59 protein-coding genes (2 of these 59 only partly in view) are annotated in these 55,101 nt (G+C 65.2%); 39 read left to right on the top strand and 20 right to left on the bottom strand.

What is annotated here, in order from left to right; genetic code table 11:
* On the top strand, positions 1 to 90 hold the end of the coding sequence (locus FQU96_RS13545) for a class I SAM-dependent methyltransferase (RefSeq protein ID WP_146541803.1). 639 nt of this gene lie to the left of the window's left edge; 90 of the gene's 729 nt are visible here — the last part of the coding sequence; its start codon lies beyond the left edge, outside the window; its stop codon occupies positions 88 to 90.
* Between the two features lie 176 nt (positions 91 to 266).
* Here FQU96_RS13545 and FQU96_RS13540 read toward each other — a convergent pair whose 3' ends face one another.
* Positions 267 to 1,709, bottom strand: a complete 1,443-nt coding sequence (locus tag FQU96_RS13540) for a tetratricopeptide repeat protein (RefSeq protein WP_146541802.1) — start codon at positions 1,707 to 1,709, stop codon at positions 267 to 269.
* A gap of 528 nt (positions 1,710 to 2,237) precedes the next feature.
* Between FQU96_RS13540 and FQU96_RS13535 the strand changes: the two genes are divergently transcribed.
* The 10 genes from FQU96_RS13535 (at position 2,238) to FQU96_RS13490 (ending at position 11,390) form a co-directional block, all read left to right on the top strand.
* A complete protein-coding gene (locus FQU96_RS13535) occupies positions 2,238 to 2,651 on the top strand; it encodes a MerR family transcriptional regulator (protein ID WP_146541801.1) in 414 nt (137 codons plus the stop codon).
* 58 nt (positions 2,652 to 2,709) lie between these two features.
* On the top strand, positions 2,710 to 3,111 hold the full coding sequence (locus tag FQU96_RS13530; protein ID WP_146541800.1) for a response regulator: 402 nt from the start codon (positions 2,710 to 2,712) through the stop codon (positions 3,109 to 3,111).
* Positions 3,112 to 3,168: 57 nt separating this feature from the next.
* A complete protein-coding gene (locus FQU96_RS13525; protein WP_146541799.1) occupies positions 3,169 to 3,549 on the top strand; it encodes a hypothetical protein in 381 nt (126 codons plus the stop codon).
* Between the two features lie 78 nt (positions 3,550 to 3,627).
* On the top strand, positions 3,628 to 3,963 hold the full coding sequence (locus FQU96_RS13520; RefSeq protein ID WP_146541798.1) for a hypothetical protein: 336 nt from the start codon (positions 3,628 to 3,630) through the stop codon (positions 3,961 to 3,963).
* Positions 3,964 to 4,102: 139 nt separating this feature from the next.
* Positions 4,103 to 4,993: a cation diffusion facilitator family transporter gene (locus FQU96_RS13515; protein WP_255468024.1), complete on the top strand. Its 891-nt coding sequence runs from the start codon at positions 4,103 to 4,105 to the stop codon at positions 4,991 to 4,993.
* 116 nt (positions 4,994 to 5,109) lie between these two features.
* Positions 5,110 to 5,478 (top strand): hypothetical protein, encoded by a 369-nt coding sequence (locus FQU96_RS13510; protein ID WP_146541797.1) that lies wholly within the window; start codon positions 5,110 to 5,112, stop codon positions 5,476 to 5,478.
* 60 nt (positions 5,479 to 5,538) lie between these two features.
* Positions 5,539 to 6,813, top strand: coding sequence for a TolC family protein (locus tag FQU96_RS13505; RefSeq protein WP_146541796.1), 1,275 nt, complete (start codon positions 5,539 to 5,541; stop codon positions 6,811 to 6,813).
* A 5-nt stretch (positions 6,814 to 6,818) separates the two neighbouring features.
* Positions 6,819 to 7,787: a divalent metal ion exporter adaptor subunit IhpB gene (gene ihpB, locus FQU96_RS13500; RefSeq protein ID WP_146542168.1), complete on the top strand. Its 969-nt coding sequence runs from the start codon at positions 6,819 to 6,821 to the stop codon at positions 7,785 to 7,787.
* Positions 7,777 to 11,019, top strand: a complete 3,243-nt coding sequence (locus FQU96_RS13495) for an efflux RND transporter permease subunit (RefSeq protein WP_146541795.1) — start codon at positions 7,777 to 7,779, stop codon at positions 11,017 to 11,019. The genes ihpB and FQU96_RS13495 overlap by 11 nt, the downstream gene beginning before the upstream one ends.
* A complete protein-coding gene (locus tag FQU96_RS13490) occupies positions 11,019 to 11,390 on the top strand; it encodes a hypothetical protein (RefSeq protein WP_146541794.1) in 372 nt (123 codons plus the stop codon). The genes FQU96_RS13495 and FQU96_RS13490 overlap by 1 nt, the downstream gene beginning before the upstream one ends.
* Here FQU96_RS13490 and FQU96_RS13485 read toward each other — a convergent pair.
* Complete coding sequence (locus FQU96_RS13485) at positions 11,387 to 13,411, bottom strand: PAS domain S-box protein (RefSeq protein WP_146541793.1); 2,025 nt, start codon at positions 13,409 to 13,411, stop codon at positions 11,387 to 11,389. The two genes, FQU96_RS13490 and FQU96_RS13485, sit on opposite strands and share 4 nt — an antisense overlap.
* A gap of 239 nt (positions 13,412 to 13,650) precedes the next feature.
* On the opposite strand from FQU96_RS13485, the gene FQU96_RS13480 reads away from it, so the two are divergent.
* On the top strand, positions 13,651 to 14,139 hold the full coding sequence (locus tag FQU96_RS13480; protein WP_146541792.1) for a hypothetical protein: 489 nt from the start codon (positions 13,651 to 13,653) through the stop codon (positions 14,137 to 14,139).
* A gap of 1 nt (position 14,140) precedes the next feature.
* On the opposite strand, the gene FQU96_RS13475 is transcribed toward FQU96_RS13480, so the two are convergent.
* The 3 genes from FQU96_RS13475 to FQU96_RS13465 form a co-directional block, all read right to left on the bottom strand.
* Positions 14,141 to 15,013 carry a YihY/virulence factor BrkB family protein gene (locus tag FQU96_RS13475; RefSeq protein ID WP_255468022.1) on the bottom strand — a complete coding sequence of 291 codons (873 nt, stop codon included), beginning with the start codon at positions 15,011 to 15,013 and terminating at the stop codon, positions 14,141 to 14,143.
* Positions 15,010 to 15,582, bottom strand: a complete 573-nt coding sequence (locus FQU96_RS13470) for an isoprenylcysteine carboxylmethyltransferase family protein (protein WP_146541791.1) — start codon at positions 15,580 to 15,582, stop codon at positions 15,010 to 15,012. The genes FQU96_RS13475 and FQU96_RS13470 overlap by 4 nt, the downstream gene beginning before the upstream one ends.
* Positions 15,583 to 15,720: 138 nt before the next feature.
* The gene (locus tag FQU96_RS13465) at positions 15,721 to 16,488 is read right to left on the bottom strand and encodes an enoyl-CoA hydratase/isomerase family protein (RefSeq protein ID WP_146541790.1); all 768 of its coding nucleotides are present in this window, start codon (positions 16,486 to 16,488) and stop codon (positions 15,721 to 15,723) included.
* Between the two features lie 65 nt (positions 16,489 to 16,553).
* On the opposite strand from FQU96_RS13465, the gene FQU96_RS13460 reads away from it, so the two are divergent.
* From FQU96_RS13460 to FQU96_RS13440, 5 genes are all read left to right on the top strand, one after another.
* Positions 16,554 to 17,330: a helix-turn-helix domain-containing protein gene (locus FQU96_RS13460; protein WP_178130491.1), complete on the top strand. Its 777-nt coding sequence runs from the start codon at positions 16,554 to 16,556 to the stop codon at positions 17,328 to 17,330.
* A 74-nt stretch (positions 17,331 to 17,404) separates the two neighbouring features.
* Positions 17,405 to 17,806, top strand: a complete 402-nt coding sequence (locus FQU96_RS13455; RefSeq protein WP_146541788.1) for an SRPBCC family protein — start codon at positions 17,405 to 17,407, stop codon at positions 17,804 to 17,806.
* A gap of 78 nt (positions 17,807 to 17,884) precedes the next feature.
* The gene (locus tag FQU96_RS13450) at positions 17,885 to 18,262 is read left to right on the top strand and encodes a hypothetical protein (RefSeq protein WP_146541787.1); all 378 of its coding nucleotides are present in this window, start codon (positions 17,885 to 17,887) and stop codon (positions 18,260 to 18,262) included.
* A complete protein-coding gene (locus tag FQU96_RS13445) occupies positions 18,259 to 19,338 on the top strand; it encodes an alpha/beta fold hydrolase (protein WP_146541786.1) in 1,080 nt (359 codons plus the stop codon). Before FQU96_RS13450 ends, FQU96_RS13445 begins: the two co-directional genes overlap by 4 nt.
* Positions 19,335 to 19,928, top strand: a complete 594-nt coding sequence (locus tag FQU96_RS13440) for a GNAT family N-acetyltransferase (protein ID WP_146541785.1) — start codon at positions 19,335 to 19,337, stop codon at positions 19,926 to 19,928. Before FQU96_RS13445 ends, FQU96_RS13440 begins: the two co-directional genes overlap by 4 nt.
* Positions 19,929 to 19,971: 43 nt before the next feature.
* Here FQU96_RS13440 and ligD read toward each other — a convergent pair whose 3' ends face one another.
* Positions 19,972 to 23,244, bottom strand: coding sequence for a DNA ligase D (ligD, locus tag FQU96_RS13435; RefSeq protein ID WP_146541784.1), 3,273 nt, complete (start codon positions 23,242 to 23,244; stop codon positions 19,972 to 19,974).
* Positions 23,245 to 23,403: 159 nt separating this feature from the next.
* On the opposite strand from ligD, the gene FQU96_RS13430 reads away from it, so the two are divergent.
* The 5 genes from FQU96_RS13430 (at position 23,404) to FQU96_RS13410 (ending at position 26,206) form a co-directional block, all read left to right on the top strand.
* The gene (locus FQU96_RS13430) at positions 23,404 to 24,048 is read left to right on the top strand and encodes a YceI family protein (protein WP_146541783.1); all 645 of its coding nucleotides are present in this window, start codon (positions 23,404 to 23,406) and stop codon (positions 24,046 to 24,048) included.
* 42 nt (positions 24,049 to 24,090) lie between these two features.
* Complete coding sequence (locus tag FQU96_RS13425; protein ID WP_146541782.1) at positions 24,091 to 24,516, top strand: VOC family protein; 426 nt, start codon at positions 24,091 to 24,093, stop codon at positions 24,514 to 24,516.
* A gap of 58 nt (positions 24,517 to 24,574) precedes the next feature.
* The gene (locus FQU96_RS13420; RefSeq protein ID WP_146541781.1) at positions 24,575 to 25,111 is read left to right on the top strand and encodes an SRPBCC family protein; all 537 of its coding nucleotides are present in this window, start codon (positions 24,575 to 24,577) and stop codon (positions 25,109 to 25,111) included.
* A 107-nt stretch (positions 25,112 to 25,218) separates the two neighbouring features.
* Positions 25,219 to 25,494: a DUF2277 domain-containing protein gene (locus FQU96_RS13415; RefSeq protein ID WP_146541780.1), complete on the top strand. Its 276-nt coding sequence runs from the start codon at positions 25,219 to 25,221 to the stop codon at positions 25,492 to 25,494.
* Positions 25,495 to 25,507: 13 nt separating this feature from the next.
* A complete protein-coding gene (locus FQU96_RS13410) occupies positions 25,508 to 26,206 on the top strand; it encodes an alpha/beta family hydrolase (protein ID WP_146541779.1) in 699 nt (232 codons plus the stop codon).
* A 281-nt stretch (positions 26,207 to 26,487) separates the two neighbouring features.
* Here the strand turns inward: FQU96_RS13410 and bioB are convergent, their stop codons facing one another.
* Both bioB and FQU96_RS13400 read right to left on the bottom strand, forming a co-directional pair.
* Entirely contained in the window at positions 26,488 to 27,492 is a 1,005-nt protein-coding gene (gene bioB, locus FQU96_RS13405; RefSeq protein ID WP_146541778.1) for a biotin synthase BioB, read from the bottom strand.
* Positions 27,492 to 28,067 (bottom strand): biotin transporter BioY, encoded by a 576-nt coding sequence (locus FQU96_RS13400; RefSeq protein WP_146541777.1) that lies wholly within the window; start codon positions 28,065 to 28,067, stop codon positions 27,492 to 27,494. Before FQU96_RS13400 ends, bioB begins: the two co-directional genes overlap by 1 nt.
* Before the next feature lie 116 nt (positions 28,068 to 28,183).
* Between FQU96_RS13400 and FQU96_RS13395 the strand changes: the two genes are divergently transcribed.
* The gene (locus FQU96_RS13395) at positions 28,184 to 28,852 is read left to right on the top strand and encodes a GntR family transcriptional regulator (RefSeq protein WP_146541776.1); all 669 of its coding nucleotides are present in this window, start codon (positions 28,184 to 28,186) and stop codon (positions 28,850 to 28,852) included.
* 200 nt (positions 28,853 to 29,052) lie between these two features.
* Here FQU96_RS13395 and FQU96_RS13390 read toward each other — a convergent pair whose 3' ends face one another.
* From FQU96_RS13390 to FQU96_RS13375, 4 genes are all read right to left on the bottom strand, one after another.
* Positions 29,053 to 30,276, bottom strand: coding sequence for a type II toxin-antitoxin system HipA family toxin (locus FQU96_RS13390; RefSeq protein ID WP_146541775.1), 1,224 nt, complete (start codon positions 30,274 to 30,276; stop codon positions 29,053 to 29,055).
* A complete protein-coding gene (locus FQU96_RS13385) occupies positions 30,263 to 30,574 on the bottom strand; it encodes a helix-turn-helix domain-containing protein (protein ID WP_146541774.1) in 312 nt (103 codons plus the stop codon). Before FQU96_RS13385 ends, FQU96_RS13390 begins: the two co-directional genes overlap by 14 nt.
* A gap of 119 nt (positions 30,575 to 30,693) precedes the next feature.
* Entirely contained in the window at positions 30,694 to 31,821 is a 1,128-nt protein-coding gene (locus tag FQU96_RS13380; RefSeq protein ID WP_146541773.1) for a tetratricopeptide repeat protein, read from the bottom strand.
* Positions 31,822 to 31,861: 40 nt separating this feature from the next.
* Positions 31,862 to 32,779, bottom strand: coding sequence for a Ku protein (locus FQU96_RS13375; RefSeq protein WP_146541772.1), 918 nt, complete (start codon positions 32,777 to 32,779; stop codon positions 31,862 to 31,864).
* Between the two features lie 240 nt (positions 32,780 to 33,019).
* Here FQU96_RS13375 and FQU96_RS13370 point away from each other — a divergent pair, with 240 nt between their 5' ends.
* The 3 genes from FQU96_RS13370 to FQU96_RS13360 all read left to right on the top strand — a co-directional run bounded on the left by FQU96_RS13370 (position 33,020) and on the right by FQU96_RS13360 (position 35,619).
* Positions 33,020 to 33,970 (top strand): ABC transporter ATP-binding protein, encoded by a 951-nt coding sequence (locus FQU96_RS13370; RefSeq protein ID WP_146541771.1) that lies wholly within the window; start codon positions 33,020 to 33,022, stop codon positions 33,968 to 33,970.
* Between the two features lie 2 nt (positions 33,971 to 33,972).
* Complete coding sequence (locus FQU96_RS13365) at positions 33,973 to 34,740, top strand: ABC transporter permease (protein WP_146542166.1); 768 nt, start codon at positions 33,973 to 33,975, stop codon at positions 34,738 to 34,740.
* A 156-nt stretch (positions 34,741 to 34,896) separates the two neighbouring features.
* Positions 34,897 to 35,619 carry a hypothetical protein gene (locus tag FQU96_RS13360; RefSeq protein ID WP_146541770.1) on the top strand — a complete coding sequence of 241 codons (723 nt, stop codon included), beginning with the start codon at positions 34,897 to 34,899 and terminating at the stop codon, positions 35,617 to 35,619.
* Positions 35,620 to 35,646: 27 nt separating this feature from the next.
* On the opposite strand, the gene FQU96_RS13355 is transcribed toward FQU96_RS13360, so the two are convergent.
* Positions 35,647 to 37,059: a carotenoid oxygenase family protein gene (locus tag FQU96_RS13355; protein ID WP_146541769.1), complete on the bottom strand. Its 1,413-nt coding sequence runs from the start codon at positions 37,057 to 37,059 to the stop codon at positions 35,647 to 35,649.
* A 103-nt stretch (positions 37,060 to 37,162) separates the two neighbouring features.
* Here FQU96_RS13355 and FQU96_RS13350 point away from each other — a divergent pair, with 103 nt between their 5' ends.
* The 8 genes from FQU96_RS13350 to FQU96_RS13315 all read left to right on the top strand — a co-directional run bounded on the left by FQU96_RS13350 (position 37,163) and on the right by FQU96_RS13315 (position 45,050).
* The gene (locus tag FQU96_RS13350; RefSeq protein ID WP_146541768.1) at positions 37,163 to 38,170 is read left to right on the top strand and encodes a LysR family transcriptional regulator; all 1,008 of its coding nucleotides are present in this window, start codon (positions 37,163 to 37,165) and stop codon (positions 38,168 to 38,170) included.
* 114 nt (positions 38,171 to 38,284) lie between these two features.
* Complete coding sequence (locus tag FQU96_RS13345) at positions 38,285 to 39,166, top strand: alpha/beta fold hydrolase (protein WP_146541767.1); 882 nt, start codon at positions 38,285 to 38,287, stop codon at positions 39,164 to 39,166.
* Between the two features lie 113 nt (positions 39,167 to 39,279).
* Positions 39,280 to 40,254: a VOC family protein gene (locus tag FQU96_RS13340; protein ID WP_146541766.1), complete on the top strand. Its 975-nt coding sequence runs from the start codon at positions 39,280 to 39,282 to the stop codon at positions 40,252 to 40,254.
* Positions 40,255 to 40,482: 228 nt separating this feature from the next.
* Positions 40,483 to 41,292 carry a helix-turn-helix domain-containing protein gene (locus FQU96_RS13335; RefSeq protein ID WP_146541765.1) on the top strand — a complete coding sequence of 270 codons (810 nt, stop codon included), beginning with the start codon at positions 40,483 to 40,485 and terminating at the stop codon, positions 41,290 to 41,292.
* Between the two features lie 232 nt (positions 41,293 to 41,524).
* Positions 41,525 to 42,430, top strand: coding sequence for an alpha/beta fold hydrolase (locus tag FQU96_RS13330; protein WP_255468021.1), 906 nt, complete (start codon positions 41,525 to 41,527; stop codon positions 42,428 to 42,430).
* Positions 42,431 to 42,517: 87 nt separating this feature from the next.
* Entirely contained in the window at positions 42,518 to 43,729 is a 1,212-nt protein-coding gene (locus FQU96_RS13325) for an MFS transporter (RefSeq protein ID WP_146541764.1), read from the top strand.
* Positions 43,730 to 43,817: 88 nt separating this feature from the next.
* Complete coding sequence (locus FQU96_RS13320) at positions 43,818 to 44,834, top strand: magnesium and cobalt transport protein CorA (protein ID WP_146541763.1); 1,017 nt, start codon at positions 43,818 to 43,820, stop codon at positions 44,832 to 44,834.
* A gap of 63 nt (positions 44,835 to 44,897) precedes the next feature.
* Positions 44,898 to 45,050 carry a hypothetical protein gene (locus FQU96_RS13315; protein ID WP_146541762.1) on the top strand — a complete coding sequence of 51 codons (153 nt, stop codon included), beginning with the start codon at positions 44,898 to 44,900 and terminating at the stop codon, positions 45,048 to 45,050.
* Between the two features lie 18 nt (positions 45,051 to 45,068).
* On the opposite strand, the gene FQU96_RS13310 is transcribed toward FQU96_RS13315, so the two are convergent.
* The 5 genes from FQU96_RS13310 to FQU96_RS13290 are packed head-to-tail and all read right to left on the bottom strand — an operon-like array spanning position 45,069 to position 49,722.
* Positions 45,069 to 46,031, bottom strand: coding sequence for a tripartite tricarboxylate transporter substrate binding protein (locus FQU96_RS13310; RefSeq protein ID WP_146541761.1), 963 nt, complete (start codon positions 46,029 to 46,031; stop codon positions 45,069 to 45,071).
* Between the two features lie 56 nt (positions 46,032 to 46,087).
* A complete protein-coding gene (locus FQU96_RS13305) occupies positions 46,088 to 46,846 on the bottom strand; it encodes a FadR/GntR family transcriptional regulator (protein WP_146541760.1) in 759 nt (252 codons plus the stop codon).
* Positions 46,843 to 47,727, bottom strand: coding sequence for a CoA transferase subunit A (locus FQU96_RS13300; protein WP_146541759.1), 885 nt, complete (start codon positions 47,725 to 47,727; stop codon positions 46,843 to 46,845). Before FQU96_RS13300 ends, FQU96_RS13305 begins: the two co-directional genes overlap by 4 nt.
* A 6-nt stretch (positions 47,728 to 47,733) precedes the next feature.
* Entirely contained in the window at positions 47,734 to 48,885 is a 1,152-nt protein-coding gene (locus FQU96_RS13295) for an acyl-CoA dehydrogenase family protein (RefSeq protein ID WP_146541758.1), read from the bottom strand.
* Positions 48,886 to 48,909: 24 nt separating this feature from the next.
* A complete protein-coding gene (locus FQU96_RS13290; protein ID WP_255468020.1) occupies positions 48,910 to 49,722 on the bottom strand; it encodes a CoA-transferase subunit beta in 813 nt (270 codons plus the stop codon).
* A gap of 192 nt (positions 49,723 to 49,914) precedes the next feature.
* Between FQU96_RS13290 and FQU96_RS13285 the strand changes: the two genes are divergently transcribed.
* On the top strand, positions 49,915 to 50,127 hold the full coding sequence (locus FQU96_RS13285; protein ID WP_146541757.1) for a hypothetical protein: 213 nt from the start codon (positions 49,915 to 49,917) through the stop codon (positions 50,125 to 50,127).
* Here FQU96_RS13285 and FQU96_RS13280 read toward each other — a convergent pair.
* Positions 50,124 to 50,912, bottom strand: a complete 789-nt coding sequence (locus tag FQU96_RS13280) for a DUF2076 domain-containing protein (protein WP_146541756.1) — start codon at positions 50,910 to 50,912, stop codon at positions 50,124 to 50,126. The genes FQU96_RS13285 and FQU96_RS13280 overlap by 4 nt on opposite strands.
* 173 nt (positions 50,913 to 51,085) lie before the next feature.
* On the opposite strand from FQU96_RS13280, the gene FQU96_RS13275 reads away from it, so the two are divergent.
* Positions 51,086 to 51,427 (top strand): Lin0512 family protein, encoded by a 342-nt coding sequence (locus tag FQU96_RS13275; protein ID WP_146541755.1) that lies wholly within the window; start codon positions 51,086 to 51,088, stop codon positions 51,425 to 51,427.
* A gap of 8 nt (positions 51,428 to 51,435) precedes the next feature.
* A complete protein-coding gene (locus FQU96_RS13270) occupies positions 51,436 to 51,792 on the top strand; it encodes a Lin0512 family protein (protein WP_146541754.1) in 357 nt (118 codons plus the stop codon).
* A gap of 8 nt (positions 51,793 to 51,800) precedes the next feature.
* Here FQU96_RS13270 and FQU96_RS13265 read toward each other — a convergent pair whose 3' ends face one another.
* Positions 51,801 to 52,379, bottom strand: coding sequence for an NADPH-dependent FMN reductase (locus FQU96_RS13265; protein ID WP_146541753.1), 579 nt, complete (start codon positions 52,377 to 52,379; stop codon positions 51,801 to 51,803).
* 175 nt (positions 52,380 to 52,554) lie between these two features.
* Here FQU96_RS13265 and FQU96_RS13260 point away from each other — a divergent pair, with 175 nt between their 5' ends.
* A complete protein-coding gene (locus FQU96_RS13260; RefSeq protein ID WP_146541752.1) occupies positions 52,555 to 53,790 on the top strand; it encodes an acyl-CoA dehydrogenase family protein in 1,236 nt (411 codons plus the stop codon).
* Positions 53,791 to 53,874: 84 nt separating this feature from the next.
* On the top strand, positions 53,875 to 55,101 hold the 5' portion of the coding sequence (trkA, locus tag FQU96_RS13255) for a Trk system potassium transporter TrkA (protein ID WP_146541751.1). Its footprint extends 144 nt past the window's final position; only the first 1,227 of its 1,371 coding nucleotides appear in the window; its start codon is at positions 53,875 to 53,877; its stop codon lies off the right edge, out of view.

Genomic DNA, 55,101 nt, shown 5'->3' with positions numbered 1-55,101 from the left:
GGACCGACACCGGCACAACTCGCCGCGCGCCCGGAATGGGCCGACGAACACCAGCGCCCGCCGTTCCTGCTGATCGCCGCCAGCCGATAGCGCACTGCCGGGAGCCCGGGCGTCACATTAACCCAAGGAGCCGACGCCAGCCGGCGTCTCGAAGGATAGACGGCGGAGTCCTGGGAGACGTGTGCCCGCAGGCGCCCGCGCTGGTGCCCCCTGCGCGGCGCCTGCTGGCACCGGCTCCTCGGAGTGAGGTTTGCGCGCGTGACGCCCTAGGGTCGGATGCCGTAGCCGACGAAGCGACTGTCGATGCCGGCCTCGATGACCCGCGCAGCGGCGAGATCGGCGGCACCACCGGTCGGATCGCCCCGGCGCAGCTTGGCGATCCCGCGACCAAACAACGATGTCGCGCTGCGCGGATTGCCGCGCAACGCCGCGTCGTAGTCTTTGATCGCGCCGTTGTAGTCGCCCATCTTCAGCTGGGTGAAGCCACGGCTGTCCAGGACAGCCGCATTGCCGGGCTGCAGGCGCAACGCCTCGTCGCAGTCGGGGATCGCCTGCAGCAACTGCCCGACAATCGCCCGGCACCAGCAGCGATTGTTGAAGGCAACGACATTGCCGGGCTCCAGGCGGATCGCTTCGTCGAGATCGGCCAGGGCGCGATCATACCGCGCCATGGCAATGTGCGCCTCGCTGCGGCTGCGAAACGCCGACGCGCTTCTGGGATTGAGCCGCAGGGCCTGGTCGTAGTCGGCAAGCGCCCGCTCGTACTGGCCCTTGCCCTTGTAGGTGTTGCCGCGACTGACATAGGCATCGACAAATCGCGGGCTGAGCCGCAGCACGTGGTCATAGTCCGCGAGGGCGCGATCGTAGTCCTTCTTGCCGGCGTAGGCTTCGGCCCGCAACGTCAGGGCCCCCATCTGGTTGGGGTCCAGCCGGATCGCCTGATTGCAATCGGCGATGGCGCGGTCGTAGTCCTGCTTGGCCAGATAACCGCCGCAGCGGCCGACGTAGGAGTTCGTGAAATTGGGATTAAGACGGATCGCCTCGCCGCAGTCGCTGATCGCGCGGTCAGGCTGGCCCTTCAGGATCTGGATGGCGCAGCGGTTGGTGAAGGCCTTCGGTTGCCTGGGATCGAGACGAATGGCGGCGTCGAAATCGGCCAGCGCACGGTCATACTGGTTGGTGTCCATGAACGACACGCCGCGGCTGACCAGCGCCTCGACCGATTTCGGGTTCAATCGCAACGCCTCGTCGTAGTCAGGAATGGCGAGGTTGTACTGGCGCTTGTGAGCGTAGGCGTTGCCGCGGTTGTTGAACGCCAGCGCATTCGCGGGATTCAGGCGGAGCGCCTCGTTGCAGTCGGCAATTGCGCGATCGTAGTCACCCTTGTGCCAGTAGGCCCCGCATCGATTGCTGAAAGCGTTGGACGATTTCGGATTGAGGCGGATCACCTCGCTATAGTCGGCGATCGCACGGTCGTATTCGGCCTTGCGGTCCCAGGCGAGGCCACGCTCGAAGAACGCATTGCCCCGGTCCGTCTCCGGCGTCTGCGCCGACTGCAGGACGGCGCCACAGCCCTGGATGATCTGGTCGTCGGTACCGCCTTTGAAACACCAATCGCGCTGCTGCGGTGTCTGCGCCCATAGCGGCACCGCGGCCACGGCCAGCCCGGCCAACACCACGCCGATCACCCCTACGCTCAACCGGCGCATGTCGCCTCCCTCGTCGGCGAACACACTATCACGTCATCATCAAACGAGTGGATGGTCACAATTTCGTGAGCAAATACTCATATTCAATATGGACCAAAATCAGTTCATCACCGATTGATCATGCCCAAGAGCTGAATCCACTTAAACCTCTGCTTCAGATGAAATTTAGCCTGTAAGTCGCTGTAATAATGTCTTAATGACCGCATTGTCATCTCATGATCGTGAATCTTTCGTCAAAATAAATACCAACCATTTCAATGACATAAGATTTTTTTTGACGGTACCGTCGATATTTTTTACATTTTGTCCATTATGAACCGGATAACGATGTGCGTGTGTTGCGGCGACAGTCGATCCGGTTCCCCGTCTTAGTGATGTCACAACAATAGTCCAACGACTTCAGCAGCTTAGATCTCCAGCAACAAAACCGGTCGTCATCCTCCGAAGCTGTCAACGAACGAGGCCGGTCATACCAACCAAAAGCCCGCGTGCGCATATGGGCGACAACCTGTAGTGGAGAAATAAACGATGTTCCGCTCCAATGTAGTGTGGACCAACCGGCAACCGGCGAAGCCGATCAGCGCGCTGCGTACCATCAGCGAAGCCGCTGCGGAACTGGACCTGGAACCACATGTCCTGCGGTTCTGGGAGCGCAAGTTCAGCCAGATCTCCCCGGTAAAGCGTGGCGGTGGCCGGCGTTATTATCGGACAGAAGACATTGAGTTGCTGCGTCGCATCCGTTCGTTGCTCTATAATGATGGCTTCACCATCAAGGGCGTGCAACGGCTTCTGGATGCCGAGAGTGGCCAGCCGGAGCCGCAGATGGAGATCGAACACTTGGCCAAGCCGGTCGCAGTCGAGGCCGACGGACGTCAAGAGCTCGAGGATACACTCGGCGACTTGCGTCGCGCGCTGGCTCTGCTACGGGAGGCGTTGCACTAGGCTATCGGAGTGCGGTTGGGTGCCCGGGGGGGGCACCCGTGCATGACGGGGCAAGACAATGAAGATTTTACTGGTCGACGATGAGGAAGACATCGTCGAGGAGCTGTCTGGTTTTTTACACCGCCGCGGTCATGGCGTGGTTGCTGCCGACGGGGCGCCGGCTGCGATTCGCGCGCTGGACCACGATGGTCCATTCGATGTTGTCCTGACGGACATGCGTATGCCGGAAGGCAGCGGCTTTGACGTCGTCAACGCCTGCCGTGGCCGTCCGGAACCGCGACCGGCCATGCTGGTGATGTCGGGGCATGCAGCACCGGATGAGATTTCGCGGATCCAGGCTGACGGGGCCCTGCACTTCTTTCCCAAGCCATTGGCTTTACGCGAACTCGCAGCTGTCCTCAGTGGCATCGCGGCGGGCCGCGGCGCGCCTCGGCCGCCCGGGGCAGTGTCCGCCGCTTGACAGTGAGTTGTCACTCAAATTATATTGAGTGCACACTCACTGCCCACGGAGGCATTCATGGCCTTCCCTTCCGAGTTGCCGGCCATGCGGCGGCAGATCATGCCGCCGCCGCATCCGGCGGCACTGGCCTGTGTCTGGGCCGCCATGAGTTATGTCACGGCAATGGCGCTGCTGATGGTGCTGCTACCGCAGGCCGTGCCCCTGCACGCGCTGTGGTCGACCTCGATGCCGGCGCCCGCTGTACTGGGCATTGTCATGGTCACCAGCCTGCTGCCGGCACTGATCATCGGCCTGATGGTACGACGCGCACCGATGGCTTGGTCCGTATCGCGCGTCGCCCTTCCGTATGTCGCGATGCTGTTCCTCGTCAGCGGCTTGCAGGCGGCCGACCTTCAGACGAACTGGGTTTTTGATTCACTCATGCTTGCGTCGCGTTGAGCGGAGTTGCGCCGGCTGCCGTCCCTGTGTGCGCATGTGCATGCGCTTGTGTAGGACGACAGCCACGGGGAGGCTGCAATGTCACTGCGTGGATGCGTTGGCCGCTACACCCGCGAAGAGGGGCGGCATTGTCAGAACTGGCCGGACGATCAGCTCATGGTCATCGATCTGCTGAACAGCGTCGGGCTCGATGACGGCGGTGCCGGCGGGACACTCGATGGCAATATCAATGGCCGTCTTGTGACCGGCATATCGAGCGATGCGCTCTACCAGGCCATTACGCGCTTCGAGGATCGGCACTTTCCCGGGCAACGTAATGGCTTCGTTGCACCGGACAGCCCCTTGCTGAAATGCCTGGAGGCGGTGTCGGCGGGTGGTACCGGCGCCGACATTGGCCGGCGTTTGTCCGGGTAGCCCGGCGTTAGCCGCGCGGGTCGTCGCGAAATGGCGCAGATCCCCGCGCATGACGCGATAGCGCCTCGACAATGCGGCACTCCGTTGCGCGCCCGCCGCTGCATTCGGACACGATGCGCTCCAGTTCGGACTTCCCGCGGTGGCGCCCGCAGGGACGGCCGCCAGCCGGCACAAGAGCCGGCTCGCCGGCGCCTTGGCGCTCACGGCATCGTTCATGGTGGCCGAGGTCGTCGGCGGCCTGTTGACCGGCAGCCTCGCGCTGCTGGCGGATGCGGCGCACATGATGACCGACGCCGGCGGCCTTCTGTTGGCGTTGACTGCGATCAGATTCGGCGAGCGCCCGGCCACACCGCAGCGAACCTACGGCTATGCCCGCATGGAAGTGCTGTCGGCGCTGACCAACGCCGTCGTTCTTCTGCTCCTGACGATCTGGATTCTGTATGAGGCATACCAGCGCTTCCGCAGCCCGCCGGACGTTCTCAGCGGCCCCATGATGGCGGTGGCGGTCATCGGCCTGATCGTCAATCTGATCAGCATGAAGCTGTTGGCCGGCGGGGCGTCTGAAAGCCTCAATGTCAAAGGGGCCTATTTCGAGGTGCTCGCCGACATGCTGGGATCCCTCGGCGTCATCTTGGCGGCGGGCGTCGTGATGCTGACCGGCTGGACACTGGCCGATCCGCTCATCGGTGCCGCCATCGGACTCTTCATCGTTCCGCGGACATGGATTCTGCTGAAGCAGGCCGTGCATATCCTGATGGAAGGCACGCCACCCGAGATCGATCTCGGCCTGCTGCGGCAGAAACTGCTGGATATCCCCGGTGCCGTGGCGGTCCATGACCTGCATGCCTGGGTGATCACCTCGGGGGTGAACGCGATGAGCTGCCATCTGGTGGTCGACGATGTTGCCCGCGGATCGCAGGTACTTGCGGCGGCCCGGGAGGCCTTGAAGACGGGCTTCGGGCTGACCCATACGACGATCCAGATCGAAGACCAGGCTTCACGCGCGGCGGAAGGTGCGCTGCACGACTGAACCTGATGTCCCATTGATACTCTATTACGAAGCGGTGCTGGCCGTGACGATGATCGCGACGCTATGTCTTCGAATGTTGGCTTGACTCTCCAATGATCATAACGCTCATTAGGAACATGATCGGCAAGATCAGCGGCATGATGGCACTCCGGCGTTCGGCAGAGCGTGCGCGTCGGCTCGTGTCGCTGCTGTGCGCGCTGGTCTTCCTGGTGGCCGGTATCGCGCATATCGATCACATGGCGCCGGCAACAACTGCAGCGGCCTCCATCGCGGCCACCGACGCTGGCGATGGCGGAAGCGACGCTGGCACGGCCGATCGTTCCTTGATCAAGACCTGCCACTATTGCTCACTGCCTGCGTTGCCCAGCGCGCTGGTGCAGATCGACCTCGCGCCGTGCGCCAGTGTCCTGCCGCCTGGAGCAGTGGCCTTCCTGAACGCCCGCAACCCCGGCGCGGAACTGCCGCCCCCCAAACTGTCGACCTGAGCACCGAGCGTCCGCCCGGCGAGCGCCGAGCGGCTAAGTCGTCGTGTTTAGGTCGAGGTCATGCTCACATTCCGTGTTGTTGCATCGGCGCTGGTCGTGCTGCCCACGCTTGCCGCCGCCCTTCCCGTGCAGGCCCAGACGTCCGGCGCCCTGACGTTATCGCAGGCGGTGCAGCGGTCGCTGAACGCCAACGCCCGCCTCATCGTCGCCGATCGCGAAATCGGCATGGCCCAGGGTCGGCGCACGCAGGCCGGCGCCATCCCCAATCCGTCGGCGTCGTTCGAGGTCGACAACGCTCTGGGTTCCCGCGACTACCGCGGGCTGAGATCGGCGGAGATGACTCTGCAGCTGAGCCAGCTGATCGAGCTCGGCGGCAAGCGCAGCGCCCGCGTGGCGGCCGCGACGGCCGACCATGACGCCACCCGCTGGCAGCGCGAGGCGGCTCGCCTGGAGATCCTGTCCGAAACAGCCGCGGCATTCGTCGCCGTGCTGGGCGGGCAGCAGCGGGTCGCGCTCCTGGACCGGCAGCTGGCATCCATCGACCGCCTGAATCCACAGATGCAGCAGCGCGTCGATGCCGGCGCCTCCTCGCCCGCTGACGTCGCGCGCACCAGGGTCGTCACCGAGTTGACCCGCATCGACCGCGACCGCGCGCGCAAGGCGCTGGAGAGTGCCCGGCGCGACCTTGCGCTGTTGATGGGCGCCACGGCGCCGGACTTCTCCTACACGGCCGGCAACATGGGCCGCATCGCCCAGCCACCCTCCTTCCAGACCCTGCTTCAGGCCATCGAGAGCAATCCCCAGCTGACGCGTTGGACCGCCGTGCGGGCGCAGAAGGAAGCCGAGCTGCTGATCGCCCGCCTGAAGGTCGTGCCCGACGTGGAGGCCAGCGTCGGCTGGCGCCACTATCGCGACACGCGCGACAACGCCGTGCGCTTCGGCATCTCCGTTCCGATCCCGGTATGGGACCGCAACCGCGGCGCCATCTATGAGGCCCAGGAAGCGATCGGCAGGACCGAGGCAGAGCGTGCCGCCAACAAGCAGGCGCTGATCTCCACCGTCGGCCGGGCCTACGACGCCGCGACGGGCGCACTGCAGGAAATCGACATTCTGCGCCGTGCCGTGCTGCCCAACGCGCGGGCGGCATTCAACGCCATCAATGACGGCTATGCGCAAGGGCGCTTTACCGTGCTGGAGCTGCTGGATGCCTACAAGGCATTGGCCGAGGCCGAGCTGCGCGAGCAGGAGGTGCTCGTGGGCTTTCATACCGCCGTCGCGACCATCGAAGGATTGACCGGAAGTCCGCTGACCCTGGGCGGCGGGAGGAACCCATGACACCGATGACGCGAGCGGGTTTGATCGTGCTGGCGTGCGCTGCCCTGGTCGGCGGCGCCGGCTTCTACTTCCTGCCGGCCGCCGGCGTCGGCGGCACCAAACCGCCTGCGGCCAAGGCGGATGCTCACGGCGACAAGGACAAGCATGAGCACGGCGGCGGCAACACCGTCGAATTCAGCGATGCCAAAGTTGCGGCGGCCGCCATCGAGCTGGTGACGGCCGGTCCCGGCACGCTGCGCGAAAGCCTGCGGCTCAACGGCATCATCCAGCCCAATCAGGAGGCGCTGGCGCAGGTGACGCCGCGTTTCCCCGGTGTCGTGCGCGACGTGCGCAAACGCCTGGGCGACAAGGTCAACAAGGGCGACGTGCTGGCCACGATCGAGAGCAACCAGAGCCTGACCACCTATGACCTGCGCGCCGCCATCAGCGGCACCATCATCGATCGCCAGGTGGCGCTGGGCGAGTACGTTTCGGAACAGAAGCCCGTTTTTCTGATCGCCGATCTCTCGACCGTATGGATCGACTTCTCGGTCTACCGCCGCGACTTCAGCCGGGTGCGAATCGGCGACACCGTTGTGGTCGACCTCGATGACGGCGGCGCGCCGATCGAGACACGAATCTCCTACGTCTCGCCGTTGGGCGCCAGCGACACGCAAAGCGCATTGGCGCGAGCCGCAACCGCCGGCAACGATCGCATGCGACCCGGTCTTTTCGTCACCGGCCGCCTGCTGCTGGCCGCCAAACCCGCCGAGACGGTCGTCAAGCTGGAAGCCCTGCAGACACACCAGGGCCGCACGGTTGTCTTCGTGCGCAACGGCGATGCCTTCGAAGCGCGTGACGTCGAGCTGGGCAACCGCGACGGCGAGTACGCCGAAGTACTGTTCGGCCTGCTGCCCGGCGATGTCTATGCCGCCAAGAACAGCTTCGTGATCAAGGCCGAGCTCGCCAAGGGGAGCGCGACGCATGCCCACTGAGCGCCGGTCTTTTGTCGACGGCATTCTCGCCGTCTCGATCCGCCAGCGCTGGCTGGTGCTGCTGGTCTCGTTGGCCGTCGCCGCGTTCGGCGTGTGGAACTTCACGCGCCTGCCGATCGATGCGGTGCCCGACATCACCAACGTGCAGGTCCAGATCAACACCGAGGCGCCAGGCTATTCGCCGCTGGAGGTCGAGCAGCGCATCACCTTTCCCATCGAGACGGCGATGGGTGGCCTGCCCAACCTGCAATACACTCGCTCGCTGTCGCGCTACGGGCTGAGCCAGGTCACGGTCGTCTTCAAGGACGGTACCGACATCTATTTCGCGCGCCAGCTCGTCAACGAGCGCGTGCAGCAGGTCAAGGACCAGTTGCCTCAGGGCATCGGAACGTCGATGGGACCGATCTCGACCGGCCTGGGCGAGATCTTCATGTTCGCAGTCGAGGCCAAGCCCGGTGCACGCAAGCCGTCGGGCGAGGCCTATACCCCGACCGACCTGCGCACGGCGCTGGACTGGATTATCAAGCCGCAGCTGCGCACCGTTCCGGGCGTCGTCGAGGTGAACTCGATCGGTGGCTACGAAAAGCAGTTCCACGTGCTGCCCGACCCGGCGCGGCTGATGGCCTACAAGCTGACCTTCCGCGCCGTGATGGAGGCGCTGGGCACCAACAACGCCAATGTCGGCGCCGGCTATATCGAGCGCAACGGCGAGCAGTACCTGGTGCGCATCCCGGGCCAGGTGGCAACCATCGAGGAGATCAAGGACATCGTCATCGGTGCCCACGGCGGCGTGCCCGTGCGCGTGAGCGATGTCGCTGACGTGCGGGAGGGCCGCGACCTGCGCACCGGCGCCGCCACGTTGAACGGCAACGAGACGGTGCTGGGCACGGTGATGCTGCTGATCGGCGAGAACAGCCGCACGGTGGCGCAGCGCTCCGCCGCCAAGCTGCAGGAGATTGCCAAGACCCTGCCCGAAGGCATGGTCGTGCGCACTCTCTACGACCGCACGACCCTGGTCGAAGCCACCATCGCCACCGTCGAGAAGAACCTCCTCGAAGGTGCGCTGCTGGTGATCGTGATCCTGTTCCTCTTCCTGGGCAACGTGCGCGCCGCGATCGCCACGGCGTTGATCATTCCGCTATCGATGCTGATGACGATGACCGGCATGGTCGAGCACAAGGTCAGCGCCAACCTGATGAGCCTGGGTGCCATCGACTTCGGCATCATCATCGACGGCGCCGTCATCATCGTCGAAAACTGCCTGCGCCTGCTCGCCGAGGAGCAGAAAAAGCGCGGCCGACTGCTGACCTTGTCGGAACGGATGGAAGCGATCCTGGCCGGCGCCTCCGAGGTGGTGCGACCCAGCCTGTTCGGCATGCTGATCATCGGCATCGTCTACCTGCCGATCCTCACGCTGACCGGCGTCGAGGGCAAGATGTTCACCCCGATGGCGGTGACGGTGCTGATCGCCCTGGGTGCCGCGGCGCTGTTCTCGATCACGTTCCTGCCGGCGGCGGTGGCGCTGTTGGTGACGGGCCGGGTCTCGGAGCACGAGAACGCCTTCATGCGGCTGGCCCGGCGTGGTTACGTGCCGCTGCTGATGCTCTCCGTGAAACTGCGCTATGTGATGGCGGTGCTGGCCGTTGCGCTGGTTGGGCTGACGGCCTGGGCCGCCATGCGCATGGGTGGCGAATTCATCCCCAGCCTCGACGAGGGCGATGCTGCCGTGCAGGCATTGCGCGTCCCCGGAACCAGCCTGACCCAGTCGTTGGAGATGCAAGCGGCCCTGGAGAAGAGGCTGCTCAAGATCCCCGAGGTCAAGGAGGTGTTCGCGCGCGTCGGCACGGCCGAGGTCGCCACCGATCCGATGCCACCGTCGATTTCCGACGGCTACATCATCCTCAAGCCGCGCAAGGAATGGCCCGACCCGGCGAAACCCAAGGCCGCGGTGGTCGAGGAGATCGAGCGCGCGGCCGACGGAATCCCCGGCAGCAGCTATGAGCTGTCGCAACCGATCCAGCTGCGCTTCAACGAGCTGATTTCCGGTGTACGCAGCGACGTCGGCGTCAAGATCTTCGGTGACGACCTCGACGTGCTGCTGCAGGTCGCCGGCCAGGTCCAGGCGGTGCTGCAGGCGGTGCCCGGTGCCGCCGACGTGAAGACCGAGCAGGTCAGCGGCCTGCCGATGCTGACGGTGAAGCTGAACCGCGCGTCGCTGTCGCGCTATGGCATCAATGTCGCTGACGTGCAGGAGATCGTCGAGATCGCGGTCGGCGGCAAGAGTGCCGGGCTGGTGTTCGAGGGCGACCGCCGTTTCGACCTGGTCGTGCGTCTGCCTGAGCACCTGCGCATGGACATCGACGTGATCGGCGCCCTGCCGATCCCCCTGCCCGCCGCCGACACCACGGCAGCACCCGTCACGGCCATCGGTGGCGGCAATCCCCTGGCGCAGTTGCGCTACGTACCATTGTCGGCGGTGGCCCGCATCGAGGTCGCCCCTGGTCCCAACCAGGTCAGCCGCGAGGACGGTAAGCGGCGCATCGTGGTCAGCGCCAACGTGCGCGAGCGCGACCTTGGCACCTTCGTGGCGGACGCTCAACGGCAGATCGGGGAGAAAGTGAAGGTACCGGCTGGCTACTGGATCGCCTGGGGTGGTCAGTTCGAGCAACTGGCCTCGGCCTCACAACGTCTCACCATCGTGGTGCCGATCGCGCTGGCGCTGATCTTCCTGCTGCTGATCATGAGCCTGGGGTCGGTTGCCGACGCGGCGCTGGTGTTCAGTGGCGTGCCGCTGGCGCTGACCGGCGGCATCGCCGCCCTTATCCTGCGCGACATCCCGCTCTCGATCAGCGCCGGTGTCGGTTTCATTACGCTGTCGGGCGTTGCCGTGCTGAACGGATTGGTGATCATCTCGTGCATTCAGGGCCTTCGCGCCAACGGCGTTCCGGTCGTCGATGCGGTAAAGCAAGGCGCGCTGGCGCGGCTGCGTCCGGTGCTGATGACATCCCTGGTAGCGCCGCTCGGCTTCATTCCGATGGCGATCGCCACCGGTCCCGGTGCCGAGGTCCAAAGGCCTCTGGCCACCGTAGTCATCGGCGGCATCATTTCGTCCGCGATCCTCACGCTGTTCGTCCTGCCGGCGCTCTACGCGATCTTCCGGCGCGATCCCAAGGCCGCGGCCACCATTCCGGCCGATACGCCACAACCCGCTTCCAACCCAGGAGGTCAATGATGAAGCTCGTACTCTTGCTCGCCGCCGCGCTGCTGTGGTCCGGATCGGCGCTCGCTCAGCACAAGCACGGCGACACCAAGGGCCCCAACGGCGGTCCGATGCAGGACGTCGCCGGCGTGCACGTGGAGCTGGTCACCGCAGGCGCCACCGTTACCCTCAATGTGTTCGACGAGGCCAACAAGCCGGTCAGCACCAAGGGCTTTTCGGGCTCGGCGCTGGTCGTGACCGGCGCCAACCGCGAGACCGTCGTCCTGGCGCCCAGCGGCGAGAACGCGCTCAAGGGCGATGCCAAGGCCACGATCGGCAGCGGTGCCGCGATCACCGTCATCGTCAAAACGGCCGCCGGAAAATCAGGCCAGGCGCGCTACTAGCCCAGCTCCTCCGCCAACGGGGAAGGCACCTCGGCCGCCGGTTGCGGCGCTGGGCGCTTGAGCGCCGGCAGATAGAGCTTGAACGTCGTGCCGCGGCCGGGTGCGGTATCCAGGGTCAGGAAGCCGCCTGACTGGTGCACGAAGCCGTGCACCATGGGGAGGCCGAGGCCGGTGCCCTTGCCCTCCTCCTTGGTGGTGAAGAACGGTTCGAACACCTTGGCCTGCACGTCGGACGCCATGCCGGCCCCCGTATCGCTGATGGCGATCTCGATCCAGTCCCCGACCTTCAGCACTGGATGAGCACGGACATCCTCGGTGCCGAACCGCCGGTTGATCGCCGTCATGCACAACTGGCCGCCGTCGGGCATGGCATCGCGGGCATTGACCGCGAGGTTGAGGATTGCCGTCTCCAGGCCACTGCGATCGACGTGACATACGCCCAGATTGTCCGCCATCGACAGGCTGATGAAGACCTGCGGCGACACAGCCGCGCGCACCAGGCCGGCAATATCCTCCAGCAGCGGGCCGACGGCGATCTCGCGCGGTTCCAGCGGCCGGCGCCGGGCAAACGTCAGCAGGCGTGCCACCAGATCGGCGCCACGCTCGCACGCCGTTATGGCCGCCGCGAGCGGCGGGTGACCCGCTGACTCCGGCGGTATCGTATCGGCGGCGATCTCGATGCTGCCGACAACCACGGCCAGGATGTTGTTGAAGTCGTGCGCAATACCGCCGGTGAGCTGGCCCAACGCTTCCAGCTTCTGCTTCTGATGCAGCGTCGCCTCGGCCTCGGCCAGCCGTGCCTCGGCCTGCAGTTGTTGGGTGATGTCGTGTACCTGCACCAGATCACACGCCACACCGTTGAAGCGCGCCGGCTCGGCGTTGACGAATACCTCCACGACCGAGCCGTCTTTTTTCTGGTGCCGGAACCGGCCTTGCGCCCGCCGCGTCCAGTCAGCCTCCGCCAAGCGCCGTCGCAGCATCTCCTTCTCGGGTTCCGGCCGCAGGTCATAGAGCGTCAGCGTCTCGAACTCGGCCCGGTCGTAGCCGTAAAGCGAGCACGCCGCCTCATTGGCGGCCAGGATCCGCAGGCTCGCGTGCTCGAACAGGTACATCGGGTTGGGATTTTTCTCGAAGAGAAAGCGGAAAGTCTGCTCGCGGTCCTTCAGTTCCCGCTCGGCCAACCGATGCGCCGTGACATCCGATCCCGTGCCGCGATAACCCAGGAATCTGCCCTGTGCATCGAAGCGTGGCCGGCCATTGATGCGCAGAATGTGGTGATCGCCGGCCGGCGTCTTCACCTCATATTCGAAACCGCGGAATTCCTGATGCGCCTCGACCATCAGCCGGTATTCGGACCAGGTCCCGTTCAATGGCCGCGCGTGAGGGTAGTCCCAGCGGCGGCGGCCGATACTGGTCGGTGCTATCCGCGCCAGGTTGGGCCGATCGTTGAAGATCTCCGTGATACGGTGGTCGATATCGGTCTCCCACATCCAGTCTGACGACATCTTCGCCAGGTCGCGGAAGCGCTCCGTGCTCCCTTCCAGTTCAACCGTCAGCAGGCGCCGCTCGAGTTCGGCTTCAACCAGTCGCGCCAGCGCCTGCAGGCCGGCGATACGATCGTCGGACAGGTCCGGCCGTGGCCCATGGTCGGCCACAGCGACGGCACCGATGCAGTGGCCATCGCGCGAGTGCAGCGGTGCCACGGCGTAGAAGTGCATATGCGCTATCTTGGCGTAGGGATGGCCGGCAAAGCGCGGATCGTGCGCCAGGTCGCGAATGACGAGCACCCGGTCCGCCAACACCCCCTCGTCATAGAGGTTCCAATTCCGCGGCACCGTGCTGACCGTAACGCCGTAGCATGCCTTGAACCAGATGCGCGTTGCGTCCACGAACGAGATTGCGGCAGCCGGCGCGTCGAACATGCGCGCCGCCAGTTCGACGATGGAGTCGAACTGCGGTTCGGGACCAGTATCCAGGATGTCGTAACGCCGCAGCGCCGCCAGCCGTTCGGCCTCAGACATGGACTCCCCTCTGCCACATCACGCGACGCGTCAGCTTAACAGGCCCGTCTCGATGTCAGAAATCAATGCCCGAGGTGATTCAAAACCGGTCCGCATCGGATTGCCTGTCCCTTCATCCTTCAAACGGGAACATCCACTAAGTGGGTGATCTAATTATTCTCACTTTTTGCTTATATCATTGACATGTAATTCTTTATATGAGAATATAATCTCATCTCCCACATCCCCGATCGGTCCCGATGCCGGCTTGCTTCAGCACCCTGCCGCTTGACTGGTCCGCGCTATGCGCCCGCGTGCGCCGGCGCCACCTACCCGACCACCGCGGCGAGCTGCCCGCCCGCCGCAGCGATGCTGTCCCACTCGATGCACCGGTCGGCATTGCCGCCTGCGCCCAGTTCGGCGTTCGCCACCGCTTTGCCACCGAGCGCGAGGCCGAGACCTGGCGCTGGATCGGGCCGCGGGCTTTGAGCGTCTGCCAACGTTGGCACGCTTTGCGCTTCGACCGCGAGGAGGTCCGCGTCGCACTCGCAGTCGTGCGTCACGGTGGCGCCAACGCCACACAGCGGCAGGCCGATGCCGACCTGGCCGACCTGCGCCGGCGCTGGACGCACTACCGTCGCGGCATGCACGTGTTCACCCGGCAGCTCGACGGCGTGCGCCATGCACTGATGCCGCGACAGCCGTCATCGGCTGACGTCGCCATATCGGCTCTGCAAGCGGCCGAATGAGCTATGCGGGTGACTGAACCGCCAGGCTCCCGTAACGCCGCGCATAGGCGTGGGTGAAGGCCGCGCCCAGCAGGAAGATCTGCGCCGAGTAGTAGATCCAGACCAGGATCACCGCGAACGCGCCGGCGGCGCCGTAGCTGGAGGCGACCGCGCTGCTGCCGATGTAAAAGGCGATGGCCGACTTGCCCACGGTGAACAGCAGGGCAGTGACCGCGGCACCGATAGTGACGTCGCGCCAGGCGATCGTGGTGTCGGGCAAGGCCTTGTAGATCGCGGCAAACAGCAAGGTGATCATGCCGAGCGATATCAGGAAGGTCAGCGCTTGCAGCAACAGATGGGCACCCGGAAACAGGCTGTTGATATAGTTGTGCACCGCCGACAATCCGGCATTCACCACCAGCGACACCATCAGCAGGAAGCCGAACGTCAGCACTAGCCCCAGGCTGGTCAGGCGACCGCGGATGATCCGCGACACGGCTGAACGCTGCAGCGCTGCCTTCCAGATCGTGTTCAGCGCCGCCTGCATCTCGCCGAAGACGCCGCTGGCCGTCAGCAGCAGCGTGGCGAAGCCGACCGCCGTCGCCCAGATGCCGGCCTTGCGGCTGCTGGCGCTTTCGATCATGGCCTGCAGCACTTCGGCACTGCGTGCGCCCATGAGGTCGGAGAGCTGCTCGACCAGGGCGCCCTGTGCCGCCTCCTGGCCGAAGGTCAGGCCGGCGACGGCGACCACGATGATCAGCACCGGCGCGATCGAGAAGATCGTGTAGTACGCGATGGCGGCGCCGCGGCTCAGCAGCTCATTGGCCACGAACACATCGATGGTGTCCCTGGCCAACCGCCAGGCAGCCATCAGCCCGCGGGGCAGCCGTGTCAACCCGCCCTCGGCAGGAAGGGAACCAGCATCGGCACCCGGCGGCGATAGGCGTCATAAAACGCCGGCCCGAACTCGCGGCGCAGGAATCTCTCCTCGAGTGCCGCCTTGCCCCACAGCCCCACCGTGATCAACGCAGCGCCCAACAGGGCCTGCAGCGTTTCCTCGGCCACGGCTGTCACCAGCGCGGCGGCGATCAGGCCGGTGTAGATCGGATGGCGCACCACCGCGTACGGCCCGGTCTTGATCAGGCGATGCCCTTCCTTGCGCGTAATGGCGCCCGACCACAGCCGCCCCAGATGCAGGCGCGCCCACCACGCGAACAGGAACGCCGGCACGGTGAGCGCCGCCAGTATCCAGACTCCTTCCCGCCCGACATGCCACAGGTGCTCGACGTCAAGCCACGACACGCCGCCCAGCAGCAGCACGACGCCGGCGATGATGACCAGGCGATTGAGTGTCGTGGCGCCGGTAACCGCGCGCTTCAGCGTCGGCGCCGACCACGGCGTCGCCAGCAGCCACGACAGCAGCCACAAGCCCCAGGCTAGGCGAAAAAGATGAACAGCGGTCATGTCGGGCCTGTCCGTGCTCCAATTCACCCCAAATCGTGCGCGTCCGGACGAATTACAGGAGCCATCGCGCCAATAATCAAGCCGTCGCCGTAGACAATGTACGCGGCGGGTGGTCGCGCCACGCAACGCTCACCCGCCTCAATCGGCACTCCATACCGGCTTGCGCTTCTCGGCGAAGGCCTGCATGCCTTCGCGACCATCACGCGTCGTGGATACGACGGTGATCAGGTCCACGGCACTGCCGGCACCCTGCCGATAACCGTTGTCGATAGCGCGCGTGAAGCCCCTTTTGCCCATGCGCATCAGCGTCGGCGATTTCGCCGCGAGGACCCGCGCAACGCCATGCGCCTCTGCCGCCACCTGCGACTGCGGCGCCAATCGACTGACAAGGCCGAGCTCCAGCGCTTCGCGCGCATCGAACGTCCTGCCGGTAAACAGCAGATCGAACGCACGATAGCGGCCGACGATGCGCGGCAGGTGCGTGTAATGAATTGCCGGCAGGAGCCCGACTTCCATTTCCGGATAGCCGAAGGTGGCGTCATCGGCGGCCACGATCATGTCACAGGTGATGGCAATCGAGATCCCGCCGCCCCGCACCGCGCCCGTCACGGCCGCGATGGTCGGCTTGCCCAGGCTCGCCTGCAACTCGTGGAGCTGGACGTAGAGCATGTTGACGACGGTATGTGCCTGTTCCGGCGTGCCGCGCAGGAAGGTAGGAACGTCGAGGCCGGCACTGAAGCGTCCAGGCAGCGCGCTGGCAATCGTCACGGCGCGGACATCGGGATCGGCATCGGCCCGCCGCAGCGCTGCCATCAGCGCATCCAGGAACGCCACGGTGATGGCATTGACCGGCGGATTGTTCAGCAGGATTTCCGCTACGCCGTCCTTGACCTGGTATCCGATCATCGCCTCTCGTCCTTGCTGGTTCCGGGCTTTCGCCCGCGTCGCGGCTGCGCTATGTCGATATCATGATGGCGCAGCCGAACCACATCGACCACCGATGTTCTGCGCACGGCGACTATGCCGAAGCCGCGCCGGATGCGGCCTTGCGCCGGCACATCGCGCTGGTGTGGATTCACCGCCTGCCCTGTGAACCCGAACCGTCGGTTCTGGTGGTACCTGACGGCTGCATCGATCTGCTCTGGTGCGACAGCACGCTCTCTGTGGCGGGTCCCGACCGCGTCGCTCGGCGCCAGGTGTTGGCACCGGGCAGCGTCGTGGTCGGGCTGCGTTTCCAGCCCGGCGCCGCCCGCCACTGGCTGCGCCTGCCGGCCACCGATATCGTCGACCAGCGCATTGCGCTCGAAGACATCTGGGGTGCCGATGCCCGGCGTCTTGCTGACGAAGCCGGCATCGGACAGGATCCCGAGGACATCGCGCGACGCCTGCAGCGCGGCCTGCGCCGACGCGCCGAAGACGTGACAGCAGACGACCGCGACATGCGGATGCTCTTCGCGCAACTGTCGCAATCGCACGACAGCATGCCCTGCCCTGTCAGCGCCGCCGCCGCCCGTCTTGATGTCAGCCCCCGCACGTTGCGGCGGCGCAGCCACGATGCCTTCGGCTACGGCCCCAAGACACTGGAGCGCATCCTGCGCTTCCAGCGTTTTCTCGCCACCGCACGCGATGCGGACGGGCTGGCGGATTGCGCCGCCGCGATCGGCTACGCCGACCAGGCCCACCTCAGCCGCGAGGTGAAGCGCCTGTCCGGCCTGCCGCCGACCACCATCCTCGATCACATCGCGTAGGCGGCCGTTTCGTTCAAGACGTCCCGGGCCCGCATCATCATGGTGCCGCCCAACGCAACCCGGGAGTATGTGGCATGACGGCAACTGTCGACTCGCGTACGATCAGCATCCGCATCGAGCGACCCTGGCGTACGGTCTATGATTTCACGTCCGTACCCGCCAACTTCGCCGCATGGGCCAAGGGCATGGGCGAGACCCTGCAGCGCCTCGACGATCATTGGATCGTGCAGACGCCATCGAGCCGCATGCGTGTACGGTTCAGCGAGAAAAACGACTTCGGCGTCCTCGACCACGCTCTGACGGCATCGGACGGCAGCGAGATATCCGTGCCGCTGCGGGTGATCGCCAACGGCGGCGGCAGCGAGGTGATGCTGACGGTATTCCGGCTGCCCGGCATGTCCGATGCAGCGCTCGCGGCCGACGTCGACGCCGTCGAGCGCGACCTGCATGCGCTCAAGACGCTCATGGAGAGTTGACCGCCTCTGCCCCCGGGCGCAACAATGATCCCGTCAAGGTCAGTCATAAGAAGAAACCGGACGGGAGGGAGGCGCCTGATGAGCCAGCCGTCGAAGCCCATCGATCCCTTTTCGCTGTGGCGGGATTGGCTCGGCGAGTTCGAGAAGCGTTCCAATACCTCGCTCAACGAGGCCATGAGTTCCGAGCAGTTTGCCCAGATGTTCGGGCAGTCGACGGGCTTGGCCATGGGCGTCCAGAAGGTGGTTGGCGAGACGATGACCCGCCACCTCACGGCGCTGAACCTACCCACACGGGCCGACATCGCGGCCCTGGGCGAACGCTTGAACGCGGTCGAAACCCTGCTCAACAAGATCGTCGATCGCCTCGATCGATCGGACGCCGTGGCCGCGGCGCCTGACGCGCGCGCGCCACGACCGCCCAAGACCCGCAAGCCGCCGGCACAGGGCGCGCCATGAGCACCTCTGCCGGGCCGGTCGATGAACTGGCAACACGGGTGCGCACCGAGGTCGAGCGCGCCATCCAACGCGGCATCAAGGGCGTCGAGTATTTCGCCAGCGCCGGCCCGCAAAGCCCGGGCATGCCGCGCGACATTCTCTACGAGAAAGGTACCCTGAAGCTTTATCGCTATCGACCGGTCGCCGACGAAGTCTACCGCGTGCCGGTGCTGCTGGTGATGTCGATCGTCAACCGGCCCTATATCTTCGACCTGACGCCGGGGATGAGCCTGATCGAGTTTCTCCTCAAGCGCGGCTTCGAAGTCTACATGGTCGACTGGGGCCTGCCGCGGCCGGAAGACAAGACGCTGCGGCTCGAAAACTACACGATGGAATTCCTGCCGGAGTGCGTGCGGCGTGTCGGCATCGATGCCGGCGAACGCGACGTGACGATGATCGGCTACTGCTTCGGCGGGCTTCTCGCTGCCGTCTATGCCGCGCTTCACCCCGATGACGGCCTCAAGAATCTCGTCTGCTTCACCACCCCGGTCGATTTCGAGGGCTTCACGCTGTTCCACAACTGGACCGATCGCCGGCATTTCGACGTCGATCGCCTGGTCGACACGTTGGGCAACGTGCCGCCCGAGGTCATCACCGAAGGCTTCAGCATGCTGCGGCCGATCTCGCGTGTCACCGGCCAGGTCAGGCTGTGGGACAACATGTGGAACGACGAGTTCGTGAAATCGTTTCGCATGTTCGACCGCTGGGCCAACGACCAGGTGCCCGTCACCGGCGAGTGCTTCCGCCAGATCATCAAGGATCTGATGTGGGACAACCGGCTGCTGAAGAACGACCTGATGCTGGGCGGCCAGCGCGTCGATCTCGGCCGCATCAAGATGCCGTTCCTGCATGCGGTCGCCGAACACGACGACATCGTGCCACGCCAGGCCAGCCAACCCCTGATCGACCTTGTCGGCAGCACCGACAAGGAGGAGATCATGCTCAAAGGCGGCCATGTAAGCCTGGTCGCCGGCGCCAACGCCGTCAAACGGCTGTGGCCGAAGCTGGATGGCTGGCTGGGAGTCCGCTCGATATGACAGGTCAAGGCGACGACCGCTTTCCGCGCACCGTGACCTGCAAGGACGGCCCGGTCGAGGTCAGGCACATGACGGCAGCCGATGAAGGCGCCCTGCTCGACTTCGCACGTCAGTTCCCCAGCCATGATCTGCTGTTCTTCCGGCGGGATATCACACAGCCCGCCGTCATCGGGCAGTGGGTGGAAGATCTGCGGCGCGGCGTCCAGAAGACCTTGCTGGGCGTGCGTAACGGCAAGATCCTCGGCTGCGCCATCGTCCATCCCGGCGAAGCCTCGTGGTCACCTCATGTTGGCGAACTGCTCGTGTTCACCGCGCCGGCCATGCGCGGCAAGGGCCTGGGCCGCCAACTGGTGCAGGAGGCATTCGCGCTCGCACTCGCCATGGGGCTCGAGAAGATCGTGACGCAGATGACCGTCGACCAGCGCGGCGCCATCGAGGTGTTCGAAGGCCTGGGCTTTCGCGGCGAGGCGCTGCTGCGCGACCACGTCAAGGACCGCGACGGCTCCAAACACGATCTCGTCATCCTCAGCCACGACGTCGCCCGCTTCCAGTCCAAGCTGGCCGCTTACGGGCGACTGCAGGACGAATAGCACAGGCACGAGCCGGCGGAGCGCCCGCTCTCCCAGGGCTTCCTTACTTGCGTCGCGGCGGTGGCTGGAAGATCGTAAAGGCGTTCGAGCGCATGCCCTGCTCGAGCTGCTCCCAGCTGATCGGCGCGGCAATCGGAAAGCCGGGACGCGCCCGAGGCGAATAGGCGCCGACAGCGGTCTTGCCGCGGCTGTTGCACAACCAGTCGATGAACAGGCGACCCGGACGCTTGTCGTACGCCGCGGCCGTCACGTAGCGTTCGGGTGCCGTCGCGGCCAATCGCTCGGCGAGGTCGCGGCTATAGAGGTGCGTCTCGTTCCAGTCGAGATCGGGTTCGACCGGCACCATGATGTGCACGCCCTTGCCGCCGGTGAGCTTGGGCCAACTCTCGAGACCTTCACTGTCCAGCAGTGTGCGCATTCTACGGGCCGTCTCGATCACGAAGCCCCAATCGACGCCGTCGCCGGGGTCGAGGCCGAAGACCAGCATATCGGGACGCTCGATCTGGTCGACCGTGGCACCCCAGGGATGGATCTCGATGACGTCCATGTCGACGAGGCCCAGCAGGCCCTCGAGACTGTCGACCCACAACCGGGTCCCCTCGCCGCCTTCGCGCTTCTTGATGCGCAACTGATGGACGGCTTTCGGGATGGGCGGCAGCGGCCGGCTCTGGTGATAGAACGTCTCGCCCTTTTCATGGCGCACCAGGGTCAGCGGCCGGCGCGCCAGGTGTGCCAATGCCTCGGTCGCGACCGCCTTCCAGTACGTCGCCAGGTCGCTCTTTGACGGCACCGTTGCACTGGTCACGGTGTCGGGCAGCGCCTGCTCCAAGGATGCAAAACCCTCCCACGGATCGCGGTCGAGGAATGTCAGGCGCTTGGGCAGGTTGGCCACGGTGAAATGGTTGGCGCGAATGCCCGGGCCGATCTCGTCCCAGGTGAGCGGCGTCGAGACCGCGGCACCGGCGCGCGCCCGTGTCGAATAGGCCGCCACGGCGGTCGCACCCATGCCGTTGCGCAGATAGTCGACATAGATGCGTCCCTGGCGCACGCGCTTGGCCATGTTGGCGACGTAGCGGTCCGGGCGTTCGGCCGCCATCGCTTCGGCAATCTGCTGCGCGAAGCTCTTCACGCTGTCCCAGTCGGCCTGCGGCGTCACCGGAAAGACGACGTGCAGGCCCTTGCCGCCGGTCGTCTTCACGAAGCTCTGCAGATGATATTTCTGCAGCCAGCGCCGAACGTCGAACGCGGCCTCGATCACCCGCTCCCACGGCACGCCGTCACCCGGATCGAGGTCGATGGTCACGCGATCGGGCAGCGCCGGCTGGTCGGCCGTGGCACCCCAAGGATGGATTTCCAGCACGCCGGCCTGAACGAGTTCCAGCAAGCCGGCGAGATCGTTGATCGCCAGCATCGGCTCGTCGTCGCCGGGAATCGGCACCAGCCGCACGCCGTCGCTGAGCCCGGCCCATCGATGCTTCTGGAAGAAGCACTGCTCGGTGATGCCGCCGGGGCAACGCAGCAGGCTCAGCGGACGGCCGGCGATATGCGGCAGGATCCAGTCAGCGATCTCGGTATAGAAATCCGCCAGGCCCTGCTTGGTAATCCCCTGCTCGGGCCACAACAGGCGTCCCGGATTGGTGAGCCGCACCAGAGGCGCCGCCTCCCGCGGTTTCCGGGCGGGCGCCGACGCCGGCTCGGCAGCGGCACGCTGGGCGTCGGTCGGCGCCTTGTCTTCGATGACCGCGCGAAACACGGCGTGCCGGATCAGGTTGCTGCGCGTGCGTCCGCGATACTCGACATCGACCACGACGGTTGGCGTCACCCATCGCACGCCCTTGGCGGTCGCGGTCTCATCCTTCATCGGCGCGGTCTTGGTGCGCATGGGATTGAGCCGCTGCCACAGGGCCCGGCCGTTGCTGACGCTGAAGCCTGAACCGCAGTGCCCCGACGGCACCAGCTTGCCGCCGACATACTCGCCCAGCACCAGCGCGCCGACCGCCTGGCTGTCGAGCGACGATGGCATGAATCCCGCCACCACGAAGTCGCCGGTTTGCGTGGTCTTCACCTTCAGCCACGTCTTCACGCGACCCGATTGATAAGGCGCCGATGCCGTTTTGGAGATGATCCCTTCGAGGCCCAGGCGGCTGGCGTGCTGAAAGATCGTGTTGCCGTCGCCGGCAATGTGCTCGCTGAACCGCACGCGGCCGTTCTCGCCGTCGGCCACGATGATCTTCTGCAGCGCCGCCTTGCGCTCCACCAGCGATGCGGCGCGCAGGTCGTAGCCGTCGAGATGAAGCAGGTCGAAAGCATAGAACACGAAGTTGCTGGCGCCGCTTTTCAGCGCTTCCACCAGCGCGGTGAAGCTCGCGACTCCAGCGTCCGTCTGCACGACGATCTCGCCGTCGATCAACGCCGATGTCACCGGCAGTGCGGCGATCGCCGGAGCAACACCGGGATAGCGGTCTGTCCAGTCGAGCCCCTGTCGCGTCAGCAGTGTCGCGCGGCCCTTCTCGATACGCGCCTGCACGCGATAGCCGTCATACTTGATCTCGTGCACCCAGCCGTCACCGGCCGGCGCCTTCTCGACCGTGGACGGCAGGCACGGCTCGACCCACTCGGGCATGGCGCCAGCCTTGGCCTTGCGGATCGACGCCGGATCGACGACCGGCTTGCGCTTCCGCGGTCGCTGCGCCGCAGCCGGCGGAGTGATCTCGCCCTGCCGCGACGACCACACCCGATCATGGTCGCGACTGATGGCGTCGATGTCACGTCCGGTCGCGGCGGAGAGCGGCATTTCCGTCAGGATGTCGGGTGCGTCGGCCGCACGCGCCGCCGCGTCCTTGGACTTGATCAGCAACCACGCGTCCTGTTTCTCGCGCGGCTTGCGCGCCATGCGCACCAGATGCCACTCGCCCTTCAGCTTCTCGCCATCCAGCCGGAATCTCAGGTGCCCTTTGCGATAGCCGAAGTCCGGATCGAACTCGGGTGTCCAGGTCCCGCGATCCCACACCATCACCGTGCCGGCGCCATACTCGCCCTTCGGGATGACGCCCTCGAAGGCGCCGTACTCCAGCGGATGATCCTCGACATGAACGGCCAGCCGCTTCTTGTCGGGGACCAGGCTCGGTCCCTCGGGAACCGCCCAGCTTTTCAGGACACCGCCGAGTTCCAGGCGAAAATCATAGTGCATGCGGCGTGCCGCGTGCTTCTGGATGACATAGGTATGACCATCAGGGGCCGCGCGTGGCTCCCCGGCCGGCTCCGGTGTCTTCGCGAAATTCCGCTTGGATCTGTAGGTATCAAGGGGTTTGTTCACGGACGCGAGCCTAGGCTAAAGCCCGCTTGCTTTCCACCGACCGTCCAGGCCAAAGCGGCAACGGCAAAAAAGATCGGGGGCCCGTGTCGGGGCGCCGCCAGTTCGTTCGTCCTTGAGGCAACACCCGCTGACAACCAGCAGCCGCACGCAGAGGTCATGATGTCCACGGCACACAACAGCATCCGCATCCTGGTATTGGGCGCTGCCCTGGCTCTGTCGGCGGGCGCCGCCGCACAACAGGCCGCCCCACCGGCATTGCCCGAAGGCGTCTTTGCGGCCGAAAAAGACATCAAGCTGGCGACCGCCGGCACCTACGCGCTCGATGCGCAGCACACGGCCGTCATCGCCCGCGTATCGCACCTCGGCTACTCCTACAGCCTGTTCCGGTTCGACAAGGTCGACGGCACGCTGACCTGGGATCCCGCCAACGTCGCGCCGTCCAAGCTCACCATCACCGTGCAGGTCGATTCGGTGACAACACCGGTGCCCGGGTTTGCCGCCGAGATCACCGGCGAGAAGATGCTGAACGCCAAGGCCTTCCCGCAGGCGACGTTCGTGTCGAGCGCTTTTCGCCAGACCGATGCCATGCGCGGCAAGGTCGATGGCCAGTTCACCCTGATGGGCAAGACCAAGCCGATGACGTTCGACGTGACTCTGGTCGGCGCCGGCAAGGGCTTCATGGGCATGCCGCGGCTGGGCGTGCAGGCGCGCGCCACGATCAATCCGCAGGACCACGGCCTGCCGCCGTTTTTCGTGGATCCCATCGAGATCGTCGTCGACACCGAGTTCGGCAAGACACCGTAGTTCAGTCCGCAAATCCACGTCGTTCTATCCAAGGAGAGAGTCATGCAAGTCCAAGCCTACCTGACGTTCGACGGTCGCGCCGAAGAGGCGATCGACTTCTACAGCAAGGCCATCGGCGCCAAGGTCGAGATGATGTTGCGGTTCAAGGAGAGCCCGGAGCCAACGCCGCCGGGCATGCTGCCGCCGGGCTCCGAGAACAAGATCATGCACTCGGCGCTGCGGATCGGCGATACCCAGGTCTTCGTTTCCGACGGCATGTGCCGTGGCGTCGAGCATTCGAAGTTCGATGGCTTCTCCCTGTCACTGGAGGCACCCAACGAGGCCGAGGCCGACCGGCTGTTCGGCGCGCTGGGTGACGGCGGCCAGGTTCAAATGCCGATGGGCAAGACCTTCTTCGCCAAGCGCTTCGGCGTCGTGTCCGACCGCTTCGGCGTGTCCTGGCTGGTGATCGTACCGGCGGAAGCCTGATATCCGTGTCCCGGCGCCTCGCCATCGGCGGGCGCCGGGATCGACCAAGGAGAGCGCGATGCTCAAGATCATCTCCATCATCGGCGGCGTCATTGTCATTGCCATCGTTGGCGTCCTCGCCTACGCCGCGACCCGGCCCGATACGTTCCGTGTCCAACGCTCGGCCACCATCAAGGCCCCACCCGAGAAGATCTTCGCTCTCCTCAACGACTTCCATCGCTACGGCGAATGGTCGCCGTACGAGAAGCTGGATGCGGACATGAAGCGGGTCCACAGCGGCGCGCCCAGCGGCAAAGGCGCGGCCTACGCGTGGGAGAGCAGCGGCAAGGCCGGCATCGGACGGATGGAGATCACCGAGTCCTCGCCTACGTCGAAAATCCAGATCAACCTCGATTTCGTCAAGCCGTTCACCGCGCATAACAAGGTCGAGTACACGCTGCAGACCAAGGGTGATGCGACCGAGGTGACCTGGGCGATGTACGGCGACAGCCCGTACATCTCGAAGCTGATGGGCGTCTTCTTCAATTTCGACAAGCTGGTCGGCGACGATTTCGAAACCGGCCTCGCCACCATCAAGACCATTGCGGAGAAATAGACGGATTGTCATCCCGAGCGTAGCGAGGGATCTCTCTCCAGAGGAGACTCCCTTTTCGGGAGATCCCTCGCTACGCTCGGGATGACAGCATCGCTTACGAGGCTCCCATGTGCCGAAACATCAAGAACCTCTTCAACTTCGAGCCACCCGCCACGGACGAGGAGATCAACGCCTCGGCCATCCAGTTCGTGCGTAAGGTGAGCGGCTTCAATCGCCCATCGAAGGCCAATGAAGAAGCATTCGATCGCGCTGTCGCGCAGGTGACCCAGGCGGCACACGAGCTGCTCCAGGCTCTGGTGACGACCGCACCGCCGCGCGATCGCGAGATCGAAGCCGCCAAGGCCCGCGCGCGGTCTGCCGAACGCTTCGGCGCCGGCGGATGAGGCATCGCCGGGCATGACCGCGGCGCCGCCCCAGGCCATCACCATCACCGTCGACGACACACGTCAGGTCTCCGGCCTGCTGGATATGCCATCGCACGCGCGCGCCTGCTACGTGCTGGCGCATGGCGCCGGCGCGGGCATGACGCACCCGTCCATGGCGGCTGTCGCGACAGAGCTCGCCGCGCGTGGCATCGCCACCCTGCGCTTTCAGTTTCCCTACATGGAGCAAGGTGGCCGGCGGCCGGATCCGCCGGCCCTCGCCCACGCCGCCGTGCGGGCGGCGGTGGCCGAAGCCGGCCGGCAGGCACCGACCTTGCCGCTAATTGCCGGCGGCCGCTCCTTCGGCGGCCGCATGACATCGCAGGCGCAAGCGCTGTCGCCGCTACCCGGCGTCCGCGGCCTCGCCTTCCTCGGCTTTCCGCTGCACCCGGCGAAGCGCCCGTCCGACGAACGCGCCAAGCATCTCGCCGACGTGAACATCCCGATGCTGTTCCTGCAAGGCACGCGCGATGCGCTCGCCGAGCTCGACCTGCTCCAGCCGCTGATCGAACGGTTGGGCCCGCGCGCCACGCTGACGTTGTTCCAGGACGCCGACCATTCGTTCCACGTTCCGGCCAAGACCGGCCGTAAGGACCCCGACGTCCGCCGCGAGATCCTGGACGCTCTGGCCGACTGGATCGATGCCGTTCTCTCGCCGGGAGCGCGCCACTAACAAGAAACAACAGTCTCGGAGCCAGGACGATCATTCCTGGGAGCGCGGGCGTCTCGCCCGCATCTCCGGCGAAAGCGTAGCTTTCGCCTTTGCGCGCAGCGCCAAGTCATGGTCTGGCCCTTTGGGCCAGTGCGCCACTGGAGTGGCGCACTCCCAGCAAAGACGCACCGTTTTCCTTTCAGGCACAGAGGGCACGAAGAGAGCGCGACTCGCGAATGTGCTCATCGTTCTCTGTGTTCCTCGGTGATCTCTGTGCCTCCGTGGTGAGTCTTTCCTGTCAGCTACGATGCGGCACTTGACTCGAGCGGGACCGGCGCCGTCCGCATGCCGAGCCGGTCGAGCAGCTCGGCATCGCGGTCGCGCTGCGGGTTGCGGGTCGTCAGCAGCGTGGTACCGACGAAGATCGAGCTGGCGCCGGCCAGCAGGCACAACGCCTGGAACTCGTCGCTCATGTACTGGCGGCCCGCCGCCAGGCGCACGACGCTGGCCGGCATCATGATCCGCGCCAACGCCACCAGCCGCACGAAGGCGATCGGGTGCGGCCGTTCGGCCCGCTGTTGCACCGGCGTTCCGGCAACCTCGTTCCAGATGTTGATCGGCACGCTCTCGGGATGTGGTTCCATGCGGGCCAGCAGCAGCAGCATGCCGATGCGATCCTCGACCCGCTCGCCCATGCCCACGATGCCGCCGCAGCAGACCTTGATGCCGGCGTCCCGGACGTGATCGAGCGTCTCGAGCCGGTCCTGCAGCGTGCGCGTCGAGATGATCTCGCCGTAGTATTCGGGCGAGGTGTCGACGTTGTGGCTGTAGAAGTCGAGGCCGGCGGCGTGCAGCTGCTGCGCCTGCACCGCCGTCAGCATGCCCAGCGTCGCACAGGTTTCCAGTCCCAGGTCCTTCACCGCACCGATCATGGCGCAGACGCGATCGAGATGGCGGGGCTTGGGATTGCGCCACGCGGCACCCATGCAGAAGCGCGTCGCGCCCAACGCCTTGGCCTGTTTGGCCACCGCCACCACGGCGGTCTGGTCCATCAACGGGGTCGCCTCGACGCCGGTCTTGAAGTGCGCACTCTGCGAGCAGTAGCCGCAGTCCTCCGGACAGCCACCGGTCTTGATGCTCAACAAACTGGCCGTTTCGACCAGCGTTGGATCGAAGTGGCGCCGGTGAACGTCCTGTGCTCGGAAGACGAGATCCGGGAACGGCAGCGCATAGAGCGCTTCGGCTTCGGCGCGTGTCCAGTCGTGCCGGATGTCAGCCGGTCCGGCGGCGGCGTGCGTGCGGGTCATCAGCCAACCCTCCGCCAACGGGCGATAGCGATGGTGAACGCCGCCGCGAGGAGCGCCTTGACGACGTCGCCGGCGAGGAAAGGCAGCACGCCCAGCGACAGCACGGTCTGCCAGCCGGTGAACTGCGCCAGCCACAGCACGCCCATGATGTAGATGATGGCCAGGCCCACCATCATCTTCAGCACCGTCGGCACCACGGCGAGGCGGTCGCGATGGACCCAGCTGCCGATGACGACAGCAGCAACCAGGAAGCCGACGAGATAACCGCCGGTTGGTCCGGCCAGGTAGGCAAGGCCGATCCCGCGCGCGGGTGCATTGGCAAACACCGGCAGACCGAGCGCACCTTCCAGCAGGTAGAGGCCGATCATCATGCCCGCGAGCCGGCCGCCGAAAATGCCGGCGAGCGCCAGGCTGGCCAGCACCTGCAAGGTCATCGGCACAGGCCAGAACGGGATCTCGACCTTGGCGCTGAGCGTCATTGCGGCACTGCCGGCGATCAGCAACAGCCCCAGGCGCAGGGACGCAGCGAGGGCTTGGCGCGGACGACTGTCCGCACCGGCAACAGGTTCGGTCATGGGTTACTCCTGAAATTGTAGATAATCTGACTAATTATCTACAAATTGACGCAGCATCCGAACCCTATCACCCTGTTCCCCTAACCTCATGGAAATAATAGTAGATTATCTATCAAATGCTGCAGAAGACAGAGGGCGATACCGTCGCCGACCACATTGCCCGTGCACTGGGCGAGCGGATCATCAAGGGTGAGATCGCGCCCGGCGCCCGGCTGCGCCAGGAAAGCGTGGCGTTGGAGTTCACCTCGAGCCACGTGCCGGTGCGCGAAGCCTTCCGGCGTCTTGAAGCCCGCGGCCTGGTCATCAGCGAGCCGCGGCGCGGTGTTCGCGTGACACCGCTTGATCCCGCCGCCGTGCGCGAGATCGCCGAGATGCGGGCCGCGCTCGAGGTGCTGGCCCTGCGCCACGCCGCGCCGAACTTCACGACGCGCTCCTTCGAGCGCATCGAGGCCATGCTGACGAGCGGCGACGCAGCGGAAGACGTTTTTGCCTGGGAGACGGCGAACCGCGCGTTCCATCGCGCTGTCGTCGAACCCTGCGGCATGCCGCGCCTGCTGGCCAGCATCGACGAGCTGCAGGTTGCGAGTTCACGCTATCTGTTCGTCACGGCGTACCCGACCGGCTGGCGACCGCGCTCCAATCAGGACCATCGCCTGATCCTGGATGCCTTGAAGCGCCGGGACCTGGAGCAGGCCGCCACCCTGCTCCGCCGCCACATCCTCACCATGGAGCGGCTGCGCAACGTGCCAACCGACGACCGCACGCGTGGTTCACGCCCGGAATGACGTACCCCTGGAGCGGGCGAAACGCCTGCGCTCTCTCATTAGACTAGACTAGTACTCGGAATCACGCGTCCCTGATACAGCTGTCATCCCGAGCGCAGCGAGGGATCTTCTGAAAGTGACGCACGGGTGCGCCTGCATCGAAAGATCCCTCGCTGCGCTCGGGATGACAGTCGCGACTCACATTCCAGCGACAGCCGGTATTAGCCGCCACCCGCGATCGGTATAGTCGCGATGTTGCGCTCGATTGCACGGGCAACAGCCGCGTCGATTGGCAGATGCTTTCTTTCCGATGCCCACGCTTCGCGGAATCGCCGAACCGCCTCGCGGGCAGTAGCGAGAACGAGCCGCTCAGGAAGCTGGGCTCTGGCGGCAAGATAGCTGAGTTCATCCCACGTCAGTTCGTCACGACGTTTGGTGCGCACGACATTCAGCGCCATGGCCGGGTCGTCGAGATAGGCAATGGTCGAGACGAAATCGTAGGCCGGCGCCAACCGTGCGTTTCGGCCATCGGGATAGACCAACGACCAGTTCTTGAGATGCATGTCGGCATTGCCGATGAGTCCGCTGAAGACGAGGCGATGGACGAACTCCGTGATACCGACCTCCCCTATCTCCGCCCAGATGACCGATGCCAGGTTCCGGTAGCTGGCTTTCCGGTATTTGTCGTCCGGGTAGACGCCGAAGATCTGAGCGAAATCTTCCATGTGGATCGCTGTTCCGTCGGCGGCGCGATCGAAGCGCCGTACGGCAAAGGCCCGTCCCTTCAGTCGACCGATGCCATCCGGCAGATTCGCGATCGCATCGAGAGCAACGAGACGCACTTCGGGCACGTCCATGCCGGCAGCCTTGGCCAGGCTCATCATCGAGAATTCATTCTCAGGCACGCCCTCGAACGAGGCCGAGGGCAGTTTCACGACCCACGATCCGCCGACACCTTCTGCCGAAATCGTGAGCCCTCCTCTGGCTTCAAGAAATGCTGAGAACTTGAGCTGCACGCCGGCCAGTGAAAATCGCAGCACGGCCCCTCGGCGATCCCTGCTGTCACCAGCAGAAGCGGGCGGAAGCGCCCGGCCGTCGGACTGACGGATCCTGACGGCCCCGGGAAGATCCTGCCCCAGAACCCAGATCAGGAAGAACTCGCGCGCCGGATCCACACCAGCTTTGTCGGCCAGGTATTGGCGCATGGCGCCTTCCGGCAGGAGGTTGGCGAAGAAGGGCGCGACACGGGTCCGCGTCGGCCTGACGTTCGTGATCAGGCCACCAAGATCATCCTTGAATGAGAGGCTGAGGAGCGGCCGCGACTGATCAGCGATGTACTCTTCGCTGAAAGCAAAGATTGATCGGTCGCCCGGCAACGACGTGAGCGTGCCGATGACTTCGCCATGGAGCAGAACTTCCAGGACGGTGACATCAGGCGTGGCCATCGTCGTCATCCAAACGATAGGCAGGCCGCGTGACGTTTGCGGGGGGCGATGGGCCGCCGTCTCCCACGATGGATCGAACCGCCGGCACCGCCTGTCGCGGCACAAGCATCAATTCCAGATCGAGCAGGCGCGTCAGCGCAACCAGGCTGGAGAGCTGCAGATCGACCTTCCCGGCTTCAATGCGGGAGATGTGGCTCTGAGGCAGGCCAGCTTTCAAACTCAACGTGCGTTGCGTGAGCCCCTTGCGAACTCTGGCATCCTTCAGGGTCTTCGCGAACGCTTGGGTCAGGTAGGTCATTGATATGCATAAGTATATCGACGATGATCTAATATATCGAATCATACATCAGCGTCAATCTGACTGATATAGAAAAGAATATATTCCCTCATTAAAAATATGCTTAAATATATCAACCTTTACCCAGTCTGAGCCTGTTTCTGCCTGATCCGCATGCGGCACAGCGCGGCGGCGCGGCGGGCCGTGCTGGCCTGGCCGGATTTCGGCGCCAGTTCCAGGAAACGTTCCCATGCCGCCAGCGCCTCCTCGCAACGATCGAGCTTGGTCAGCAGCAGCGCCAGGTTGTAGTGGGCATCGGCGAATTCGGGCTGCGCCTGCACGGCGCGGCGATACTCGGCGATGGCGAGATCCTCGTGCGCCTCGTCCTCGGCCGCCATGGCGAGATTGTACCAGGCCTCGGCAAACGCCGGGTCGCGGGCCACCGCGATCTGCCAGGCGATCTTCGCCTCGGCAGCGCGCCCCTGCGCGTCAAAAACATTGCCGAGGTTGAACGGCAGGACCGGATCGCCGGCGTCGGCACGCATGGCCGTCGTGTAGAGGCTCTCGGCCGTCGCCAGATCGTTGTCCTCTTCCGCCAGCTCGGCCGCCGCCACCAGTTCGTCGATGCCGCGAACGTCCTGCTCCAGCCGCATGGTGAGCTGGCCGCTGAGCTCGGCGAGCTGGCCGCCCAGTTCCCGCACCAGTTCGCCGGACGGTCCCTCGGTCAACCGCGCTTCGGCAAGATGGCTGCCGCGGCGCCCCAACGTGACCGAGGCGCCCAGGATCTGGCCCAGGTCGATACCGCGTGTCAGCAGGCGGCCGACCTCGCGCGCGGCCACCACATCGCGGTAGGCAAAGCGGGCCTCGACCGGCTCGAGCACGTCGAACAGGGCGAGACACGCCACCAGCGTCGGCGTCAGCCCGGCCAGGCGCTCGATTTCCGCCGAGGCGAGGCTGCGGTCGACGTCGGGCGGCGGCCCCAGGAGTCCCAGCCGCCGGCGCAGTTCCTTCTCGCTGATCAGTATCGCCGATGCCGGCAGGCCCACCGGCAGGCGCACGCGCCCATCGGCCAGCACATGGGATGTGGCGGAATGACCGACGGCGATGACCGTGACGCGCGTGCTGGGCTTGCTGCTGAGCTTGCCGCCGCGCAGGCGTACCAGCTGGTCGAGTCGACGCCGCGTCAGGCCCTGCGCGCGCCCGAACAGGAATACGGTCTGTTTGGCCAGCGCCTGGCCGGCTTCGGCCGAATCGCCGCCTGGTGCCATGCGGGTCACTCCCCGCCAGAGGGGTGCAGGCGCGCAGCCCTCAGCGGGCTGCCTTGCGCGCCTTGGGCTTGCGGATCGTCTCGGCGCCGGCGGCTACCTTCTTCTCGGCTGCCGCGGGCTTCTTTTCAACCGCGGCCGGCTTCTTGCTCGGTGCCCGCGGCCGGCGGACGTCGTTGGCATCGGCGCCCTCCGCCTCAAGGCTGCGCTTCAGCGCATCCATGATGTTGACGACGTTGGTCGGCTCAGGCGCCTCGGGCACCGAGAAAACCTGGCCCGCCTGCTTCGCCTTCAACAGGTTGACGACGGCTTCCTCGTAGCGGTCCGTGAACGTGGCTGGCTCGAAGTGTCCCGACTTGCGGTCGATGATCACTTCGGCGATCTCCAGCATCTCGGCCGGCAGCTTCACCTCCGTGATGTCGGCGAAGTATTCCTTGTCCTGCCGCACCTCGTAGGGGAAGCGCAGGGTCGTCGCCATGATGCCGTTGTCGCGCGGCTGCAGCATCAGCATGCGCTCGCGCCGGTTCAGCACGATGCGCCCGATGCCGACCACCTTCTTGTGCGCCATGGCATCGCGGATGACGGCGAAGGCCTCCTCCGCCACGCGGTCATCCGGCGCCAGGTAATAGGCGCCGTCGAGGTAGATCTGGTCGATTTCCGACTGCGGGACGAAGGTCTCGATCTCGATCAGCTTGGTGCTCTCGATCTTGAGCGCCTCCAGGTCGGCGTCCTCGACCATCACGTACTGGCCTTTGCTGACCTGGTAGCCCTTGACGCGATCGGCCGGATCGACCGGCTCCTCGGTGACCGAATCGATCATCAGCTGCTTCAGCCGATTACCGGTCTTGCGATGCAGTGTGTTGAACGAGACCCGCTCGGACGTCGACGTCGCGTTGTAAAGAACGACGGCGCAGGACACGAGCGACAGCCTGAGATAGCCCTTCCACGAGGAACGCGGCATCGGAAGCTCCGCAGTCACCAACCCGGGCCTTCTTTGATGGCGGCCCTGGGACCCAGCGTCAACCCTAATCATACAACACACAGGGAGTCCAGTAATCTTTCAATATTTTCAATTATTTCACATAGAAATTTAATCCAATCTCTCAGATACGAATCATTCCCTTGACCTCAAGTGGGCTTGATCATTTAGGTTCGCCTCCCCCTCGCCTGTCAGGCGCCTTCATCGGGCCGGAGACATCCCCTGAACACCACCAGCGAAGCGTCTGCATCGCCTGCCATTTCTGTCCGCGATCTGTGCAAGACCTACGCGTCCGGTTTCGAGGCCCTCAAAGGGGTCAGCCTCGATATCCGCCGCGGCGAGATCTTCGCGCTATTGGGCCCCAACGGCGCCGGCAAGACGACCTTGATCAGCATCATCTGCGGCATCGTGCGCGCCACGGCGGGCAGCGTCACGGTGAACGGCCACGACATCGTCACCGGTTGGCGGGCCGCCCGCGCGAAGATCGGTCTGGTGCCGCAGGAACTGACGATCGATTCGTTCGAATCCATCCGCGCCACGCTCAATCTCAGCCGCGGCCTGTTCGGCAAGCGGGCCAATCCGGACTACGTCGACAAGGTGCTCAAGGATCTGTCCCTGTGGGACAAGCGCGACAGCAAGCTGATGACGCTGTCGGGCGGCATGAAGCGCCGGGTGTTGATCGCCAAGGCCCTGGCGCACGAGCCGCAGATCCTGTTCCTCGACGAACCGACCGCCGGCGTCGATGTCGAACTGCGGCGCGACATGTGGGACCTCGTGCGGGAGCTGCGCGCCACGGGCGTCACCATCATTCTCACCACCCACTACATCGCCGAGGCCGAGGAAATGGCCGACCGGGTCGGCGTCATCACCAAGGGCGAGCTGACCGTCGTGGAGGACAAGGCCGTGCTCATGCGCAAGCTCGGCCGTAAGCAGTTGATCCTGCAGCTTCAAGGCCGGCTTGAGCGGGTTCCCGCCGAACTCGCGGCGTACCAGTTGGACCTGTCGGCTGACGGCAGCGTGCTCACCTACACCTACGACACAGCCGGCGAGCGGACCGGCATCACCTCCCTGCTGGAGGACCTGGCCGATGCCGGGATCGGCTTCAAGGACCTGCGGACCGAAGAGAGTTCGTTGGAAGACATCTTCGTCAGCCTGCTGAGGGAACAACCATGAGCATGAACCTTCATGCCGTCCGCGCCATCTATACCTACGAGATGGCGCGCACCGGTCGCACTTTGCTGCAGAGTATCGTCTCACCGGTGCTGTCGACGTCGCTCTACTTCGTGGTCTTCGGCGGTGCCATCGGCACGCAGATGCCACAGATCCACGGCGTTCCCTACGGCGCCTTCGTCGTACCCGGCCTGGTGATGCTGCTGTTGCTGACCGAGAGCATCTCCAATGCCTCCTTCGGCATCTATTTCCCGAAATTCGTCGGCACCATCTATGAAGTCATGTCGGCGCCGGTGTCGGCCCTCGAGATCGTGCTGGGCTATGTCGGCGCCGCCGCCACCAAGTCGATGATCCTGGGCGTGATCGCGCTGGTGACCGCCAGCCTGTTTGTGCCGCTGCCGGTCGCCCATCCCCTCGTGATGGTGCTGTTCCTGGTGCTGACGTCGGTGACCTTCAGCCTGTTCGGCTTCATCATCGGCATCTGGGCCACCGGCTTCGAAAAGCTGATGCTGGTACCGACGCTGATCGTCATGCCGCTGACGTTCCTGGGCGGCAGCTTCTATTCCATCGACGTGCTGCCGCCGTTCTGGCGAACGGTGACCCAGTTCAATCCTGTGGTCTACCTGGTGAACGGCTTTCGCTGGAGCTTCTTCGGCATCGCCGATGCCGGGATCGGGGTCGGGCTCAGCCTCGCCATGACGTTCGCCTTCCTCGCCGTCTGCATGGCCATCGTGACGTGGATGTTCCGCACCGGCTATCGGCTGAAGGCGTAACGACGACGGGTGCCTCGGTTACCGGTCGCCCACATCTCAAAATATCCCTTATGGAAACGATGAGAAGTTCAAATTAGTCGCGGATCAGGCCTGCCGGCATGATTGGGTACCCACTTAGGCGCACTGCGGATCGCCGGATGCGCCCAGAGGCTGACCATGATCCTGTTCGGCGAACACTGGTTCGAATCCGCCTCCAGCATTCAGGCGAAGCTCGGACCGATCGTGGTGCGCGCCGACGGCATCAAGGACGAGCGTAAGGCCAAGCAGTACGTTGCTCAGGTCGTCGGTCTCCTGCGGGCGCTGGAGGCTACGTACAAGACCGGCAAGGCGGTCATGACCGCCATTCGCATGCGCAACCGCCCGGTGCTGGTCTTTCCCTACGACTTTCAGGCCGGCCCGAGCAACGCCTGGGCCCGACGCAGTTGGGGCATGTTCACGGCCACGGTGTCGTTTACGCCGCTGGTGATCAGCGCCGCTTCGCGCTGCAACGAGGACGGATGCGATAACTCGCCTCCCAGTGCGCCTTTCCAGGTGATGCTACACGAGCTCGTGCACGTTGCCCGTGCGGTGGCAGGCAAGTTGCCCATGTTCAGCCTGGACGACGCCGAGGAAGAGATGGCGGTCATGGTCACCAACATGCTCTCGGAGGAGAGCCGTCGCGACCTGATGACGGACTATTATGTCGGTAACCCCGTTGCGGTCACGAGCGACCTCGCCGTCTTCTCGCGCGAGTATTTCGAGGATAATGCCGACATGATCGGACGGTTCTGCCGCGAGAGCAAAGACCTGGCGTTGCGGCTAGCGCAGGTGCCGACCAAGTTCAATCCGCCCCGACAATTTTTCAACACGACGACACCAAAACCGCGATCAGGACGGTAGAAGCCGGCGGCTGCAGGCATCACCACGTCAGTGCGCGAAGAAGTTGCCGTGGAAGCCGAACGGGATGACTGCCGGCGCATATGCCCGCGCCCGCTCGCGCAGCGTTTTGGCATCGAGCACCAGCAGAAATGACGTACCGCGCCCGGCGTCGAGAACCACCGACAACAGCACGCCGTCGTCTTCGGCACGGGCGTCGGGTGCGGCGACGAACACCGGCTCGCCGGCGTAGCAACCCGTTTCGTGCCAGCTCCTCGCGCTGCCGCTGTCGGCGTCGATCTTGACGACCGTGTCGATGAAATCGCCGGTCGAGCCGGCCCCGTAGACCCAGCGATGCCGCTCGCCGGCGACCTGGGCATAGTTGATCCGGGGCAGTTCGAGCGCAGCCGCCGACAACCGCTGCCGTTTGACGGTTCCCGCACCCAGGGAAATCGAAAAGCGCGTCAGATGACCGGTGGCTCTCGATGGTTGGCCCGAGCGCAATCGCTCCAGGCGGAACTGGTCCACGACATCGGCATCGGCGAACACCACGGCATCGACGTGCAGGAGGTCGCCGTCCTGGAACGCATTCACATGGTGGAAGCCGAAACAAGCGTCGGTGGTTGTGTCGCGCACGATCGCACCGCCGTCCTTGGCCACCACCACCAGCCTGAGGCCGCGTTCGGGCACCCAGGCGTAGTTGCGGATGAACGGTTTGCCGGGAAACAGCATCGAGAGCGGGTTGACGACCAGCGGCCAGAGCGCCAGCACCAGGTGATCCCGGCTCATGCCGAAACTGTGCAGGTAGGACGGCTGGTCCGTCTCGACGCTGGCCAACACGCTCGTTTCTCCGCTGGGTTCCTGGATCTGCAGAAGCTGAAACCAGCTCGTCCGACCGAAGCGCAACAGCGAATTGTAGGAAAGCCCACGCCGTTGATCGTACACCGGGTGCGCCGTGGTGAGCTGGCCTGCAGCGGCGCCATCGGCGCGGTGGCGGCCTTGTGATCGTAGGCTGATCGGATCGATCGCGATCCGCCACGGCGTTTCCGTCATCGCCATGACCGTGCCGCCGGTACGAACGACGTTGACGTTGCAGTTGTCGGAAATCTTGGGTCGAAACGCACTCATGACCCTGCCGAACAGTGTCCGGCACGGATCTGTGTCGTACTCCCCATAGACGATGCGGCCGTGCGCCTTGGCCGTTCGCGCCGCTTCGCATTCGAGCCAGCGGCTGGCATAGGAAACACCGCCGTTGCCGATCTCGAAGCGATGCAGCATGGCGAGGCCGTCGAACCAGTGCCGATAAGGATCGCGGCCCACCTCGAACTGCGCCGGTCCGTTTCGGATCAGGCTGCCGCAGAGCCAATCGGGAATGTCGCCGGCAACCTCGAGCCGAGCACTCTCGATCTCGCGTGTTGCTGTCGTCAGACCAGCCGCATAGCCGGCCGCCGCCGTGTCGTCCATCACACCACCCTGCTGCACTGCTCGATCGATGATCGGATCGCAGGCCTCAGTTGATAAGCGTGCAAGATCGAATATGATTGTTGCCTAGTCTGAGCTAATTGGTATGGCCGCGCCCCTGCATAGCCCTCTCGACATGCTGGTCTTCGCCAAGGTCGTCGAGTGCCAGAACTTCTCGGTGGCCGCGCGACGCCTTGGCATTTCGCGGTCGGCCGCCAGCAAGCATGTCACCCGTCTGGAGCAGCGGCTGGGTGCTCGCCTGCTCAATCGGACCACGCGCAAACTCAGCCTCACCGAGGCCGGCCGTTCCGCCTTCGCGCATTGCGCGCGCATCGCGGCGGAAGTCGAGGCCAGCGAGCTGGCGGTCCAACCCTTCGTGCGCCGACCGCAAGGCCTGGTGCGGGTAAGCGCCCCCAATGCGTTCGGCCGGCAACACCTGGTTCCGATTCTGCCGGAGTACCTCGCCCGTCATCCCGATGTGTCGATCGAACTCGTTCTGAACGACCGGCTGGTCGACATGGTCGAGGAACGGTTCGACGTCGCCATTTCGTCCTACCCGCTGGCACGCGGCAACCTGATCCAACGACAGTTCGCGCCGATCGACTGGGTGATCTGCGCCACACCGGCATATCTGCGGCGTCATGGAATGCCTGCAGAACCGGATGATCTGGCCGGCCACAACTGCATCTATTTCACATCAGCGGCGGTGCGTGGCGACGTGTGGGTCGTCACACGATCGGGCGAGTCCCGCTCCGTCCGGGTCGGCGGAAACTTTCGCGCCAACAGCAGCGAAGCGGTCCGTGATGCCGCCCTGTGCAATCTTGGGATCGCCTTGCTGCCGACCTTCGCGATCTGGCAGGAAATCACCGCGGGCGCGCTCGTCCGCGTACTGCCACAGTGGACGCCAGAGGGAACGCTGGGCAACAACCTGACGGCACACTTCATCGCCGATCGGCATCTCACGCCCAAGATCCGCACGCTGGTCGATTTCCTGGTCGAGCGGTTCAAGCGTTTCCACCAGACAACGACCGCGGCGGCTGGCGGAGCGCAGGCACGATCACCCGCTGTTCGCCGGCCAAAGACCGTCCCGCGCAAGGCGGCGCATCGCCACTGAGCGCAGCGATTTTCTCCCGGCAAGACAAGGATCGTATCCGCCGCGGCAAAAACCCGGCCCTTGCCACACGCTATGCTGGCCTTCCTGGTCGAGGCACACGGGGAGGAACGTGGCATGTTCGAGGGCTTCCAGCACAAGATCATCAGCATCGACGGTATCGATATCGCCTGCGTCGTGGGCGGATCGGGACCACCGGCACTGCTGCTGCACGGCTTTCCGCAGAATCGCGCCATGTGGGCGCGGGTCGCGCCGCGGCTGGCCGAGCGCTTCACCATCGTCTGCGCCGACCTGCGCGGATACGGCGACTCCGCCAAGCCGACGTGCCTGGCGGATCGATCCAACTATGCGTTCCGCGCGTTCGCCGCCGATCAGCTCGGCGTGATGCGCCACCTCGGTTTCGAGCGTTTCCATGTGGTCGGTCATGATCGCGGCGGCCGCACCGGGCACCGGATGGCGCTTGACCATCCCGACTCGGTCTTGTCGCTCACGGTGATGGACATCGTGCCGACGCACGCCATGTTCATGGCCACCAACCGCAAGGTCGCTGGTGCCTACTGGCACTGGTATTTCCTGTCGCAGCCGGAGCCGTTTCCCGAGCGTCTCATCGGCAATGATCCCGATTTCTTCTACGAGACCTGCCTGGTCGGCTGGGGCGCCACCAGGATCTCTGATTTCGATGCCGAGATGCTCGCCGACTACCGCCGTGCCTGGCGACAGCCCGGCATGGTCCATGGTTCCTGCTCGGACTACCGCGCCGCCGCCAGCATCGACCTCGCGCACGACGAGGCAGACATCGACCGCAAGGTGCTGTGCCCGACGCTGGCGTTCTATGGCGCCGCCGGCGTGATGGCCCAGCTGTTCGACATTCCCGCCCAGTGGCGTCAGCGTTGCGCCGACGTCACGGATGCTTCGCTTCCCGGCGGCCATTTCTTCGTGGACCAGTTTCCCGACGATACGGCCCGCATCCTGCTCGCCTTCCTGGACGGCAAGACCTGATGCCGGATCATTAGCTTCGAGGCGTCAACAATCATGTTCGCTATCCCCGGCTTATCGGTGCGGCACACCGCCATGATCATGCAGCGCTTTTGGGACAATCACGCCGGGGACCCATGTCAACAGATGTCAGCCACCGCGTTCCGGTCCGGTTTGCGCCGCGCCGCCTGGCCCATGCCAACCTGTTCGTCAGCGACCTTCAGGAGTCGCTGCGGTTCTATGTCGAGGTGTGCGGGCTCGCCGAAGTGTTCCGCGAGCCCAGCATCAACGCCATATTCCTGTCGAACGGCAGCTCCCACCACGACATCGCAATCATGGGCATCCAAGACGGTGCCATCGGCGGTTTTGGTCATGGCGCGCGGCCGGGCCTCAATCACCTGGGCTTCGAGATGGAGCACGAGACCGTGCTGGTGGACGCCTACCGGCGGGCGATCGACACGGGCGTCGCCATCAACGTCACCCTGGATCACGGTTTGTCGCACAGCGTCTACGTATCCGACAGCGAACGAAACCTGCTGGAATTTTATGCTGACGCCACTCGGGACTGGCGTGGCTTCTACGCGACGCACCAAGGTCAGATGATCACCAGTCTGTGGAATCCGCTGGCGCAAGTACCGTCGACCGAATCGTTCTACGAACTTGCGTTCGAGGCGCGGTACGTGCCGGCGGCACCGATCCGCCCCCGCCAGATCACCCAGGCCACACTGCTGGTCGAAGACTATGACGCGATGCGCCGGTTTTACACCGACGTTGCCGGTCTCAGCCTCCTGTACGAGGACACTGCCCATCAGAGCGCAGTGTTCGGCGGCACCACCGGACAACCGGCAGTCGCTCTACTCGAGGCCCGCCCGGGTGAAACGCCGGGCCTCCATCACATCAGTTTCGAGGTGGCCGACGGGGCGCACTTGAAGAAACTGCTGGCGTCCTCCGATCGCGGCACGCTTGATGTCGTCCGGACCATCGACGATGGCGACAGGATCGGCATCGCACTACGCAGTCCCGACAACCTGATCGTGGCCTTCCACAGCGACAAGCAACGGTCGGGGTGGACGCCGCCGGCGGGAACCCAGCGCGACCTCTACATGCTCTAGCCCCGGAATCACGTGTCCCTGATACAGCTGTCATCCCGAGCGCAGCGAGGGATCTTTCGACGCATGCGCACCCGTGCGTCACTTTCAGAAGATCCCTCGCTGCGCTCGGGATGACGATCCCGAGTCACACTCTAGCGATAGTCGGTACTAGCCTGGAACAGCGACGTAAGCCTGTCCCCTACCTGGGAGGTAATGGCGTTCGACAGGTCTGTCCGCTAAAGAGTCGTCATGGCGACTCCCGAATATCTTGTTGGCGGACACTTGCGCGAATGGCGGCAGCGGCGGCGGATGAGCCAGCTTGACCTCGCCTGCGAAGCCGGCATCTCGTCGCGACATCTCAGCTTTGTCGAGACCGGCCGGTCGCGACCGAGCCGCGACATGATCCTGCACCTGGCGCGCCAACTCGATATCCCGCTGCGCGAGCGCAATATGCTGCTCACGGCGGCAGGCTACGCCGCCGTGTTCCCCGAGCGGCCGCTGTCGGATCCGGCACTGGAGCCGGCGCGCCAGGCTGTCGAGCTGGTCATTTCGGGCCACGACCCCTATCCCGCGCTCGCCGTCGATCGGCATTGGACGATGGTGTCGGCGAACAACGCCGGCATGCGGCTGTTCGACGGTGTCGATCCGGCCTTGCTGCGGCCGCCGGCCAACGTGCTGCGGCTCTATCTTCACCCGCAAGGCCTGTCCTCGCGCATCACCAACCTGGCGCAATGGCGGCAGCACCTGCTCGGGCGCCTACGCCGCCACCTGCGTATCCGCAAGGACACCGTGCTGTCGGCGTTGGCAGAGGAGTTGTCCGCTTATCCCGCGGGGGACGGTGCCGACAGGGCCAATGGCGCTCTCAACAGCGACCATGCCGAATTCGTGGTGCCGATCGAACTGTCGACCCGCGCCGGGACCCTCTCCCTGTTCAGCACCACCACGCTGTTCGGAACGCCGGTCGACATCACGCTGTCGGAAATCGCGCTGGAATGTTTCTACCCGGCCGATGCCGCCAGCACCGAAATCCTGAAACGCGCCGCAACACCATCGTCCTGAGCGGCTGGGATTTTCAGAAGCGCGGCAGTCCTCTGCGCGAAGCGGCCCGGAGGCGGCCACAAGATTCCTGGCTTCGCTCGGCATGACAGCGAGCAGCGCTGAAATCTCAAACTCTGAGTGAACGAGCGACGACAACATTCGCTCTTACCTCCGATGTCATCGACTCACCGGCGTCCGACGGCCTACTCCCCATAGAAGTGCGAGCATGGCCTTGCCTCCCAGGAGATGTCTCATGGATAGACGAGAGATGCTGCTATCGGCTGCCGTCGCCGGCACCGCGGCGATCGTCACCAACACACGTTCTGCGTCGGCACAGAACAGCAACAGCCAAGATCCTTTCATCCGTGCCAGGGACGGTACCCGCCTCTTCTTCATCGACTGGGGCCAGGGCAAGCCGGTCGTCTTCGTGCATGGCTGGAGCCTGTGCACCGACATCTGGGAGCACCAGACGACGGCGCTGGTGAACGAGGGACTGCGCTGCATCGCTTATGACCGGCGCGGCCATGGCCGATCGGATCAGCCGGGACGAGGCTACGACTTCGATACGCTGACCGACGACCTGGCGGCAGTGATCGAGCAGCGGGACCTGCGCGACGTTACGCTCGTCGGTCACTCGATGGGCAGCCTGGAAGTCGCCCAGTATCTCGCGAAACATGGAACGAGCCGCATCGCGCGGGTCGTGCTGGTCAGCCCCAACACACCCTACATGCTCAAGGCCGCTGACAACCCCGACGGCATCGATAAGAGCGCGTACGATGCCTTCATCGCGGCGCTGCACCAGGATCGCGCCAAATTCCTGGCCGCCGGGATGTCCGGCCTTCTGGGCACCGGCGCTTCACCGGAGATGGCGCAGTGGGCGCTGAGCCTGTTCCTGCGCACGTCGCTGAAGGCCGCCATTGACCTCGTGCGCCTGTTCTCCACGGCCGATTTCCGCCCGCACATGCGCTACTTCACGATGCCAACCCTCATCATTCAAGGCGATCAGGACATGGTGAATCCGCTGCCGCTCACCGGCCGCAAGACGGCGGCGGCGATTGCCGGCAGCCAGCTCAAGGTCTATGCGGGTGCCGCGCACGGGCCGTTCCTCACCGACCGCGATCGCTTCAACCGCGACCTGCTGACATTCGCCCACGGCTGATCCTGCGGTCGAATTCAGCGGCAAGCGGCGGAGTGTTTGACGCTCGCCCCGACTCCACGCTGCGCTGGGTTCAGCGTGGAGGATAGCGTGAGCGTTGCCGTGCCCAATCCGGCAATCACCGAGCAAGGACGTGCATGGCTCGTGGTCGCGGCCGCCTTCATCGGCGGCTTCGTCGTCTTTGGCGTCATGTACAGCTTCGGCGCCTTCTTCATGGCGATGGTGCGCGAGTTCGATGCCAGCCGCACCGCAGCGTCCGGCTTCTTTTCGGCGACCGGCTGCGCCTTCTACATTCTGGGCGCCGGGGCTGGCCATCTCGCCGATCGCTGGGGACCGCGCATCGTCGTGGCCACTGGCGCCGTCGTCATGGGCGGCAGCCTGGTGTTGACGGCATTCATCGAGCACCTGTGGGTCGGCTACCTGACCTACGGAGTCGGCATGGGACTGGGCGCCGCCTGTGCCTATGTGCCGACGCTGTCCGTCGTCGGCGGCTGGTTCACACGGCGCCGGGCCACCGCGCTGGGTATCGCGGCTGCCGGGACCGGCTGCGGCATGCTGGCGGTCCCACCGCTCAGTGCCGCTTTGATCGAAAGCTACGGCTGGCGCCAGGCCGACATCGTGCTGGGCATCGGGTCCAGCGTCCTGCTGGCGTTCTGTGCCCTGGCCGTCCTGGCGCCACCTGTACGGGCAGCGGAACCTGCGGGACGAACACCGAGCCATGTCATCAGGTCGCGTCCCTTCGTCCTGCTCTACCTGTCGTGGGTGCTGGCGACCACCGGCTTGTTCGTGCCGTTCGTGTTCCTGCCGGCGTTCGCCCAGGCACACGGCGCCAGCGATATCGCGGCCGCGTCCCTGCTCTCGCTGCTGGGTGGTGCCAGCGTCCTAGGTCGGGTGGGTATCGGCTCTTTGGCCGAAAAGATGGGATCCGTGCGGCTGTTCAAAACCGGTGTCCTGGTGATGGGCGCCAGTTACGTGCTGTGGCTGGCGTCGCCGGGCTATGTCGGCCTGGCAGTGTTCGCCGTGCTGCTCGGGCTGGGCTATGGCGTGCGCATCGCACTGTTGCCCAGCGTCCTGATCGATTTCTTCGGCCTCAGGAACCAAGGCGCGATCCTGGGCATGTTCTTCACGGCATCCGGTATCGCCACGCTGCTGGGCGCCCTGGTCGCCGGCGCAATCGTGGACCACACGGGCAGCGATCGCTGGGGCATCGTCTTTGCGCTGGCCATGGGTCTGGCCGGCTTTGTCGCCATCCTGCCGCTGAAGGCACACGCCGACGGGGATGGCCGGCATCCCGGTCAGTGAAGCGTCAGCAATATCGAGTTCGTTGGGGTGGGATTGCAGCCGTGCGTTTCGTGGCGCACCATGGCCACAACGAACGGGGAACCCCTCCATGGCCCAACCAGCCCTCTTGCCCGACGACCTCGGGACGCCGAGTGAACCCGGCCTGATCGCGGCAGTGGTCTATGCCGGCGGCCAGAAGATCCGGGACATCGCCATCGATCACGCGCGCGAGTGGGCCAAACGCCCTGGCCACTTCGTGTGGATCGGCCTGCATGAGCCCGAGCCGGCGTTGCTGGCCCGGGTACAAGCCCAGTTCGATTTGCATCCCATGGCGATCGAGGATGCCGAGAACGCCCACCAGCGGCCCAAGCTTGAGCAGTATGGTGCTGCCGTGTTCATCGTCGCCCGCACCGCCCAATTGGTCGACGACCATGTTGCCTTCGGCGAGACACACCTGTTCGTCGGCCGCGGCTACATCGTCTCGGTACGGCACGGTGCCTCGACATCCTACACCACGGTTCGCCAAAGGCTCGAGGCGTGTCCCACCGTGCTGTCGCACGGCGAGCACTACGCGCTCTACGGCATCCTTGATTTCATCGTTGACAGCTACATGCACGTGGCCGAGGCCCTGCATGCCAAGGTCGATGACATCGAAGACCGGGTCCTGACGGCCAACCTGACCCGCAAGGATGTCGAGGTCGTCTACGACCTGCGCCGCGATCTGCTGCGGCTGCGCAACGCGGCAGGCCCGCTGGTCGATGTCTGTCGGCGCCTGGAGCATGCCGAGGTGCTGTCCATCGAACCCAGCATGCAGCCGATGTTCCGCGACGTGACGGACCACGTGCGCAGCGTCGAGTCGGAGATCGACACCCTGCGCGAGGTGCTGGCGTTCGCCTTCGAAGCCAGCATCATGTGGAACCAGGCCGAACAGAACACCACCATGCGCCGCCTGGCGGCATGGGCCGCGATCCTGGCGGTGCCCACCGCCATCGCCGGGATCTACGGCATGAACTTCGAGCATATGCCCGAGCTGAAGTGGGAGTACGGCTACTTCGTCGTGCTCGGCACGATCACAGCGGTCTGCGGCGGCCTGTTCGCCATCTTCCGGCGCTCGAAGTGGCTGTAGCGCACGACGGAACTGGTTCCGCACCGCCGCCGTTGACGTGGCATGGCCGCCGCGAGGTGATCGATGATCCGGAAGCTGAAATCGGGCGACTATCGCCTTTACTCACGCAAGAAGGATCCGCGCAGCGGCAAGCGCCGCAATCTCGGCACGTTTTCGACGCGTGCCGCCGCCGAGCGGCATGAGCGTGCCGTGCAATTCTTCAAGCGTCGCGGATAGACGACAGGCCCTCGCGCCCTACTGTGCGCGAATCCGGGCCGTGTCGACGATGGAGCGCCACTTCGGGACTTCGGCGGCGATCATGGCAGCGAACTCGGCTGGCGTGCTCGCCGTGGCGACGCATCCATAGGTGATGAAACGCTGCTGGATGTCGGCTTGCGCCACGACCTCGCGGATCGCCGCATTCAGCCGGGCGATGACCGCGGCCGGTGTGCCGGCCGGCGCGAGTATCCCGAACCAGACATTGACCTCGAAACCCGGCAACGACTCGCCGATGGGCGCCGCACCCGGCACCAGAACCGATGGCTGGGCACTGGACACACCCAGCAGCTTCAATTTACCGCCTTTGACGCTGGCGGCCATCGTGTCGGATGACGTGGTCAGCAGCACCTTCACCTCGCCGCCGACAACCGCCATGGTCGCGGGCGCCTGCCCCTTGTAAGGCACGTGGACGAGCTTGATGCCGGCGGCACTGGCGAAGAGCTCGGTCGCCAGATGGCCGAGCGAACCTGCTCCCGCCGTCGCGTATTCAAGGCCACCGGCTTGCGTCCTGGCAAACGAGATCAGCTCTTTGACATCGGCAGCCGGCACACTGGCGTGCGTTACCAGAACCAGCGGTGCCAGCGACACCAGGGATACCGGCGCGAAGTTCTTGATCGGATCGTAACCGACATCGGTTTGAATCAACGGCACGATGGCGCTGGGCCCGTTGTTGCCGAAGACGAGCGTGTAGCCGTCAGGCGCCGCATGCGCGACCTGACCGGTCCCGATCGCACCCGCCGCACCGGCCTTGTTGTCAATGATGATCGGCTGGCCCAGGGCTTTCGAGAGCGGCTCCTGCAACGTGCGCGCCATGATGTCGGTCGTACCGCCCGGTGCATAAGGCACGATCAATCGGACCGGCCGATCCGGGTACTGTGCCAGAGCTATCGACGGCACGGCGCATGACAACCATAGAACCCACACCAACCATCTCGGCATGTTGGCCTCCCTTGTCGTTTTGTTTGCTGTTTTTGGCTGTGCGTTGACGCATTCCGTCAGTTCGCTGCGATACGGCGACCCTGCATGCGCGTGCGGTAGCGCGCCTGCAGGTTCTCCACATGCTCCGTCATCTCGGCCACGGCGGCAGCGGCGTTGCGCTTGCTCAATGCCGCGAGAAAGCGACGCCGCGCCTTGATCGTCTGATCGGTGCGCTCGCCGCCCACCGCATGGGCAAAATCGCGCATCACGTCCATTAATGCGCTCATCAGCATGACCATGACGGCATTGTGCGTGGCTTCCGCCAACAGGTTGTGGAAGCGGATATGGACGTCGATCTTGTCGTTGTAGCGCTTGGCCAGGAACAGGCGCTCGGCCTCGTCGACATTGGCGGTCAGCACCGCCAGATCCTGCTCGGTCGCCCGCTCGCATGCCATGCGCACCACGGTCGACTCGAGCCAGATGCGCGCCTCGGTCAGGTCGTCCAGGGAGACGCCGCCGAGCTGATAGAGATTGCGGAAACTGTCGCCGATCACGCTCGGATCGCCCCGGCCGATGAACGCGCCCCCCTTGGCGCCGGCCTGCAATGACACGACGCCCGCGCGCTCGAGGTTGCGCAGCGCCTCGCGAACGGCGCCCCGGCTGACGCCGAATCGTTCGGCCAGTTGGCGCTCGGGCGGCAGCTTGTCGCCGGCGCGCAGTTCGCCGGCCGCAATGCGCGTTTGAATCTGCGATGAGACCTCGTCGGAGAGCCGCCGTCTCTTGATGGGGGCGAAGTCGCGTGGCATGGCGGCGATCTCCGGTGGACGCGCCGTCATGGCCGGCTGCCACCCGCCGACAAGGCGGCCAGCGTCGCAGCGCCGATCCTGCTGTGATAGGCGTCTTCGCTGTTCGCGCCTCGCACAAAATCACTGAGGTAGGCGTCGAACGCCGTGTCATTGCGGCTCGCCGCGACATACGCCTTCAAATGCGCCTCGTCCTGCCCGTAGAGGCCGGGGCTGGCGCCAGGATGGGCACCGTATGGCGCAACCACGACGGCGTCGACGAGGGCCGACGGGATCTTGGTCAGGCGCGCATCCTGGCGCACCGTGCTGGTGGGCACGATGCGATCCACCGTGCAGATCACGTGTTTGCCCGCCTGCGCCAGCAACGGATCGAAGAACGAGGGACCGAAATACTGCACGTTGCCCTCTTCGTCGGCTTGCTGGCCGTGCAACAGAACGACGCCAGGCTTGATGGCCGGCACTTCCAGCAATGGCCGGCCGCCCTCCTGGATTCGCGCCTTGCGATAGCAACCGGGATTGACCTTGGGCAGGTCCGTGCCAAGGTCGGGGATCAGCGTGTACGGCAGATCGCAGGCGCCGGCGCGCAATCCACCCGCGATGCCCGGTCCATCCATCTCCAGCACCTCGATGGTGCCGGACTGCGCGGCGCGCCGGAAATTGGGCGCGAGCCCAAGATGCTCGAAGCTGATGAAGACGCACGCCGTCCTTTTGGCGCAACCGGCACCAATCAGCATATCCGGCGCAACGCTGCCGGGCGCCGGCACGAGATGCAGGTCGCGGACGCCCTTGCGGATCAGGCCACGCACGAGGGCCATCGGCTGGCCGTGGAAGATCCATCCGCCGATGCCGATCGTCATGCCGTCCTTGACCGCTTCAAGGGCCGTGTCCAGGGACGTGATCTTGCCTGAGGCCATGTTTCGTCACCCGTGCAGCATGTGGCGCGCGATCACCAGGCGCTGGATCTGGTTGGTGCCTTCGAAGATCTGGTTGATCTTGGCATCACGCATGTAGCGCTCGACCGGGAAGTCGCGCATGTAGCCGGCGCCGCCGAAGACCTGCACAGCGTCGGTGGTCACCTTCATCGCGGTATCGCTGGCGAAGCACTTCACCATCGAGGCCTTGGCGGAGAAGCCGTCCCAGTCCTGGCGATCGGCCATCCGCGTGCAGTCGTACAACAGGCAGCGCGCCGCCTCGGTCTGCATCTGCATGTCGGCCAGCATGAACTGGATGCCCTGGAACTCCGCGATCGGCCGGCCGAACTGAATGCGCTGCCGCGCGTAGGCCGTGGCGTGGTCGATGGCGCCTTGCGCCAGGCCGACGGCGGTGGCGCCGACCGTGGGCCGGTTGAGATCGAGGATGCGCATGCAGGTCTTGAACGCCTGACCCTCGGGCCCGATCATGTTCTCGGCCGGCACCCGGACATCGTCGAGATAGATCGGCACATTGGGCACGCCGCGGATGCCCATCTTGCGATCCTCGGGTCCGTGCGAAAATCCCTTGCTCTTGGTATCGACCAGGAAGGCCGAGATGCCGTTGGCCCCCTTGCCTTCGCTGGTGCGCGCGAACACCAGGATGTAGTGCGCGACCGATCCGAAGGTGATGTAGATCTTCCCGCCGTTGATCACCCAGCTGTCGCCGTCGCGACGGGCATACGTCTTCATGGAAGACACATCCGAACCGGTGCCCGCTTCGGTGATGGCGACGGCCGTGAGCGTGCGTCCCTTGGCGGACAGACCGAGATAGTGGCGCTTCTGCTCCTCCGAACCGAAATTCAGGATCGGCAGGATCAGTCCGAAGGAGTTGTTGGCCGCCAGCAGCGCCGCCGACTCGGAAACCTTGGCAATTTCCTCCTTCACCAGGCAGACCGATGTGAGATCACCGCCCGGGCCGCCATATTCCTCTGGCACCCAGAGCTGCAGCAGGCCCATGTCCCCGAAGACCTCGACCAGCTCCTCGGGGAAGCGGTTGTTTTCGTCGATCTCCGACGCGATCGGCGCGACGTGCCGCTCGACCATCCGCCGCACCTGGTCGCGCAACAGGACGTGGTGTTCCTCGAAGTGATAGTTCCGCATGGTCTGTCCTTCGGCGATGGATGCTCAGGCGGCCTTCGGCCAGGGAAACTTGCGTGCCAGCACACCGGTGGTATCGACGGTGCGACGCAGCAGGAAGAGTTCCTCGTCGTCGGGCGGCGCCGTGGATGCGAGCTGCCCCGGTGTGATGAGATCGAAGCCCGTCTGGTCGCGCACTTCCTCGACCGTCACGCCCGGATGCAGTGTGCGGATGCGCATCGCCTTGCTGTCGGGTGCGAAATCAAAGACGCCCAGCGGCGTCACCACCAGCTTGGGACCACCCTCGGGCAAACCGGCGTCCGTGCGCGACGTGCCGCCGTCGAGATGGCCCGCGCCGCAGATGAAATCGACCTTGGGCACGAATGCGCCGCGGTCGTGCCGTGTCATCATGATGTAGAAGCGCCGCGACAGGCCGGTGAGCGCGCTGATGCCGACCGTGCCGGGACCGCGCAGCGTCGGTGTCGCGTGATTGCCGACGCAGACCGTGTTGATGTTGCCGAAGCGATCGGTTTGCAGCGCGCCCAGGATCGCGAAATCGAAGAAATGGATGCGCCAGTCGATGAAGTCGATCATCAACGGCAGATCCATCACGGCCTGCGCCACCGGGATGTTCTCGGCGTCGGCGGCCGGGCGGACGATCCCCTCGGTGGGATTGGTCATGCCGCCGGGACCGGACACCCACCACAGCCCCGGTGCCTGACGCTGGCGGGCAAGATTGCAGGCCGCGACCTGGATGTCGGAGTTGGTGCCGACGATCGCCTTCTCGCCGTCGGCAAGGTCGCGGGCCAGCAGGACCGCCAGCATCTCGCCCATGGCGTAGTCGTTGGACACTACCGGCACGGCTCCTCCTAATAGATCATTGTTTTATTGGTCCGACCAATACAGATCGCAATCCCGGCTTGTCAACCGGCATGCCGCATCGCGCTGCGAACCGGGGGCCACCCTCCAACGCTTAGAAATTTAAGATCTTTTAAGTTGAAGGCCTGTCGCCCTGCCTTCCAAGGTCAGGGCGACAGGTCAGAGGTGGTCGAGATGAAGACATTCCGCGTCGAACCGGGTCATGATGCCTTGCATCGCGGCGTCTGGCACGGCCCCGGCATGCGCGTCATGCTCGAGGAGAACGAGTGGCTGGAAATCCACACGACCCTGCCAAATGGCAAGCGCAACGGCCCTATCGGTAAGTACCAGTACGCCCAACTGGACCTGAACGCGCCGCCACCGGGATTGTCCCGCTCCGATTTCTAGAAGTCGCTATTGCCACCGCCGAAATCGCCGTCGCCGAAGCCATCATCGCCACCGCCATAGTCGGCGCTGTCGTTGTTGTCCCAGGCCTGATCACCGGATTGCCCCGCATCCGCGCCCTGATCACCGCCACCCTGTGGCGGCGAAGCGCCCTGCGGATCGGCCAAGCTGCTGCTGGCGGCATCAGGCTGAGCCGTCGCGTTGTTGCCGGTCAGGCTGGCCGCGTTGGCAGGCGACGTGCCGTGTCCGCCGAACATGGACGAGATGCCCTGGTACAACAGTGCGCCGCCGGCGACGCCGACCGCCGCCGCAGCCGCGGTGCGCAGGAAGCCGCCGGCCCCCGAGCCCGGGCCGCCCGGGCCGAAGCCACCCATGCCGGGACCGCCCATGGGCTGGCCGTAACCTTGCGGTCCGGCCGCCAACGGACGTTGTCCCCACGGTGCACCGGGTGCCGGCGGCGCGGCGGGCAGTGCTGCTGCCGGCGGTGCCACGGATTGCGGCTGCGGTGTATCGCCCCCCAGCAGGCCGCCCAGGAAACTCGTGGGTCTGGCGGCTGCGGCCTGCTTGGCATCAGCAAGCTGACGCTCCAGATCGGTGATACGGCCCTGCGCGTGGTCGAGCGCTATGTTCTGGATCAGCGCCGTCTGCACCAGCAGATAAGGCGCATCCGGTTGTGCCGTCATGCCGGCCTTGATCAGCGCCTCGGCCTCTTCATCCTTGGGCTGGACCGGGGCCTGCTTTAGCCGGTCGAGCAGCTGGGTGATAAGGTCCTTTTCCTGCGGGGTCATGGGCAGCCTCTCCTGTTCGTTGGCATCGGGCCTGACCTTGCCCGATATGTAGGGAGCAATAGCCGTTTTGCGAGTAGGCTTGATGTCAGTGCCTGCCGATCGCGAGGCCCTTGACCGGTACCGCCAATGGTGTGATGCCGGGGTGGATACCCCATCAGGACGGGAGAGACATCTTGGCGTACAGGCGCATGGTGCTCGAGATCGGCATGGGCACCGATATACGCGGCGGCGATCCGACCAAGGCGGCGGTACGCGCCTTGCGCGACGCGCTGTGGCACAACGCGCTCACCGTGACGAGCGCGTTGGGCAAACCGGCGGACGCCATGCGCGTCGACGTGACGATCGGCGTGCCCCATCCGGAGCAGGTCGACAAGCAGGCCGTGCTCGCGGTGCTGCCGCACGGCACCGGCACGGTGACGGTGGTCGAGGGTGGTCTCGCCGTGCCCAACGAGGCCGGCACCGACGTCACCATCATCGCCAACGCCGCCGCCGTGGTGCGGCTCGACATACCGTGAGCATCCCGATGGCCAGCACCACGCGCCGACGCGTCATTCTCGAACTGGGTACCGGCAATGATCTGCACGGTGGCGACTACACCAAGGCCGCACTGCGCGCCGTGCAGGATGCACTGCACCACAGTTCGCTGACCCTGCTGCGGACGCTGAAGGTCAATCCCAAGACGGCCATGCATGTCGACGTCACCATCGGCGTGCAGAAGCCCGACCGCGTCGATGCCGAGGCGGTCAAGGCCTCCCTGCCCCACGGCATTGTGACGGTACGCGTGGTCAAGGGTGGCCTCGACGTGCCCGACGAGGAGATCGGCGACGTGGCCGTGATCGCCAGTGCCGGCATCACCGTCAGCCTCGACCTGCCGGACTGACCGCAACGTTACGCGGCGACCTTGCCATAGGGCGCCGCGTAACGGGCGCTGCGCAGCGCCCGTGCCCACCAGTCCAGGCGCGCCAGCAGGATCGCCATGGCGCGGCGCGCCGGTTCCGGCCGGACCAGGTCGCCGGCGGCATCGAACTGATCGTAGACATTGGCGAAACTCACCGAATCGCGCAGCGTGACCACGTGCAGTTCGGCCAGCACCAGCCGTAGCTGCTCCACCGCGCGCAGGCCGCCGGAGATGCCGCCGTAGGAGACGAAGCCGGCAGGCTTCGCATGCCACGGCTCGCTGACTGAATCGATGAGGAACTTCAGGGCTGCCGGATAGCCGTGATTGTATTCCGGAGTCACCAGCACGAAGGCGTCGGCGTGTGTGATGCGCTCTCGCAGCGCGGCCAGGCCGGGATTGTCGGCGCGCTGATGGCGGGCCGGCAGCGACAGCGATGCCGGATCGATCACATCGAGCGCGAAGTTTCCATGATCGACGATCGCATTGCCGGCCCAGCGCGCGACGGTGTCGCAGAATCGGCTCTCGCGCGTGCTGCCATAGATCAGGGCCACGTTGATCTTGCTGCTCACCAGGGATGCTCCATCGGGTTTCGACCACAGGAGCATTGGCTTGTAAGGCTTCAAGCCGACTTGAGGTCAAGCGGGTTCGTGCAACGCTGCCCGGCCCGGGCCGGGACACGAACCGCATCGACGGACCATCGTCCGACCAATACCTTGCGCCTCGCGCGAACAACGGAGAGTCGTCATGGCGGCCTTGGCTTTCGATATACCGGACGAGATCACGGCCGTCTGCGATGGCATCAGCCGGTTCATCCGCGCCGAGATCATCCCGCGGCATGACAAGCACCATGACCTGCTGACCGATCCGCATCTTCTCTACGCCAGGGACGGACGCTATGTGCCGCGTGTAGTCGAGCTGATGCGCGAAGTGCGGATGGCGGCCGCGCGGGCCGGCTACTACCAGATGTGCGTGCCCGAGGCACTGGGCGGCGGCGGACTGGGCCTGCTCGCCTACTTCGTGGCGTGGGAGCAGATCTACCGGCAGTGTGGCATGCAGTACTGGCTCGGCGCCTACACGTTGAGCCACTGGGCGTTCGGACCCAGCGTCGTGTTGCGCGAGGTGACCGATACGGCGCGCCAGACGATCCTCGCCGACATGATGGCCGGCCGCACCTCGATGTGCTTCGGCCTGTCGGAGCCCGGTGCCGGCTCGGACGCGGCCATGATCAAGACCCGCGCCGAGCCCGACGGCAACGGCTGGCGCATCCACGGCCGCAAGATCTGGACGACCAACGCGCCGCAAGCCGACTGGGTCATCGTGTTCGCCGTCACCGATCCCGAGCGTGCGCGTCGCAAGGCCGGCGGCATCAGTGCCTTCCTGGTGCCGACCGACGCGCCGGGCTTCCAGGTCGAAAGCGTGATCCGCCTCTTCGGCCATGCCGGCGGCAACGAAGGCCAGCTCGTCTTCGACGGCGTGCGGGTCGAACCCGACCAGCTCGTCGGCACCTTGCACGACGGCTTCAGGATCGGCCTGCTGGGCGTATCCCTGGGCCGCATCTACAACACCGCGCGCGCCGTGGGGCTGGGCCGCTGGGCGCTGGAAAAGGCGCTCGACTACGCCAAGCAACGTGAGGCGTTCGGCCACAAGATCGCCGAATACCAGGGCGTGACCTTTCCCCTGGCGGAGTCGGCCATGGAACTGCACGCCGCCCATCTGATGGGATTGAACGTCGCCACCTTGCTGGATCGCGGCGAGCGCGCGATCAAGGAACTGTCGATGGCAAAGGCCTATGCCGTGGAGGCCGGCTTCCGGGCCCTCGATCGTGCGATGCAGACCCATGGTGCCATGGGCTTCACCAACGAACTGCATCTGACGCACGCCTGGCACGATCTTCGCGTGATCAATGTCGCCGATGGCACGAATGAAATCCTGCGGCGCACGATCGCGCAGAGGCTGCTGGCCGGCGATACCGATCTCTGAACCTCGCCCCCAGATCGACGGTGGTGTGAACGACCGGCGGTCCTGTAAGCTGCGCGCCAACGCGCGTGGTCAGGGAAGGTTCGGATGCGGGTCATCGTGTGCGGTGCGGGTCAGGTCGGCGAGGCGATTGCACGGCAGCTGGCCGGCGAAGGCATCGACGTGACGGTGGTGGACATATCGCCCGAGCAGGCACAGCGCATCGACGAAACCTACGACGTGCGCGGCATGCAGGGTCACGCTTCCCATCCGGAAGTCCTGCAACGTGCTGGCACTACCGATGCCGACATGCTGATCGCGGTCACGCGCACCGACGAGGTCAACATGGTGGCCTGCCAGGTCGCCTACTCGTTGTTCAAGGTCCGCCGCCGCATCGCCCGCGTGCGCCACCCCGGCTACCTCGCACCGAACTGGCGCGGGCTCTTCGCCAGCGACCAGCTGCCGATCGATGTGCTGATCTCGCCCGAAGTCGAGGTCGCCGACGCCATCGCCCGGCGCCTGCGCACGCCTGGCGCGTTCGACACCGTGGCGCTGGCGGATGGCCGCGTGCAGCTGCTGGGCGTCGCCTGCAGCAGCGAGACCTGCGCCATGCTGGGTCGGCCGCTGGCCGATCTGCCGCAGATGCTGCCCGGCGTCGGCGTCATGGTGATGGCGATCATCCGTGACGGCAAGGCGTTCGTGCCGCATGGCCGGGACACGATTGAACGCAACGATCAGCTCTACCTGGTCGCGCCGCCGGCTCAGACAGCCCAGATCATCGCATTCTTCGCACAGGCCGTCCGGCAGGCCAGCCGTATCGTCATCGTGGGCGGCGGCAATGTCGGCTTCAACCTGGCGCGACAGCTCACCGGCAGCGGATCGGCCATCGACATCAAGCTGATCGAACGCAACCGTACGCGGGCCGAGATGGTGTCGAGCGAGCTGGGCAACGCCGTCGTGGTCCTGAACGGCGATGCGCTGGACAAGGCCCTGCTGCTGGAGGCCAGCGTCAACACCGCCGAGACCATCGTCGCCGTCACCGACGATGACGAGACCAATATCTTCGCCTCGGTGCTGGCCAAGCGCGAAGGCTGCGGTCGGGCCATCGCGCTGGTCAACAAGAGCGCTTACGAGCCGATCCTGACGGCGCTGGGCGTCGACGCCGTCGTCGATCCCAGCGCCATCACCATCTCGACCATCCTGCGTCATGTCCGGCCGCGCGCGGTGGCGGCGCTCTACACGCTGCGCGAGGATTTCGGCGAGGTCATCGAAACCCAGGCCCTGCCCGACTCGCGGCTGGTGAAGAAGCCCCTGAACAAGGTCGGTTTGCCCGCC

This window comes from Reyranella sp. CPCC 100927 (genome assembly GCF_007859315.1).
Classification (GTDB): domain Bacteria; phylum Pseudomonadota; class Alphaproteobacteria; order Reyranellales; family Reyranellaceae; genus Vineibacter.
This window is presented reverse-complemented; position numbering and strand designations above follow the sequence as displayed.

What these genes read in the sequence shown, in the direction of transcription:
- FQU96_RS13540 (WP_146541802.1), bottom strand. Translation starts at nt 1,709, where the DNA reads ATGCGCCGGTTGAGCGTAGGGGTGATCGGCGTGGTGTTGGCCGGGCTG.
- FQU96_RS13535 (WP_146541801.1), top strand. Translation starts at nt 2,238, where the DNA reads ATGTTCCGCTCCAATGTAGTGTGGACCAACCGGCAACCGGCGAAGCCG.
- FQU96_RS13530 (WP_146541800.1), top strand. Translation starts at nt 2,710, where the DNA reads ATGAAGATTTTACTGGTCGACGATGAGGAAGACATCGTCGAGGAGCTG.
- FQU96_RS13525 (WP_146541799.1), top strand. Translation starts at nt 3,169, where the DNA reads ATGGCCTTCCCTTCCGAGTTGCCGGCCATGCGGCGGCAGATCATGCCG.
- FQU96_RS13520 (WP_146541798.1), top strand. Translation starts at nt 3,628, where the DNA reads ATGTCACTGCGTGGATGCGTTGGCCGCTACACCCGCGAAGAGGGGCGG.
- FQU96_RS13510 (WP_146541797.1), top strand. Translation starts at nt 5,110, where the DNA reads ATGATCGGCAAGATCAGCGGCATGATGGCACTCCGGCGTTCGGCAGAG.
- FQU96_RS13505 (WP_146541796.1), top strand. Translation starts at nt 5,539, where the DNA reads ATGCTCACATTCCGTGTTGTTGCATCGGCGCTGGTCGTGCTGCCCACG.
- ihpB (WP_146542168.1), top strand. Translation starts at nt 6,819, where the DNA reads ATGACGCGAGCGGGTTTGATCGTGCTGGCGTGCGCTGCCCTGGTCGGC.
- FQU96_RS13495 (WP_146541795.1), top strand. Translation starts at nt 7,777, where the DNA reads ATGCCCACTGAGCGCCGGTCTTTTGTCGACGGCATTCTCGCCGTCTCG.
- FQU96_RS13490 (WP_146541794.1), top strand. Translation starts at nt 11,019, where the DNA reads ATGAAGCTCGTACTCTTGCTCGCCGCCGCGCTGCTGTGGTCCGGATCG.
- FQU96_RS13485 (WP_146541793.1), bottom strand. Translation starts at nt 13,411, where the DNA reads ATGTCTGAGGCCGAACGGCTGGCGGCGCTGCGGCGTTACGACATCCTG.
- FQU96_RS13480 (WP_146541792.1), top strand. Translation starts at nt 13,651, where the DNA reads ATGCCGGCTTGCTTCAGCACCCTGCCGCTTGACTGGTCCGCGCTATGC.
- FQU96_RS13470 (WP_146541791.1), bottom strand. Translation starts at nt 15,582, where the DNA reads ATGACCGCTGTTCATCTTTTTCGCCTAGCCTGGGGCTTGTGGCTGCTG.
- FQU96_RS13465 (WP_146541790.1), bottom strand. Translation starts at nt 16,488, where the DNA reads ATGATCGGATACCAGGTCAAGGACGGCGTAGCGGAAATCCTGCTGAAC.
- FQU96_RS13460 (WP_178130491.1), top strand. Translation starts at nt 16,554, where the DNA reads ATGGCGCAGCCGAACCACATCGACCACCGATGTTCTGCGCACGGCGAC.
- FQU96_RS13455 (WP_146541788.1), top strand. Translation starts at nt 17,405, where the DNA reads ATGACGGCAACTGTCGACTCGCGTACGATCAGCATCCGCATCGAGCGA.
- FQU96_RS13450 (WP_146541787.1), top strand. Translation starts at nt 17,885, where the DNA reads ATGAGCCAGCCGTCGAAGCCCATCGATCCCTTTTCGCTGTGGCGGGAT.
- FQU96_RS13445 (WP_146541786.1), top strand. Translation starts at nt 18,259, where the DNA reads ATGAGCACCTCTGCCGGGCCGGTCGATGAACTGGCAACACGGGTGCGC.
- FQU96_RS13440 (WP_146541785.1), top strand. Translation starts at nt 19,335, where the DNA reads ATGACAGGTCAAGGCGACGACCGCTTTCCGCGCACCGTGACCTGCAAG.
- FQU96_RS13430 (WP_146541783.1), top strand. Translation starts at nt 23,404, where the DNA reads ATGTCCACGGCACACAACAGCATCCGCATCCTGGTATTGGGCGCTGCC.
- FQU96_RS13425 (WP_146541782.1), top strand. Translation starts at nt 24,091, where the DNA reads ATGCAAGTCCAAGCCTACCTGACGTTCGACGGTCGCGCCGAAGAGGCG.
- FQU96_RS13420 (WP_146541781.1), top strand. Translation starts at nt 24,575, where the DNA reads ATGCTCAAGATCATCTCCATCATCGGCGGCGTCATTGTCATTGCCATC.
- FQU96_RS13415 (WP_146541780.1), top strand. Translation starts at nt 25,219, where the DNA reads ATGTGCCGAAACATCAAGAACCTCTTCAACTTCGAGCCACCCGCCACG.
- FQU96_RS13410 (WP_146541779.1), top strand. Translation starts at nt 25,508, where the DNA reads ATGACCGCGGCGCCGCCCCAGGCCATCACCATCACCGTCGACGACACA.
- bioB (WP_146541778.1), bottom strand. Translation starts at nt 27,492, where the DNA reads ATGACCCGCACGCACGCCGCCGCCGGACCGGCTGACATCCGGCACGAC.
- FQU96_RS13400 (WP_146541777.1), bottom strand. Translation starts at nt 28,067, where the DNA reads ATGACCGAACCTGTTGCCGGTGCGGACAGTCGTCCGCGCCAAGCCCTC.
- FQU96_RS13395 (WP_146541776.1), top strand. Translation starts at nt 28,184, where the DNA reads ATGCTGCAGAAGACAGAGGGCGATACCGTCGCCGACCACATTGCCCGT.
- FQU96_RS13390 (WP_146541775.1), bottom strand. Translation starts at nt 30,276, where the DNA reads ATGGCCACGCCTGATGTCACCGTCCTGGAAGTTCTGCTCCATGGCGAA.
- FQU96_RS13385 (WP_146541774.1), bottom strand. Translation starts at nt 30,574, where the DNA reads ATGACCTACCTGACCCAAGCGTTCGCGAAGACCCTGAAGGATGCCAGA.
- FQU96_RS13380 (WP_146541773.1), bottom strand. Translation starts at nt 31,821, where the DNA reads ATGGCACCAGGCGGCGATTCGGCCGAAGCCGGCCAGGCGCTGGCCAAA.
- FQU96_RS13375 (WP_146541772.1), bottom strand. Translation starts at nt 32,779, where the DNA reads ATGCCGCGTTCCTCGTGGAAGGGCTATCTCAGGCTGTCGCTCGTGTCC.
- FQU96_RS13365 (WP_146542166.1), top strand. Translation starts at nt 33,973, where the DNA reads ATGAACCTTCATGCCGTCCGCGCCATCTATACCTACGAGATGGCGCGC.
- FQU96_RS13360 (WP_146541770.1), top strand. Translation starts at nt 34,897, where the DNA reads ATGATCCTGTTCGGCGAACACTGGTTCGAATCCGCCTCCAGCATTCAG.
- FQU96_RS13355 (WP_146541769.1), bottom strand. Translation starts at nt 37,059, where the DNA reads ATGGACGACACGGCGGCGGCCGGCTATGCGGCTGGTCTGACGACAGCA.
- FQU96_RS13350 (WP_146541768.1), top strand. Translation starts at nt 37,163, where the DNA reads ATGGCCGCGCCCCTGCATAGCCCTCTCGACATGCTGGTCTTCGCCAAG.
- FQU96_RS13345 (WP_146541767.1), top strand. Translation starts at nt 38,285, where the DNA reads ATGTTCGAGGGCTTCCAGCACAAGATCATCAGCATCGACGGTATCGAT.
- FQU96_RS13340 (WP_146541766.1), top strand. Translation starts at nt 39,280, where the DNA reads ATGTCAACAGATGTCAGCCACCGCGTTCCGGTCCGGTTTGCGCCGCGC.
- FQU96_RS13335 (WP_146541765.1), top strand. Translation starts at nt 40,483, where the DNA reads ATGGCGACTCCCGAATATCTTGTTGGCGGACACTTGCGCGAATGGCGG.
- FQU96_RS13330 (WP_255468021.1), top strand. Translation starts at nt 41,525, where the DNA reads ATGGATAGACGAGAGATGCTGCTATCGGCTGCCGTCGCCGGCACCGCG.
- FQU96_RS13320 (WP_146541763.1), top strand. Translation starts at nt 43,818, where the DNA reads ATGGCCCAACCAGCCCTCTTGCCCGACGACCTCGGGACGCCGAGTGAA.
- FQU96_RS13315 (WP_146541762.1), top strand. Translation starts at nt 44,898, where the DNA reads ATGATCCGGAAGCTGAAATCGGGCGACTATCGCCTTTACTCACGCAAG.
- FQU96_RS13310 (WP_146541761.1), bottom strand. Translation starts at nt 46,031, where the DNA reads ATGCCGAGATGGTTGGTGTGGGTTCTATGGTTGTCATGCGCCGTGCCG.
- FQU96_RS13305 (WP_146541760.1), bottom strand. Translation starts at nt 46,846, where the DNA reads ATGACGGCGCGTCCACCGGAGATCGCCGCCATGCCACGCGACTTCGCC.
- FQU96_RS13300 (WP_146541759.1), bottom strand. Translation starts at nt 47,727, where the DNA reads ATGGCCTCAGGCAAGATCACGTCCCTGGACACGGCCCTTGAAGCGGTC.
- FQU96_RS13295 (WP_146541758.1), bottom strand. Translation starts at nt 48,885, where the DNA reads ATGCGGAACTATCACTTCGAGGAACACCACGTCCTGTTGCGCGACCAG.
- FQU96_RS13285 (WP_146541757.1), top strand. Translation starts at nt 49,915, where the DNA reads ATGAAGACATTCCGCGTCGAACCGGGTCATGATGCCTTGCATCGCGGC.
- FQU96_RS13280 (WP_146541756.1), bottom strand. Translation starts at nt 50,912, where the DNA reads ATGACCCCGCAGGAAAAGGACCTTATCACCCAGCTGCTCGACCGGCTA.
- FQU96_RS13270 (WP_146541754.1), top strand. Translation starts at nt 51,436, where the DNA reads ATGGCCAGCACCACGCGCCGACGCGTCATTCTCGAACTGGGTACCGGC.
- FQU96_RS13260 (WP_146541752.1), top strand. Translation starts at nt 52,555, where the DNA reads ATGGCGGCCTTGGCTTTCGATATACCGGACGAGATCACGGCCGTCTGC.